This window comes from Pseudomonas sp. ENNP23 (assembly GCF_001728945.1).
Lineage (GTDB): Bacteria > Pseudomonadota > Gammaproteobacteria > Pseudomonadales > Pseudomonadaceae > Metapseudomonas > Metapseudomonas otitidis.
In genome coordinates this window covers 1-56,845 of record NZ_LYSP01000028.1, presented here as the reverse complement: position 1 = coordinate 56,845, position 56,845 = coordinate 1, and the positions used below count along the sequence as shown (strand labels likewise).

Sequence of the window (56,845 nt, the reverse complement as noted above, 5' to 3'; positions counted from 1 at the left end):
CGCAGGAAGAAGGGGCCAAAGTGCTTCTTCTGGGGATGCGTTTGCCACCGAATTACGGTCAACGCTACACGACAGCTTTTGCTGAGGTGTTCCCCAAAGTGGCCGAAGAGTTCGGCGTTCCTTTGGTGCCATTCTTGCTGGAGGGCGTAGGCGGCGTGCCTTCCATGATGCAGCAAGATGGAATTCACCCTGCTACTGCTGCTCAGCCAGTGATGCTTGATAACGTCTGGCCGACCCTTAAACCATTGCTCTGAAGCGATCCTGAAGAAGGTCAGGAGGCGCCATCTTAATGGCTGCCTTGCCGTGCCTGTCAATCTGATTTTCTAACAGGTTGCTAACTCTTTTTCTAACACCAGGGCGCTCTGGGAAGGGCCTTTTGGCGTGGAGTGACCGGGGGTATACGGGGGGAATCTGAGCGAGCCGCTTTATGAGATGGGCTCTCAGATTTTTGGGCCATTTTTTACTCAGATGCTGGGATGGGCATGATGCTTTGTGGTTCGACTCCATCAGTTGCCAGCAGCCTGTTAAACAACTCTTGTTCTGCCGCGTAAGGCTTGTGCATCTTCTGTGTAGCAAAGAAGGCAGATAGGTAGCCCGCAATCGCATGGCTAACTGAACAAAGGATATCTACAAGCTGTTTGCCTGTTGCATCGCGAAAGTCGTCAACGGTTGCTTCATCGGGAAGATAGGCTTGGTAAAAGTAGTTCACCCCGTAGGGCGACCCGTGGATGATCTCCGATGAGGTCGAATAGATGAGCGCATAGGCAGCGAGTAGGCGGCTTCCTGCTTTATTGCCCGTCAGTTGTCCAACGACACGGATGCGACTTGGTACATCCAGCTTGGTCCAAACACCATTGCCCCGTCCTTCAAATTCTGGGAACTCAGGGCTTACTGTGTGGCTGTCTGATTCCTGAGCAGAAAGTTGAAGGGAGAACTTCCCGCTACCAACGCTCCTATTGAGGTGTTTCCACTGGGCATAGCTGACATAGCGCGCTGCACGCTCTGCAACATGGTCGCTCTCGGCGAGCAGAAAGGCTGCATTTATGAAGGATTCAACAGCGCTTCGGGCGATAGGGTAGAGGTCTCGTACCGGGATTCCGCGCCACTCAGAACATTTCAAAATCGTTTGGATTGACTGGCCTGCGCACATTGCAATGTATTGGGATGTCCGAAGCTTGGCGGCGCCTATAGCGCAGCTCAAATGCTCCCCTTCGTACGTCACGGGCCCTTGGGTGGCGACGTAGAGGCTTAGTGTCAACAACTCCGATTGCTCTTTCAGGATAGTTTTCAGCGCTGCCAATTGCTCGGCGCTGCAGCTTTGCTCGCTCATCGCATTTCACTCCGCAGACGATGTAAAAATGCACTCTCCGTGCGGCGTTGCTGTATCACATACCAAACAGAGCTGGAGCCCTATGCACATCTTAATGCTCGACACATGACGCCGAGCAGTTTGGCAAGGGTTCAGGCGGTTGAAGTGATTAAACAGCAGACTTCCCAACCCTGAGTAGAACTTGAAAGGCAGCCGTAATAGCGCTTTCAGCTTCTTGGATTTGCTTCAGCACAGCCATTGCGTGATCGTGTATGTCTTTCTCCGGAGTAGACTCTGAAAGACCTCCCAGCAGGCCGCTCAGGGTTTTCAACCGATTGACCTGGGATAGGGCGTAGGCAAGCCGGTTGTTGGTTGGCTCTGAAAAGAGGTCCGGCCTGTCCAGATATTGAGAAGGCAGGTCAAAGGTGAGCAGTGAAGCCTTTGAGGCAAAATCTCTCCTCGTCTCTTCAGAGTTCAACAGGCTGATTAAGTAGGATTGATCACCACTGGTTGGCACAACGGTGCACCTCAGTTTGGCGATTTCCATCTGAGCAGCGCCTACAGGTGTGGTCATAATCTGAGCTAATAGCTTGGCACTGGCCCCACGCTCTCCTCGTCGTTGAGATTTATCGTAAGCCCAGAGCCCCAATGTAATGAACACTGCAATGGCGGTGGCAAGTGATCCTATGGCAGTCCAATCCAGTGTCGATCCTTCGCAAAGCCACATATAACTCCCCCCCAGGTTGATCACTGGAGCCATTTCTCAGGCTGAATAGCACCAAGTTATAGAGGGTTCTCCGAGCTTCTGGAAGGTGGCTACTATCTGTCGCCAGTTCACCCGTTGACGACTATGTGTTGAGCCGTATGGCATGCCCAGTGTTTCGCCTGCGCTCATCCATTCTGATCAGTGTTAGTGCCAGTCACGCCCAGCCTTGTGCTGCCTGTTCGCCTCCGCGTTGATCCTGCGGTCCAGCCTCTTGCGTTCCTGCTGAGCAGGACTCAAGGTGCGGCCCCGATTGAGGCATCTTAGGATTTGATTGCGCTCCTGATTCTCAGTCATCCGCTTAACAATGGCGGCGCTGTGCTGATGGCCAAGCCGGTGCATCTCATCGGCAACTGCTTGGGCAACTTCTGGTCGTTCCAGAATGGCCTCGAAGGCATCGAAGACCATATCTTTGAACTCAGGGGACACCCAGGCGGCATACTCGATAGTTGCGCGCTTGGTGGCCAGTGCTCTGTGGCCTGCATCACCCAGATTTCGCACATCCAAATTTTGGCTTTGGGATAGTCGGTCTCTCTCTTTGCCACGCCAGCGGCCAGGAGCCTTACCTTTCGGCAGCTTCAAGGCCTTCCAGATTTCGGTGAGATTCCACATGCCTGACTCATTGGCCTTGAAGGGCTGGCCTCCAATTTCTATCAGATGCCCTGCGTGCTTGTGCTTGGTGTCGATATTCATGGTTGTCGTATTTCCTTTCGATTGCTCCCCGAGTTCGCTCCCCACGGCCAGCACACAGCCCCACGACACGGGGACTGACAATAGGCACGAGGAGCAATCGGAAAGACTGTGCTAATAGAGGTGCCCAGCGACGGGCGAGGGTGATTGTTCATTGATGGTGATCAGCACTGAGAGAGCCGACTATCACCAAGGGCAGCGAGGAAGAGGCAGAGAGGGAACCTTAAGTAAGGATCTTTAGGCCCCCTCCCTTAAAGTGAGGGTTTTTACTGCTTTGGGTTTTTGTCAGCCTGTATCTGCTGCTTTAGCGAGTAGCCCTGTGCTGCTCCACCCATGCCTGCCGAGACCACATTGAGGGCGCTGGCCAGCTTGGAGGTGCGGAACACGGGGGCGCTCGATTTGAGCTGGGCCTTGGTGTTCTCGACGGTGCCGACTTGGTTCGCGAAGATGGTCTGGTAGTCGCGCTGATAGTTGTCCAGAACGGACATCTTCTCCCGCGAGGTCTCAGCCTCGGTGACCCGCTGGATACGATCCATGGAGGCACCCGCGAGGTTGGACTCACCGATTGCCGCTGCGACCATCCCCTGGTTCCGTAGGGACTTGAGGTTGATCTCGGTCATCTGCTGCTGCGCCTGCTCGGCCTTGTCCTTGGACTCAAGCGCAAGGTCCGCATTGGCGATGTTCATCTGCTTGACCATCTCGATCTGCGACTTGCGACGGGCATCCTCTGCCTTGCCTTCGGCCTTGGCCTTGTCGTGGGCACCCGCAGCAGCGCCTGCAATAGCCAGGACAGCCATTGTTGCAACTCCGCCAGTTGGGTCACACATCCTGTGTTCCTCCTAAAAATAGAACTGTTTGAAAATATGGCCGTTGATGGTTCGCTCTGTGTCGCACCATGCGGCTCCGAGGTGAGTCAGCAGCTTTACGTGAGCGTGGTTATCCATCGATACGATGTTTGTGAAATGGAAAAAATCATCCGGGCGATCAAGTGCAACCGCCTGCTTGATCCGTCGCAGATGGCCTTTTAGGAGCTTCAGCATCTGCCTTTTACCACCGGGCTCCAGGGCTTCGGCATGTTTGGTATGAACAAACCAAATGAAGCATTCAGCGTGCCCGCCAACCGCCAACACATTCCCCAGGTGGTCAGATATGTGGTGAATAGTTGGATCGTCTGCGGCTATGGCGAGTACCTCAACTGGATTTCGGCCCGGCTCAATTCTTTCCATCTCTTCCCAATCACTGGAAGAAAGGTCTAACGCGGCGCGCTGAAGGTGGCTTCGGTTAGCTTTTTCAAGTTTCATTTCTTTACCCTCGTTGGTTGACGTGTCCGTACCAGTGAGGGTTTTTGCTCTACCGAACGCGGTCCACGCCTTGATCCTGTGCCAGCCGTTGCAGCAGGTTTTGACTCACAGGATCGTTGGGGATGAAGTTTTTGAGAGCGTTGAACAGACCTGTCATGTGCCCCTGACGACCTCTCCTCTCGCCGCCCAGGAGGTGGGCGCTTGAGTAGCCAGCTTGAATGCTGTTTGCAGCAACCCCGAGCGCCGGTATTTGCTCCGCAGTGCGGGACATAAAGCCGGTTATGAGATCGGAGCGCAGGGGGCTATAGCGGATTGGTCGGCTGTCCTGGGCTTGCTGCTGTTCACGGGGCAGGATTGAGGTCCTAACCCTGGCAGCACCATCGAACCCGAAGGGAGCACTCAGGAAGTTGGAGACGCCGAACGGAGCACCTACGTGGGAGCTACGAGAGATCGCCGCGTAAGCCAACATGCTCGGGCTTAAGGCCTCATTGAGGTACTTCTCGCGGGCTCGTTGGGGCAAGCCCAGTGCCTTCAATTGGGTAGACGCAGCGTAGAACGCAGTGGCCAGTGCCAGGGACGCGGCGACCTTGTAGGTCTGATCGAGAACTTGCCCGTTGCGGGTCGCCTCCATCCAGCCACGTACCAGACGCCCGTTGAGGGAGCGCATGACGAACATCTTGAATTGCAGGACCATCGCACCCATCGCCCCGTACTGCTTGGAGGGCGCCAGGGACATCTTGTGCGGACGGAGCATCGTCTCGTCAGCTACTGCATCCCCGAGACGCCACAGGTCCATTGAGCGCGGATCAGCCGCCAGCTTGTCGGAATCCTTGATGCGCCACTGCCCGGTCTTGTTGCGCTTGAAGTGGGCCTTGATGAGGTCCTGAATCCCCTTGAACTGCTCAGGGGTGATCGAGGCCGACCGCAGGCGCTCAGGGGTGAAGAGCTTCGTCTCCAGGCCGTTCAAGGTGTGGTCGATGAGGTCCACGAGCAGGCCCTGTCGGCCAGCGTCCATGATGTAGTTCCCGGTCTCCCGGAGGAGCCAGGTGAACGGAGAGCGAACCGAAAGCTCACCCGTGGCCCACTTGAAGGACCCTGCGGCCTGGGCGCCGTAGTAGCTGTGGTTCTCCCGGAGGCCGTCAACGATGTCCTGGCGGGTGGGTCGAATAAGGTCATCCAGCTCGCGCCCGAACACGATGTTATGCATGTCCTTGATGTCCTCAGGGGCCAGCTTGGAGCCGGCAGTCGTCCACTTCTTCAGGAGCGGTACGCCCTTCAGCAGCATCCGCTGGTGGCCCTTCACGAACAGACTCGCCGCCTCCGTGATGTTCTGAGCCCCCATGTAGGCGTTCTTGGTGACGAAGCCGATGTCGTTGAGGGAACGGATGGTGGTCTGCCAGACGCCATCAGGGTCACGCCGAGCACGCCCCGTGAACATCTTCAGGGCATCCATGAGTGCGTCAGCTTCCGTCGTGTCGGCCCCAGGCTGGGCGCCTTGGCGCATCTTGATGGCCATGGACTTCAGCTCAGCAGTGCTCTTCCCTGTGCCACCCATAAGGGCCACATCGCCGTTTACGCGGCGGTCGTACTGAGGGACGATCCGCAGGATGTCGAACTCCCTCAGGTCATCCACGCTGAACAGCGAACCGTTCGGGAGGTTGATCTGCACATCGGAGTCGAACAGGTTCCGCGCTTCGAGGTAGTCGTTGTTTTCGACCCCCACGCCATCGTGCAGATGCTCCTCAACGATGTGGCTACGGTTGAACCGCTCGGTGTGGCTGATGCCATACGCCTTGTCCCTGGCGTACTTCTCCACGGCTGCCCGCAGCGCCTCGGGAGTCAGCTTCTGCTCACCTGCGGCCTCCTGAAGCATCTTGTCCACCCTGGCGCGGACTTGAGGACGCTTCGCGTAGGAGGCCAGCCAGGACCGCACGATGGCTTCCTGTAGGCCTTCAGGCCCGCCCAGCTCCCTCAGGAGACCCTGCTTGGCGGCTGTGCTGTAGCGCATCGGGTAATACGATCCCGCATGGCGGGTCTCTTCGAGAAGGCTCTTGGCGCTCATGTTGCCGAACTGGCCAGGGTTCTCGATGTAGTCCCACTTCTTCGCCATGTGCTCCTTGAGCAGGTCAGCGAGCTTCACCTCGGCAGGGGTCAGGCTGTGCGTCTTCTCTCCGTGACTGGCGGCCTCCATTGCCTGCACCACGCGGCGACTGATGGCTTCGCGCTTGGCGCCCTCGGAGCCGCCACGGGCCCGCCAATAGGGGTCCTTCAGTACCTCGTCGAGCTGTTCGGCAAATCGGTTGTGGGCCACGTTGTCTTGCGAACGCAGTCGTTCAGCGATGTCCGAAGCGGTAGCCCCGAATTTGCCGTTCGAGCCGGTCTCGTATCCAGTGGGGGACCGGAAGAGGTCGTAAGCGATTCCCCGCATCTCCGGGTTTTCCGACGCGGCCAGCTTGTAGCCGATCTCCGACAGGCTGCCCATGGAGAACCCTCGGACGGCCTTGGTTCCCAGCGGGTCCAGTTCGACGAACGTGTCCACGGTCTTCGGGTTGAGCGGCGAGCCGCCACTGTGGATAGAGCCGTCCATGGTGCGGGACGCCTCGTTGTCGAATGGAACGTCGATGTAGGGCCCCGAAGGGCTCTCCTTGACCTCCTCGCCATCCCTGAAGGGCATCCTGGCCGGGTCTTCTTCAGCACCTGCCAAGCGCGCCTGTTCACGGAGCTGAAGGCGATTCGCGGCACCACCGATGCGGTTCATCTCCTGGACCAGCGCAGGGACCTCTCGGCCCTCTCCGTCTATCCAGCTCTCCAGGCGCGGCACCTCGTTGTTGAGCCCAGGGCCTGCCGGACCTTGAGGTGCCTCAGGGCCCAGAAGCTCCCCGTCCAGGGCGCTCCCACCCTCGTCCCATGAGTTGCGCCCAGGGCGGGCACCCATGAGGCCATTCAGTAGGCCACCGAAAGCTGCGCCCCCTGCGATGGCAGCCCCCAGGTTCTCCTCCTTGCCGGAGGCCTTGGCTGCGGAGTGCTCCGACAGGCCACCCAGGGCACCACCCACAGCGGCACCACCGATCAGGCGAGACGCCAAGCCTGCCCCTGCGCCCCTGGCCGGGTTCACCAAGCTCCAGGGGTCGCCCATCATCCCAGCAGCGCCCCCGATGATCTGAGCACCGAGGGTGGCGCCATCACGGGCCTGGACGAGCTTCTGGTTCTCCAGGGCAAGGGCAAGGTTCTGGTCGAAGTTCCGCTTGTAGCCACGGAGGACCACATCGTAGAACTGGGGGTCCAGGCCCGAGGTGCGGAGCTTGTCGTAGTCCTCATCGGTCCAGTCGCTGAGGCGACCGCCGTCCAAGGGCTCGTTGAAGACATCCCGAAGCATGGTGAACGACTGCGTGAAATCAGCGTTCCCCTCTTGGTTGACCGAACGGATCATCATGCCGAGTACGGAGTTCTGCAGGGCTTCCTTGGCGGCCATGCCCGTGCCGGTGAACATGCCGTCCTCTTCGGTCTTACCCGTGGTGGTGTAAAGCTCCTGGGCGAACGTTGGGGCCTTAGGGGCCACATCCACGCCTTCCATATTGAAGGAGGCGAAGGTGTCCGGGACGTTGCCAGGGGTCACCGTGGGTTGCGCTTCGATGCCTGCGGGTGCCTCAAATCCGCCTGCGGGCTTTACGAACGAGTCCAGTTCGGCGCGCTTGCCGGTGTTGGTCACGTCCGCCAGCTTGCGCATGTAGTTCAGCCCTTCCTCGCTGACCCCGGAGAAGTCCCCACGGTCATACGCATCGAGCTGAGGAGCGCCCTTCCGGCCTGCCCCTTGGTTGTACGCCAGGAGCGCCTTGAGCTGGTCGCCACCGGCCAACTGGATGTTGTCCCGCATGTGGCGAGCCGCTGCGTCGATGGACTTGGCCGGGTCGAAGAAGTCCTCATCCCGTTCCAGGCCATAGGCCAATCCGGTAGCGGCGGTCATCTGGGCCAGACCGCGAGGCCCCGTAGGGCTCACGGCGCGGGGATTGAAGGACGACTCAAGGAAAATCTGCTTGTGCAGGAGGTCGTAAGGGACCCCGTACTGTGCCGAGGCGGACTGAATGAGCGAGTCAAACGGTCCACCCTCGGCTTTGATCTGGGCATAGTTGTCTGGTTGGCGCATGGTTCACCTCGCTGGTCTGTGTGTTACCAGTGAGGGTTTTTGTTTTAGCGTCCTTGGGCGGCTGCCGCTATGCCTGCGTTCCCTTCTCCTCGTGGTCGGTCCAACTGCCCTGACTGCCAGCGAGCTCGGCCAGCTTGGTCAGCATGAAACCTTCCAGTTGCAATTGCACGGAGGCCCCTATAAGGGAGTTCCAGCCGTATGGGACAATGGAGAAACGGACTTTGCCTTCGGAGCCGCCCCAGATTTTCGGAACATCAGCGATGGGCTCGCCAATGGCGTCAACGACAAGCAAAGGCCTTGGGAGCGTCTCACCCTCATGCTCGTAGGAAGACCATGCGGCGAACTTGAACGTCACTGTGCCGTCCCTGTTGTCGATGAACGGCAGGTCGCCTTGGTACGGAGTGAGCCGCTTTCTACCACGCTGAACCTGCGGAGGGTTCTTTTTGTATTCAGTCACCCGCTTCGCGTAGTCGCCCACGTAGATTTTCACGATCTTATCGATCAGGTCTTGGGCCTCGTCGATCTGGATTCTCAGGTTGATCTTGTACTGGCCTGGGTCGGTGGCGAAGCTGCCCTGGCGGAAGTACGGCTTGCCGATGTAGCTGTAAGGCTCCACGGTGCCGATTGGGGTGAAGAAAAACTCCTTCCTCGGGATACTCATTTTGTCCTCTTTGGAATGAGCGTTGGGCCGGGCATCTGCTTGGGGGCTCTTCAGGTGTCCTGCTTGTCCCCCCTGCGCCGCTTCCAGATGGAGGACTACGCGAGGTTCCAGGCGGTCAACCACAGTTCGCGGCAGAGCCTCGCCGGCCAGTTCTTGTTAGGTCCGCACATCAAAGCCGGCAGGATCGCAAAGCGCGACTCCAGGCTGGCCCTCGTAGGGACTTGGCTCCACAGCAGGAGCCGCGAGGGTGAAGGTCTTGGCTTGCAGCTCTTGGCGCAGCTCTGCGATTTCACCACGTAGACACTTCAGCTCATCCATGATCGCCACGGCAATCGGGTTGGAGGACTCTTCGGCGTTGTACTTACCGGTCTTGCGGATGGATGGCAGGACCTCCTCAGTGACCCACTTGCGAAAGGGCTCAGACTGCGGGGCGTGTCCCCGGAGGAGCATTGAGTAAACTTCAGCCTCAGCAAATAGGACGGAGGTGGAGCGTATGCGCCGGCCTTGCGCATCCGTGGGGAGACTACACGAATTAAGTTCGATTAGTGGCCGGAGGGCTGCGAGTTGCATTCCTGCCTGCCGCTTAAGCCGCTCATGGCGGACAGACTCACTTGGGTCCTTCAGTCCCGCAGCTCTGGCCACCTGTTGCGCCACGAAAAGCAGGTCATGGTCCGGGTGCCCCACGAGGACATCCAGCTCGATGCCCATAAAGTTTCTCTTCTCGAAGTTCATTGTGCAGAAACCTCAATACGTCCAACGATGTCCTTGAGCTGGTGGACGTAGGTGATGGGGCCCACATTGACCGTAAGAAGGCCAGAAGGGCCCGCGTCGATGGTGTACGTCAGAGGCCCGTTGTCGTTCGAGTAGTAGGTGGGCTTAACCTCTGTCCCGGTGACCATCCCTACAGGATTCCTGTAGAGACCTGATGTCCTTCACTTGGAGCTTCGCCCCTACATTTGAGTGGCTGAAATTGAAGATCGCGGCGCTCGGGTTCTTCAGGCCAGCCGCTCGGGCCACCTGAGTAGCCACGAACAGCAGGTCATGCTCCGGGTGCCCCACGAGGAGCATCTGATAAACCTGTGCCTCAGGGAAAAGCCAGGAGACCGCTTTAAGCAAGTATCCGTCCCTATCAAATTATGATAGAGACGCCACCTGAAGTGCCATTCCCTACCGAATCTCGGTAGGGACGCCTCGTCCAGCAACCGCGTGGTGCCTTTGTACGCGCAGCCGTTCGGGGACAGAGGAAGGGAACCAACAAGGTTATTGTGGGCTGCTACCTCGGACATTCGCACATAGGCCGTGCAGTGTTTGGTTGTCACAAAATACCCTAATGAGCCACTGGGGTTCTTCAGGCCAGCCGCTCGGGCCACCTGAGTAGACGCGGGGCTCATCGAAGAGCCATGTGTTACTCGGCACCTTCCGCTTATCCCTATCACTTTCTGATAGGGGGGGCGAGGGTGATCATCTGGTTTCATAGAGGACAATTTGTCCCCTAAGGCTTCGACTGCCCTGTACCACTTGGCCTGCGGCTCCATGGCAATTCGCTGAGCTGGCTTCGAGCAGTCTTTAAGGCCAGCCGCTCGCAAACAAAAAGGCCGACCCCAGTGAAGGAATCGGCCTTTGAGACTTAAGGGATTTCCCTTTAGGTGATTACGTATTCCTCTTCCCTCGTGGCCGTAACAGCCTGCGCTTCAAGTCGGTATCCAGCAGGCACACGAAGACCACAAGGGCCAAGGTGATCATGCCCAGGAACTGCCAGGAACTCATGTGGCTTCTCCTTGTACCTCTTTGCGCCTCTGCCTGTAGCCCATCAGCGGCCAATTGATAACGGCGGTCAGCATGGCTACCCCGCCAAGCATCGTCATGGGTGCCCCGAGGATCATCAGGGCGATCAGGAAGAGCACCAGCAGTACCGAGACGCCTTTAGCGAGTAGGTCCAGCAGCGGAAGCAGACGGATGCCCTGACTCATGCGGTTGCTCCTATTGGTGCCGAAAGAACCGCATGGGCCTTAGCAAGTCTGGGCACGTACACAAGCTCCCGAGGGAAGTCCCGCCAGTCCCGTCCTCCATCGTTGTGAAGGTCGAATTCCACAGTGCGCCAGTAGGACACACCGCCGCACTGGAAGCACCTCGCAGCATCCAAGGCTCCGTCTGGGCCGAAGTTTCCGATATTACCGCTGGGGAACTCAGGACCTCCGCAGCCGTACTCAACGTCCGCTATCTGGCCACAGCAAGGGCATGTGAAGACGCCGATGGGGTTGGACAGTCCTTCAGCGTCATAGGCTTGGCGCAGGCTCTGTGCTTCCAGGCTGGCGCTGTAGGCGAAGGCGCTAAGATTCTCCAGGGCGCTCATTTGTCTTCCCCCCGCAGGCCTTTCTTGATTGCCGAGTAGACCTTCGGGATGGGTGATCCTTCTCCGTAAACGTCATAGGCGATAGTGCCCGAAGACTGTCCCGCAGCAGCTTGAGCATGAGCTACTGGGACGCCTGCGGCCTCCATAGAGGCAATCAGGTGGTGGCGCAGGGAGTGCAGTGTCTGGTTATCGCCTTTGCTATCTCCCAGGATGTCCTTAAGCAACAAGTTGAGTTGCTTACTGGACCGCTCTGGCGTGATCGCATTGTCAGAGGGCAGGGCGCCTGCATTGACGGCTCGTAGGAATGCCGGCAGGTCGAACCCGAGGGCTCCATCCACAAGAGGCACAAGGCGCTTGCTGTGTTTGTTCTTGATGGACTTGCCTTCAGCATCCTCGTTGATGTCGATACACCATAGACCATCCACCTGTTTGATATCTGCCTTGGTCAGGAAGCTGATCTCGCCTACACGCGCCCCGGTGATCACTGCTAAGGACAGCGCCCAGCGCTCCCAAGAAGTCGCGGGTAGGGTGCCTACATGATTCATCAGGGTGACTACTTGATCCCGAGTGAAGGCTACCCGTTTGCTGTCGGCGCCCTTGGTGATCTTGAGTTTTGCCGCGTACTGCTTAGCGATTTTGTCGGTGATAACGGCCCACGTCAGAACAGCCTGGAGTTTGGCCCATAGATTATTCACGGTGGATGGTTTCCGGCCTTCCAGCAGCTTTTCACGCAGGGCCGTCATGTGCTCCCGGGTGTGGACACGAAGATCAGTCACGCCGATGGCCTCGAAGGCCCGCCCAATGACCGTATGGGCCGTAATGGCAGCTTTCCTGCTGGATTCTTTGAGGTTGATGCTATGTTCTGCCATGTAGAGCTCGGACAGCTTGTTCCAGCTCATGGGCTCCTGAGGCGCGCCTACAGATTGGGGCGGGGTTGCAAGGGTTTGGCTATCATCGTTGTGCGTGCTATTGAGTCGCTCAATGATCTCGACGAGCGCCTCCGAGCGGCCTTCAAGGCGGGCGTTGGCGGCACTCAGGATTTCCTTGCCAATCGTCAGGGCCTTCTGCTGCGTAAAAGTCAGCGTCTCATGTGCGCTAACTCGCTTCAGGGCGCCATACATTTCCCGGTACGCCTCGCTACTGGCAAATATCGAGCCTTCGCAATTTGCCTGGGATAGACATTCCTCCGCGATGACCACCAGCCGCTCTTTCAGCTCCTCTCCGGTCGCCTCGGGCTTGTCGAGGTGGAAGTAGGCGAGGGCTCGTTGGATGCTGGTGGAGATTTCCATGGCTGTGCTTCGGTCGCTGGTCCGTAGGGAGACGGTAAAGGTGACGAACGGTCGTCCCTGTGTGCGGATGCGCAGGTAGTAGCGACCATTTCGCCTGTAGTGCCAAGGCTTAGCGAGGGGCGTTGCCAGTTTCGGCGGGGCGCTTTCTAACAGATTTCTAACACTTTCGGCATGCGATTGAGAGGTCATTGGATGGAACCCTTGAGTTTGTGGGGTTCCTGTCCTTCAGTCGGAATTGCAACAGAATCTTGCCTCGATGGTTGAGCAGTCCCGGCAGGCGGGCGCCAAGGTGCTGGTGCTGGGCATGCGCCTGCCGCCGAACTATGGCAAGCGCTACACCGATGCGTTCGCTCGCGTGTTCAGTGATGTGGCCAAGGAACAGCAGGTGCCGCTGGTGCCGTTCTTTCTCGAAGGCGTCGGGGGCGTGGAGGGCATGATGCAGGCCGACGGTATCCATCCGGCGGCCGGTGCCCAGCCAAGGCTGTTGGAAAACGTCTGGCCGTCGCTCCAGCCGCTGCTTTGAGGCTTTTCCGGGACCGGGCTTTCGGCTAATGTTGCGCACCCGCTCCGGAGTCCCCCATGCCTCGCCCTGCCTGGTCCCTGCACGCCTATAAGCTGATCGAGCCAGACGAGCAGCTCGACCTGTTCGCCTGCCGTGAGGTTCGCTTGCACCTGGTGGCGCGCCAGCTCGAGCTGGGGGGCTACGCCGACCGTACTTTGTGCGGCGGATTGCTGCCGGCCATGCCCCGTTGGTGCGAGGTGGGCCGCAGCCTTCTGCAGGACCGCCGGTTGTGCCCGTTCTGCAAGCAGGAACTCGAGGCGCAGCGCGACGGCAAGCGGCCGGAGTGGCCTGACAGCTAGCCTCCCGGCGGTTGGCGGGCCGGTGTACAATCTGCCACTCATTTTTCAACCCTCAGCCAAGGATTCCCGGATGTTGTCGCGCGTTCCCGCCGTCGCCCGTACCCTGTCTCTGGCCGCCGCTGTGCTAGCCGGTAACGCCGCAGCACTGGAGCTGCCTCTGCCGCCCCCCGGGGAAGATATCGTTGGCCAGGTCCAGGTGATCAAGGCCAAGTACGAGGACACCTTCGCCGATATCGGCTCGGCCAACGACCTGGGCTACCTGGAGATGGTTGCGGCCAATCCCGGCGTTGATCCCTGGCTGCCGGGCGAAGGCGCCGAGATCATCTTGCCGACCCGCTTCATTCTGCCGCCGGGGCCGCGCGAGGGGATCGTGATCAACCTCGCCGAATACCGCATGTACTACTTCCCGAAAGGGCAGAACGTGGTGCACACCTATCCGCTGGGCATTGGCCGAGAAGGCTGGGGCTCGCCGATCAGCACCACCAAGATCACCGCCAAGACGCCGAATCCGGCCTGGTACCCGCCCAAGTCGATCCGTGAAGAGCACGCTGCCGATGGCGACCCGCTTCCGACCGTGGTGCCGGCGGGCCCGAACAACCCTCTCGGTCCGTTCAAGTTCACTCTCGCTCTGCCGGGTTACCTGATCCACGGCTCCAACAAGAAGTTCGGCATCGGGATGCGTGTCAGCCATGGCTGCTTCCGGATGCTTAACAACAACGTGCTGGAGCTGGCCAGGATGGCGCCGGTGGGTACGCCGGTCCGCGTGATCAACGAGCCGTACAAGTTTGGTGTCAGCAACGGCAAGATCTACCTGGAGGCCCATGCACCGCTGGACGACCATGGCGATCCGTCGGTAGTCGACAAGCACACTGCGGTGATCAATGCGCTGCTCAAGCGCGAGGATCTGGTCAACACCATCCGCCTGGACTGGGACGTGGTGCGTGAGGTAGTGGCAGCCGAGGATGGTTTGCCGGTGGAGATCGCCGAGCCTTCGACGTCGGTCGCTGCCAGCGCTCCGCCTTCACTCTGATCGTTTTTCACAAAACCCGCTGCTCTATTTGAGTGGCGGGTTTTTTATCGCCTGTACTTTTGTTTCTGCAATAAAAAACCGACCCAGTTGCCTGGGTCGGTTTCAGGTAAAAGCCTTGTGGGCTATTACTTGCGGCTGGCTTTTTCCAGCATGCGCAGAGCGCGCTCGTTAGCCTCGTCAGCGGTCTGCTGGGCTTTCTGAGCAGCGGCCAGAGCTTCGTCAGCCTTGCGGTAGGCTTCGTCAGCACGGGCTTGAGCACGAGCAGCTGCGTCTTCAGTAGCGGTCAGACGAGCTTCGGTTTCTTTGGAGGCGCTGCTGCAACCGGTGGCCAGAACAGCAGCCAGAGCCAGAGCAGAGAATTTCAGAACGTTGTTCATCGTGTTCCCCTTTAAGGTGGATATTTCCATTAAAAGCAATTCCCCGAGCGTGGGAAATTAGCCGGCGTACATACTACCCATAACTTGTAGTAAGTAAACTGACGGGGCGCAAGGCGGACACTTTTTTTCACCTAGGCTGCCTTTTTACCCCACTGGTCGCGGGCGCTTGAGCAAAAAACGACCAAAAAGCCGGGCTTCGTCACAAGCGAAGTTCAAATTCTAGTCGTTGTATGTGGGGCTGAGCTGTTGAGTCGGCTGCTGTGGGTTATCGATAAGTTGAATTGACTTGTCAGCGCTTGGCAGCAAGTTGCCGTCATACGTGTTCTTAGGTGAACTTCTTCACGTAATGGAAAAGTGTTTGTAGCGACCCCAGGGGGTGGATGGTGGCACCTTGGGCGCACTGATAAGCTCGTCGCATTTTTACGGCCTCAAGGACGGCGTCATGGCAAAAATTCTCAAGTGGACAGTGCTGGGCGTTCTGGCGCTGGCTGTCCTGATCAAGGGTTCTTTGTGGCTCTCTGTGCGTTCCATCATGAATGAGGCGGTTACGAAGCTCTCGCCTGTGATGGACATCAGCTACGGCGGCATCACGTCGTCGTTCGATGGCCGTGTCGGTCTGGAGAACGTCATGATCCGCGTTCCTGCCCTGGGCGACAGCCTGCAGGTGCAGCACGCGCAACTGCGCTTCAACGGGCTTCGTGAGCTGCTGAGTTTCAAGGAGCGTCTGGAGGAGGGGAAGCTGCCCAAGCAGATGTCCGTCGAGCTCAAGGGGCTGCAACTGGCAGTCCATGGTCCGTTCATGCAGCAGTTGTATGATGCGCCGGCCGAGCGCAGCATCTTCACCGCGATGAGCGAGGTGGCCTGCGGCAAGGTGAGCCACATCGGGACCAACGAATTGCTGGACATGGGCTACCGGACGTTTGAAACCGATGCCCAGTTCTCTTACCAGTTGGAAGAGGGCGCCAAACGCCTGACCTTCAACCTCAAGACTGACACCCGCGACATGGGTGATATCCGTCTCAGTCTGTCCCTGATCAACATGCCGGACAATCCGGGCGACCTGCGGGTCAACCCGCCGCGCGTCTCCAGCGTGGTGTTCGAGCTGAACGACAACCAATACCAGCGCAAGGTGCAGGATTTCTGTGCCGGCAAGCTCGGTCAGTCGCGCGAAGCCTACCTCAAGACGGCGGTGGAGCAGTTCGACCGCAACCTGCGTGCCCAGCGTGTCGCGCTCGAGCCTGCTGTGCTGGCGGCCTACGGTCGTTATCTGAGCGATCCACAGGCCCTGCGCCTTGAGCTGAGCCCGAGCGAGGGCATGGCCTGGGAGGGCCTGGAGTTCTTTGAGCCAAAGGACGTGATCGGCATGCTGCGCCCGGTGTTGTTGGTCAACCAGGAGGCGGTGCAGCCAATCGGTTTCTCCTGGGTCGATATCACCAAACGGCCGGAAATGAAGGGCGACGAGAGGGTGTCTGCCGCAGTCGAAAAAGATGAAAATGCCGGTGCCTCGCCGCGCTACGAGTTCGTCCAAGTCTCCGATCTGGCGAGATACAAGGGTAAACGCCTGCAATTCATCACCTATGATGGCGCCTATTACCAGGGTGTATTACACAAGGTGGAGAACGGTAAGGCGTTCCTCAGTGTCCAGTTTGGGTCCGGTTCGGCTGAAATGTTCCTTCGGCTCGAAAAGATAGATAAGGTACGGGTGATGTTTTAAACCCACAGAGGAGTTGCGATGAGCGAGGCGCTGTCCATCCATCATGACCAGGCAGGTCACCAGTTCGAGACCACCGTGGATGGTCACCGTGCTTACCTGGCCTATATGGATCTCGGCAAGCAGACCCTGGATATCTACAGGACCTTCGTGCCGAACGCGCTGCGCGGGCGTGGCATTGCTGCGGCGCTGACCGAGAAGGCGCTGAACTTTGCCGAAGACCAGGGCTACACCGTGATTCCCTCGTGCTCCTATGTAGAGCGTTATATCGAGCGCCGCCAACGCCACGCTCCGAAGGAGTGAAGGCCGCTAGAACAAAAACGCCGGGCAAAGCCCGGCGTTTTTGTTCTAGCGGCAGCCCTTCAGGCGCGCTTGCGCTTGGGCAGCACGTCCTTGAGCTTGGCGTGCATGGAGCGCAGGGTCTTCTCGGTGGTATCCCAGTCGATGCAAGCGTCGGTGATGGAGACGCCGTACTGCAGCTGGTTGAGGTCCTTCGGGATGGATTGCGCACCCCAGCCCAGGTGGCTTTCCACCATCAGGCCGACGATGGAGTTGTTGCCCTCCAGTATCTGGTTGGCGACGTTGTCCATTACCAGTGGCTGCAGCGACGGGTCCTTGTTGGAGTTGGCGTGGCTGCAGTCGACCATGATGTTCGGCTTGATGCTGGCCTTGGTCAGGGCCTGTTCGCAGACGGCTACGCTGACCGAGTCATAGTTCGGCTTGCCGTTGCCGCCACGCAGCACCACGTGGCCATAGGCGTTGCCTTTGGTTGTGACGATGGAGACGCCGCCTTCCTGGTTGATACCGAGGAAGCGATGCGGGCTGGATACCGACTGCAGGGCGTTGATGGCTACCGTCAGGCTGCCGTCGGTGCCGTTCTTGAAGCCCACCGCCGAGGACAGGCCGGAGGCCATCTCGCGATGGGTCTGGGATTCGGTGGTGCGAGCGCCGATGGCCGACCAACTGATCAGGTCCTGCAGGTACTGCGGCGAGATCGGGTCCAGGGCCTCGGTAGCAGTCGGCAGGCCTTTTTCGGCCAGATCACGAAGGAGCTGGCGGCCGATGTGGAGGCCATCCTGGATCTTGAAGGAATCATCCAGGTAAGGATCGTTGATCAGGCCTTTCCAGCCGACGGTGGTGCGGGGCTTCTCGAAGTACACGCGCATGACCAGGAACAGCGTGTCGGAAACCTCGGCAGCCAGGCTTTTGAGGCGGTCAGCATATTCGTGGGCGGCCTTGATGTCGTGGATGGAGCAGGGCCCCACCACCACGAACAGGCGGTGGTCCTTGCCGTCGAGGATGTCGCGGACCACCTGGCGGCCGTGGGCGACGGTCTGCAGGGCAGCACCCGTCAGGGGGATTTCGCGTTTCAGTTGCGCCGGGGTGATCAGGGTCTCGTTGGAGGCAACGTTCAGGTCGTCGATCGGTAAATCAGCCATCGTGCTAGTCATTGGAGTTCAGTCGTCGGGTCACGGGTGCTTGACCGCCACCATCCCCCGAGCGGCGGAGCACGGCATTGAAGGCGTGGCAGGGACGCGGAACCTTAACGCTTTAGGCGGTGGCTAGACAATGGCGCCAAGGTTGCAATTGGGCGGAAGCAATCAGTTCAGGCTGGAAGCCGAGTACTCGATGGCGTGCTGGGCAATCCACTCCTCGGCGATCTGCTCGATGGGCTGCGGTTCGCCCGATTCCGCCTCGCGCTGCTTGCGGTAGGCCTCGATCTGGCAGACCTGTTCCACCATGCGGGCGCGGAACAGAGACTCCTCGTCGGTGAAGCAGATGCCGACGAGGTAGTCGTCCGGCTGCTTGCGGCACCACGCCACCACTCCTGGGCAACTGGCCTGCTCGCCCAGGAGTGGGATGCGCAGCTCGATTGCGGTGCCCTTGCGGAAGCCTCTTATGGAGTTGCACGCCACGCCGCCGAGGCTGATATTGTGCAGCCGCTGTCGCGGCAGGAAGTTGTGCTTGCGCAGAACCAGTTCGACCGGCAGGTCGCTGGGGTGACGTAGGAATCGGCGCATATGAGGACTCCTTTGTGCCAGTGGTCTGGCCCGGTTGGAGAATACGGCTTGCATGAGATCGAGTTGAGCGACTTCGACGCTGATCAGCGTCTGCTCAGTCTGCCCGGAGCCTCCTTGCTGATATTTACCAGCATAGGCTGTGCCAGTTGCCGTTGGGCGCGCCGCCATTTGCCGGGGCTCGACCTGGCCGTCGACCGGTTGTGCTGGATAGACGCTGCCGATAACGGTGGTTTGGTCCAGCGCTACGAGGTGTTCCACCTTCCCGCCCTGTTCCTGGTGCGGGATGGCCAATTTCTTGGCGCCCTGCACAGTACGCTGCGTGGCGCTGATCTGAACGAGAGCCTGGCCGTTGCCCATCAGCGCCAGGCAGAGGAGCTGCCTTGATGAGTGTGACCCCATCCCCCCGTATCGGCATCATCGGCACTGGCGCCATTGGGGGTTTCTACGGTCTGCTGCTTGCCCGCGCCGGATTCGATGTGCATTTCCTCTTGCGCAGTGAGTATGAAACCGTCAGCCGCCAGGGGCTGCGCTTGTCCAGTGTCGTTCACGGCGAGTTGGCGCTGCACCCGGTGAATGCATACCGGCATGCAGCGGCGATGCCCTCATGCGATTGGTTGCTGGTGGGGGCAAAGACCACCAGCAATGCCGAGCTGGCACCGCTGATCAGCCAGGTTGCCGTACCAGGTGCCAAGGTGGTGCTGTTGCAGAATGGCCTTGGGGTGGAGGAGACGTTGCGCCCCCTGCTGCCCGAGCACCTCAATCTGCTGGGCGGGCTCTGTTACATCTGCGCCCACCGCGAGGGTCCGGGTCATGTGGTGCATCAGTCTCTCGGTGCCGTGAACCTTGGCTACCACAGTGGCCCTGCTACCGAAGCTGCCGAGCGCATGGCGATTCTCGAGGAGGGAGTGGGTTTCTTCAGGGCCGTCGGGCTGGACTCTGCCGCCATGCCCAGTCTTGAGCAGGCGCGCTGGCAGAAGCTCGTGTGGAACGTTCCTTATAACGGACTTTCCGTTCTGCTCAATGCGGGGACCACCGCGCTGATGGCCAATCCGGACAGCCGCGCACTGATCCAGGCACTGATGCAGGAAGTGGTGGAGGGCGCCGTGGCCTGCGGGTATACCCTGCCGGAGGGCTTTGCCGGCAAGCTGCTGGCATCGACGGACCGCATGCCTGACTACCTGCCCAGCATGTATCACGACCACGTGCAGCAGCGGCCTCTTGAACTCGAGGCCATTTATGCGGCTCCTCTGGCCGCCGCAGGAGCAGCGGGGTGTGACCTGCCGCGAATCCGGGCGCTTTACCAGGCGCTGCGTTTCATCGATATGCGCAACCGTGAGAAGTGAGTGGCGAGGATGAGCGCGCTGAACGACAAGCTGGTGCTGGCGATTTCCTCCCGGGCGCTCTTCGACCTGGATGAGAGTCATCGCGTCTATGAGTCGGAAGGGATCGAAGCCTATCGCCAGTATCAGATCGAGCACGAGGACGAACTGCTGGAGCCGGGTGATGCCTTTCCCCTGGTACACAAGTTGCTGGCCCTCAATGAGCAGCTCGCCCAGGCGCGCGTGGAGGTGATCTTGGTCTCGCGCAACAGCGCGGACACCGGCCTGCGGGCGTTCAACTCGATCCAGAAGCACGGCCTGGCAATCTCTCGCGCAGCCTTTTCCGGTGGTCGCAGCCCCGGACCTTACCTGAAAGCGTTCGGCTGCCACCTGTTCCTCTCTACCCATGTGGAGGACGTCCGGGTGGCGTTGCAGGCGGGCTTCGCGGCGGCGACCATTCTCCCCGGCGCACCTCGCAGGGCGTCCAGCAGCGAGTTGCGCATCGCTTTCGATGGCGACGCTGTGCTGTTTGCCGATGACGCCGAACGTGTCTACCAGTCCGGCGGGCTGGCTGCATTCCAGGCCCATGAGCGTGAGGCAGCGTTGAGGCCGCTGGACGGTGGACCGTTCAAACCCTTCCTCTCGGCACTTAACCAGTTGCAGCGCGAATTGCCCGTGGATGGGTGCCCGATTCGAACCGCGTTGGTGACCGCGCGCTCTGCTCCGGCCCATGAGCGAGTGATCCGCACCCTGCGTGATTGGGATATTCGCCTGGACGAGTCGTTCTTCCTCGGGGGGCTCGAGAAGTCCGCTATTCTCGATGCCTTTGGCGCCGATGTATTCTTCGACGACCAGGCCGGCCATTGCGAGAAAGCCCGCGAAGTGGTCGCCACCGGGCATGTACCGCATGGCGTGAGCAACGAGCCGAAGATCTGACTAAGCTGATGCGAGGCCCGCCAAGCAGGCAGTAGGAGGCCTCATGATTCGCTCGATCCTCTATGCGACCGACCTCGGGTTGTATTCGCCTTATGTCCTTCAACACGCCCTTTCCCTTGCCAAGGCCCACAAGGCTGAACTCTACGTCGTACATGCAGTGGAGCCCCTCGGGCTGTTCGCCGAATCCGTCCTGCAGACGTACCTGGATGAGGCGCTGTTGAAGGAACTGCGTGCCCAGGGCCTGGGTACGGTGATGGCCAGCATCGAGCAGCGTGTACTCGAAGGCTTTCGCGACGAGATCGGTGATGCGGAGAACGAACTGAGCCTGATCAAGACCGTCCGGGTAGTGCAGGGGGACCCGCCACAGATGATTCTGGAAGAGGCTCAGAAACTTGGGGTCGATCTGCTGGTCGTAGGCAGTCACAGTCACGGTGCTGCGCTTGAAACGCCGCTGGGGCGCACGGCCTCCCGGCTGGTGCAGCTTTCCGAAGTGCCGGTCTATCTGGTGCCTATGCTCCAGCACCGTGGGCGGGGCGAGTTCTGAGACGCCGACGAAAGAGCGTGCAGGAAATAAAAAAACGTCTAGTTTTAAGCCTCAAACCATTAATATGGTTATAAAAGGTCACTGACCACTCACGCGTCGCCATCTGCTCCGAGGGACATCTATGAAGCTTCAGCAACTGCGCTACATCTGGGAGGTGGCGCACCACGACCTGAACGTGTCAGCCACCGCGCAGAGCCTCTATACCTCGCAGCCGGGCATCAGCAAGCAGATCCGCCTGCTCGAAGATGAGCTGGGGGTCGAGGTCTTCGCTCGTAGCGGCAAGCACCTGACCCGCGTGACGCCTGCCGGGGAACGAATCATCAACACGGCCGGCGAGATCCTTCGCAAGGTCGAAAGCATCAAGCAGATCGCTCAGGAGTTCTCAAACGAGAAGAAGGGCACCCTCTCCATCGCCACCACCCACACCCAGGCGCGCTATGCGTTGCCATCGGTGATCAGCAGTTTCATCCGCCAGTATCCCGACGTGTCCCTGCACATGCACCAGGGCACCCCGATGCAGATCGCCGAGATGGCCGCTGATGGGACCGTTGACTTCGCTATTGCCACCGAAGCGCTGGAGCTGTTCGGCGACTTGGTGATGATGCCCTGCTACCGCTGGAACCGTTGCGTGATCGTGCCCCAGGGGCACCCCCTGGCCAAGCTGCCGAAGCTCACCCTGGAAGCCTTGGCGGAGCACCCCATCGTCACCTATGTGTTCGGTTTCACCGGGCGCTCCAAGCTGGATGAGGCCTTCAGCCACCGTGGGCTCACACCGAAGGTGGTGTTCACTGCGGCTGATGCTGACGTGATCAAGACCTACGTGCGGTTGGGCCTTGGGGTCGGCATCGTGGCGAAGATGGCAGTCGATGCCAAGCTGGACAGCGACCTGGTGGTACTGGATGCCAGCGAACTGTTCGAGTCCAGCGTGACCAAGATCGGCTTTCGCCGCGGCACGTTCCTGCGGGGCTTCATGTGCGACTTCATCGAGAAGTTCGCCCCCCACCTGACCCGCGACATGCTCGCCAAGGCTGTGCAGTGCCACAACAAGGTGGAACTGGACGAGCTGTTCCAGGGCGTGCAGCTTCCCACCTACTGATTGCCTCCCTTCAACGAACACGCCCGGCAATCTCCGGGCGTGTTCGTTTCAGCCTGCCTCCAGAACCTCGTGGAGGAATTCGTGGAAGACGGTGTAGACCCGCTCGCGGCCGTCGTCCGTCCGCACCACGAAGAATGGCGCGCTGTCCACGCCGTAGAGTTGAGCCGCGATCCAGCCCGGGCCCGTAGGGTCACGCTCGTCCGCCACCAGGGTTCGGTCGATGCGCGACAGGCGGTTGCCCCGTTCCAGCAGTCGCATCACATCCTTGCACTTTGCACAGGCCGTTCCATCGGCCAGGACCTTGGTCACCAGTGTGATGCGCATCGTGTCACTCCCGGGCGATCAGGTTGCCCGCGTGCAGCCCGCACTCTTTCTGGGTGGCTTCCTCCCACCACCAGCGGCCTTCGCGTTCGTGCTGGTTGGGCAGCACGGGGCGGGTGCAGGGCTCGCAGCCGATGCTGATGAAGCCGCGCTCGTGCAGCGGGTTGTAAGGGACCTCCAGCATGCGGATATAGGCCCAGACCTCTTCGCTGCTCATCTGTGCCAGGGGGTTGAACTTGTAGAGAGGTTTATCCGGCGTGGAGAAGGCGCCGTCCACTTCCACGGCAGCCACCTTGCTGCGGGTGCCGGGGCTCTGGTCGCGGCGTTGGCCGGTGGCCCAGGCGCTGACGCCCGATAGCTTGCGTCGCAGCGGCTCGATCTTGCGGATGCCGCAGCACTCCTCGTGGCCGTCCTTGTAGAAGCTGAACAGACCCTTCTCACGGACGAAAGGCTCCAGCCTGGCAGCGTCGGGGGAGAGCACCTCGATGGCGATGTCGTAGTGCTCACGGACCTTGTCGATGAAACGATAGGTTTCCGGGTGCAGGCGGCCGGTATCCAAGCTGAATACCTTCACGTTCTTGTTCAGCTTCCAGGCCATGTCCACCAGCACCACGTCTTCGGCGCCGCTGAACGAGATCCACAGGTCGTCGCCGAACTGCTCGAAGGCGAACTTGAGGATTTCCTGGGGGGATTTGCTGGCGTAGGACGCAGCAATATCGGTGACGTCGAAGGGGTGGCTCATCAGGCGGACTTCCTACTGGCTGCGGCGCTACGCGCTCTGTGGCGGCGGATGGTAGCAAAAGCCATTTATGCGCCTAAATAACCATACGGAAGGTGGACTGCCTGTTTCGGATATAAGGCGTCGCGTTGCGTGCCCGGCGAGGGAAAGGCTAGAGTGCCGCCTCCTTTACAAGCCAATAACGGGGAAATGCTCGTGGAAATCGCCTGTCTCGACCTTGAAGGTGTGCTGGTTCCTGAAATCTGGATCGCCTTCGCCGAAAAAACCGGAATCGAAGCGCTCAAGGCCACCACCCGCGACATCCCCGACTACGACGTTCTGATGAAACAGCGCCTGCGCATCCTCGACGAGCACGGCCTGAAGCTGTCCGACATCCAGGAAGTGATCGCCACCCTCAAGCCGCTGGACGGCGCGGTGGAGTTCGTCGACTGGCTGCGTGAGCGCTTCCAGGTGGTCATCCTTTCAGACACCTTCTACGAGTTCTCCCAGCCGCTGATGCGCCAACTGGGCTTCCCGACCTTGCTGTGCCACCGCCTCATCACCGACGAGACCGACCGCGTCGTCGGCTACCAGCTGCGCCAGAAGGACCCGAAGCGTCAGTCCGTGATTGCCTTCAAGAGCCTCTATTACCGCGTGATCGCCGCCGGCGACTCGTACAACGACACCACCATGCTCAGCGAGGCCCATGCCGGTATCCTCTTCCACGCCCCGGACAACGTCATCCGCGAGTTCCCGCAGTTCCCGGCCGTGCACACCTACGAGGACCTCAAGCGCGAGTTCCTCAAGGCGTCCAACCGCCCGCTGAGCCTCTGAGCCCAGCCATGAAAAAGCCCGCGCAAGCGGGCTTTTCTGTCTCTGGCCCCTGGCCTACAGCGCTTCCAGGGTACGCAGCAGGACCTGAACCTTGGTGATCGACTCGCGGTACTCCGCCTCCCAGTCCGAGTCGGCCACGATGCCGCCGCCGCCCCAGCAGCTTGCCTGGCCGTCCTTCACCAGCAGGGTGCGGATGGCGATGGAGCTGTCCATCTCCCCCCGCACGTCCAGGTACAGCAGCGAGCCGCAGTAGATCGAGCGGCGTGTCGGCTCCAGCTCGTCGATGATCTCCATCGCGCGGATTTTCGGCGCTCCGGTGATGGAGCCGCCGGGGAAGCTGCCTGCCAGCAAGTCCAGCGCGTCCTTGCCCTCGGCCAGCTCGCCGCGAACAGCACTGACCAGGTGATGCACGTTGGGGTAGCTCTCCAGCGCGAACAGCTCCGGCACCCTCACGCTGCCGATGCGGCAGCTGCGCCCGAGGTCGTTGCGCAGGAGGTCGACGATCATCAGGTTCTCGGCGCGGTCCTTCGGGCTGCAGAGCAGGTCGTCGGCGTGCGCCTGATCCTCGTCCGGGGTCAGGCCGCGCGGGCGCGTGCCCTTGATCGGGCGGGTCTCCACCTGGCCTTGGCTCAGGCGGATGAAGCGCTCGGGGGACAGGCTGACGATCGCGCCGGCTTCCAGCGCCAGGTAGCCCGAGAAGGGCGTCGGACAGGCACCGCGCAATGACAGGTAGGCACCCCAGGGGTCGCCGTCGCAGGGGGCCTGGAAGCGTTGGGTGAAGTTCACCTGGTAGCAGTCCCCGGCACGAATGTAGGCCAGGATGCGTTCGATGCCCCGACGGTAATCCGCCTCGCTGATGCTGGCCGCGAACGGTGCCTTGAGGCGGAAGGCGCCCGCTGGCTGCGCTGTCGGCTCGCTCAGCAACTGGATCAGCCGAGTGCGCTCGTCATCGGCCACCGCGGGGTGGAAGACCAATTGGCTGGTGCGCCGCTCATGGTCGCTCACCAACGCCCAGGCATACAGGCCCAATCGGGCGTCAGGCAGCCCCAGGTCATCCCGAGCCTGTGCGGGAAGGCACTCCAGGCGGCGACCGAAGTCATAGGCGAAATAACCGATCAATCCGCCCGTGAATGGCAGCTCCACGCCGTCCGGCGCCTCGCAGCGCCCCAGTTGGTGCAGCGCCGCGCGGAGGCGGTCAGCGAAGTCGTTGGCCGATTCGTCGGTACCTGGCGCAAGTTCTGCCAATGGCCAGGCGCTGAATAGGTCATAGCGTCCACGGCTGGCGCCGGGTCGCCCTGCATCCAGCAGCACCGCCCCGGGTGCATGGCGGATGTGCGAGAAGCGCATTCCCGGATCTTCGTGATAGGGCAGGGGGTGTACGAGACAGTTGGGCATAGGACAAGGCAAGCAGGGCGACAGCGGATTCTAGGGAAACTCTGAAAAAGTTCCAATTTTGCCTCGCTGCCGTTTCGGGCAGTGCATGCTTGCCAGGGTGAAACGGACTTTTTCAAGACCGCCCCAGGTACGGCTGTAGAGTCGATGCTAGAGCGATTTCCCAAGTTTACGCAGGAAATGCATTCTGATAATTATGGACAGGTCCCGCGGGGGGAACCCCCCGTCCCACAATGATAAAGACACAGGGATACAGGCCGTGGATGCAGTTCTCGACCCCGCTGCCGGCAGTTTCTTGCGCTCGCAAACGATGACGCCCCGGGCGTCTGCCGGCTATTTGCCACGACCGCAGATCCAGGCGGCCATGGCGGCATACCCACAAGCTCGATTGCTGCTGTTCTCGGCTCCGGCCGGTTTCGGCAAGAGCACTGCCCTGGCCTCGCTTGCCGAACAACGTCGGCAGGCCAGCAGCGCCGTGGCCTGGCTTTCGCTGGGCAGTGAGGACGACGATCCCGCGCGTTTCTTCCTGAAGCTCAGCCATGCGCTGGACGAGGCCGTGCCCGGCCTGGCCGATCCTGCCCGCGCCTTCCTGCAGAACACCATGCAAGTGCCCGTCGCAGCGGTGCTGGAGAGCCTGCTGGTGGGGCTTTCCGCCCTCGACCAGCCGCTGCTGCTGGTGCTGGACGACCTGCACCTGGTCACCGATGCCGAAATTTTCAACGCCCTGAGTCGATTGGTGAAGCTGGCGCCACCGGGTTTCAGCCTGGCCATTGGCAGCCGCTCCCTGCCGCCGATGAACCTGGCCACCCTGCGGGCCAAGGGCTGGCTGCTGGAGGTGGGGCTGGACGAATTGCGCCTGACCGAGGACGAAACCCGCGCCTACCTTGAGCGCAGTGGCATCGTGTTGGACGACGCCACCCTGTCCGCACTGCACCAGCGCACCGAGGGCTGGATGATCGGCGTGCACCTGGCCAGCCTTTGGCTGCGCCACCAGCCCCAGGCCGCCGAGCAGGTGCAGACCCTGGGTGCCGACCAGGCCGCCGTGGGTGACTACCTGCTCACCTCCGTATTCGAACAACTGCCCGCCGACCTGCAGGAAGCCCTGCTGGCCCTGGGCATCGCCAGCCAGCTCAGTGGCGACCTGGCCAATGCCCTCACCGGGCGCAGCGATGGCCAGGCCCTGCTGGAGCGGCTGGAGACCATGCAGCTGTTCCTCCTGCCCCTGGATCGCGAGCGCCAGTGGTACCGTTTCCACCACCTGTTCGCCGACTTCCTCCGGGGCCGGTTGCGCGCCCGTGACCCGGACCGTTTCCAGCAGTTGCACTTCAACGCCAGCCTGTGGTTCACCAACCACCACATGCAGAACCTCGCCATCGAGCACGCCTGCCTGGCCGAGGACCCGGAGATGCTCGCGGCCCTGGTGGACGGTTGCGGCCTGGAACTGATCAACCGCGGCCAGCTCAACCAGATCTACTGCTGGCGCCAGCAGGTGCCGGACGACATCGCCGCGCGCTACCCCACCCTGGTACTGGCCGACGTGTGGAACCGCGCCACCGAACTGGCGCTGCCCGAAGCCAACCAGATGCTCGACGACCTGCTCGCCCGCTGGGGCGGGGAGGGCGGCCAGGCTCCCGTCAGTGACAAGTACCTGGCAGCGCTTGCGGTCAAGGCCGCCATCGCCTTGCAGAAAGACGACCTCGACCTGTGCGTGACCCTGGCACGCAAGGTCGAAGGCCACCTGGGGCAGAACGAAGCCTTCCTCGAAGTGGCCATGCTGGTCATCGGCGCCCTGGCGCTGTCGACCCTTGCCCAGCCCGACCACGCTCGCCGCTTGCTGGCCCTGGCCCAGCAGCGCAACCACTTCCTCGAAGGGCGCTACCTCGACATGCAACTGGGCAACGTCGAGGTGCTGCTCGCCCTGGAGCAGGGCCAGGTCAAACAGGCGCAGCTTCTCCACGAACAGATGCGCGCGCGCCTGGTGCCGCTGTTCGACGAACGCTCCCGCGCCCTGGCCTTGCTCGCCATCATCGAAGCGCTTATCGCCTACCACCAGGGCCGGCTGGACGGCCTGGAGGAGCGCCTGCGCTGGGCCCTCGGGCATGTCGACGTGATCAAACCGATCGATATCTACGCCCAGGGCATGCTGTTCCTCGCCCGCGTCCAGCGCATGCAGGACCGCTCCAAGGAGGCCCAGGCCACCCTGGTGCTGATGCAGAACCTCGCCGCCCGCAACCAGTCCTGGCGCTTCTACGCCCAGGCGGTGGCCGACGAGGTGACACTGATCCTCCAGGAGCCGGCCACCGACCGTATCAAGCGTGCCGAGCAGCGCCTCAAGGCCGTGGACTGGGACAAGCTCGCCGCCGACTACGTCCGTCGCGGCTTCAACCCGGTGCTCTGGACCCAGGGCCTGCTGCGGGTGCGCCTGCAGCAGGCGCGCGGGCACTACAGCGAGGCACTGCACGAGATCAACCAGTTGCGCGCCCAACTGCTGCCCGGCTGGCACGGCCTGCAGCGCTTGCGGCTCGACCTGCTGGCAGCGCTGAGCTACCAGCGCCTCGGCTACCAGGAGCGGGCCCACAGCCTGCTGGTGCAATGCCTGCTGAGTGCCGAGCGCGAAGGCATCCGCAGTCTGTTCGTCGAAGAGGGCGATGCCATCCGCCTGTTGCTGCAACAGTTGGAAGCGGCGGAGCGCCAGCCCTCCCTGCAGGGCTTCATCCGCGAATTGCTGGCCATCTGGCCGGGGCAGGACGTGCGCAAGGCCCAGGACGTGCTGGAGGAGGGGCTGACCGAGCGTGAGCGCGAGGTCGTGCTGCTGGCCGCCGAAGGGCTTTCCAACGAGGAGATCGGCCAGCAGCTCTCGCTGGCCCTGGGGACCGTCAAATGGCACCTGCACAACATCTACGAGAAGCTCAAAGTGCGCAATCGCACCCAGGCCATCCGTCGGGCCCGGGAGCTGGGGTTGTTGCCGTGAACAGCGTCAGCCAGCCGTTCCACCTGCTGCGCACCAAGCTCTACCCGCCGGAGGTCGGCGGTCAGCCGCGCCTGCCGCGCCAGGTGCTGATCGACCGCCTGTGGGAGGCACGTGAGCGCCGCGTGCTGGTGCTCAGCGCGCCGGCCGGCTTTGGCAAGAGCACCGTGCTCAGCCTGTTCCGTGAGGCGTTGCAGCGCGAGGGTGCACGGGTCGCCTGGCTCTCCTGTGACGAGTCGGACAGCGAGCCGCAGCGACTGCTGCAGTACCTGGTGGCGGCCGTCGAGGCGGTGATACCCGGTTTCGGCGCCAACACCGCCGGCCTGCTCTGCGGCGAGGTGAACTGGCCGGTGGAGGCCATCATCGATGCCTTCGTCAGTGACCTGCAGCGCCTGGAGGACGAGCTGTACCTGATGCTCGACGACTTCCACCGCATTCGCCACGCCAGCCTGGAACAGGGCGCTCGCCACCTGGTGGAACGTCTGCCCCGCAACGTGCACCTGATCAGCAGCACCCGCTTCACCCCGCGCAGCCTTTTCGTCGAGAACGAGGCCTTCATGCTCCAGGCCGAGGACCTGCGCCTGTCCCTGGAGGAGACCGAAGTCTACTTCCGCGACGTGCGCCCGCTGGAGCTGAGCCGCAGCGAACTCAAGCAACTGCACGCGCGCACCGAGGGGTGGATCACCGCGCTGCATCTGGCCAGTCTGGCGCTGGCGCGGTATCCGGATCGCGCGGCCTTCCTCGCCAGCCTCAGCGGCACCGAGCGCAACATCGCTGACTACCTGGCCGAGGACGTGGTCAACAGCCTGCCGGTGACCTTGCAGCAGTTCCTCGATCAGACCTCGGTGCTGGACGAGTTCTGCGCCGACCTGTGCAACGCTCTGACCGGCCGGCGCGACGGCCTGGACATGCTGATGCGCCTGCAGCGCGAGCAGCTCTTCGTCATCGCCCTGGACGAGCAGGGCGAGTGGTTCCGCTACCATCACCTGTTCGCCGAGTTCCTCCAGGGGCGCCTGGCGCGACACGGCGACAGCGCGACCCTGCTGCACGCCGCTGCCCGCTGGTGCGAGAGCCATGACCTGCCCGACCGGGCCATCAAGTACGCCCTGAGGGGCCGGGATTTCGCCTTTGCTGCCGAGTTGCTGGAGCGCCAGGGGGCACGGCTCATCGCCGGCAACCGGGTCTACGGCATCCTCTCCATGCTCAAGGACGTGCCGGCGGAGGTGATCCGCGAGCACCCGGTGTTCCAGATCTTCTACGCCTGGCAACTGGCCTTCGAGCAGAAGTTCGCCGAGTCCGAGGCCCTTATCGAAGAAGTGAGCACGCGCCTGCTGCAAGGGCGTGGCAAGGTCATCCACTTCGGCCTCGGCGAGCTGCTGGCCGCGTCCCAGGTGCTCAAGGCCCTGGTGCTGCTCTACCAGGACAAGCTGGAAGCCTGCCTCAAGGTGGCCCGCCAGTGGCTGGCCATGGTGCCGGACAACCAGCCGGTGTTCCGCGCCAGCCTCGCCTGCGTGCAGGCGGCGGCCTATGCACTGCTGGGGGAATTCGGTGATGCCGCCGGCTCCATTGCCGCGGCGCGGGAGTGCCTGCGCATGGTGGACAGCGAGTACCTGCACGTCATGACCAGCCTGATCGAATCGCTGATCTGCAAGGAGAGTGGCGAGCTGGAGCGTGGGCGCTCCATCGCCGAAGTCGCCCGGGGCCGTGTCGAGCGCGTGTTCGGCCGCCGTAGCCGGGTCGGCGGGCCGCTGGTGCTGGCCTATGCCGACCTGCTCTACGAACAGGACCGCCACGCCGCCGTGCTGGCCGAACTACCCCTGGCCACCACCTGGCGTGACGTGGCCACGCCGGTGGAACTGATCAGTCGTGGCCAACTGGTGATGGCGCGAGCAAGGTTCTTCGCCGGCGAATCCGAGCTGGCTCTCAATCAACTGGACGACTGGCTCTCCGGGCTCCAGGGTCCTGGCTACGAGCGGGTCTTCGCCCATGGCATGAGCTGCAAGGTGCAGTTCCTGCTCTGGCTGCGCCGGCCCAACGAGGCAGAGCGGGTGTGCCTGCAGTTGGAGCGCCACCTGGCACCTTTGTCCCAGGCGCGTTATGCCGACGCCCATACGGTGCTGGCCCTCTCCCAGGCCCGGCTCGCCCTCAGTGAGCGTCGGCCGGAAAAGGCCCAGTCCGTGCTGGAGGCCTGTCTGGCGCGGCAGGGCGCGGAACACCAGCGTGACCGCCGCCTGCGCCTGTCGCTGTTACTTTCCGTGGCGTACTGGCGCAAGGGTAACAGCGACAAGGCATTCGCCCTGTTCCAGCCGGTGCTGGAGGAGGCCTGGAACCGCGGCTACCGCCGTCTGTTCCAGGACGACGCGCTCTGGTTGCTGCCGTTGTGGGAGGCCTGGCGTGCTGCCGATCCCAAGCGCGCCGGGGTCTGGCAGGGTTTGGCCGATAACCTGAGCGAGCAGTGCCGTCGCCTCAACGTCGATCCGGAGACCTTCGACGACAACCAGGACATCAGCCACCGGGAGCGGGAGATCCTCCGTTTCGTGGCGGCCGGCTTGTCCAACCGTGACATCGCCCAGGCGGTTCACCTCTCAGAAGCCACCATCAAGTGGCATCTGCACAACCTGTTCGCCAAGTTGGGTGTGCGCAGCCGCACTCAGGCGGTGCTCAAGGGCAAGAGCCTGGGCCTGCTCAGTGAGGCCTGATGTGATTAATGCGGTAGGACTCGCCATGCTCCATCCCTTGGATGGGCTGGCAGCCGAGCAGGCGCTCGGTAACGTGGAATCAGGTCGGGGCGCCCTGCGTGCTCCGAGTCCGAAGCGGGAGCGCATAGGGAAGCAGCGCCTGCAACGGAGGTCGGCCAGGCCGATCCAACTGTCGCCGATGAGGAGGTAGGCGGCAGGCCCCCGGGGCAACCCACCTGTGAGAATCTTGGAGATAAAAACAATGAAAAGCTTCAAACAACTGGCTCTCGCCGCTGCTGTGCTCGCTGCTCCGTTCATGGCCCAGGCTGATTTGAAAGCCATGGATGACTCAGCCCTTTCGGGCGTCACCGGTCAGGATGGGATCAGCATCTCCGGTAACTTCAACGGCACCATCGGCAGCGTCGTCTACACCGACAAGGAAGGCTCCGCTTCCGGCAGCCTGCGCCTGGACACCATCGCCTTCACCGGTTTCAACATCTCCGACAGCGCCCCGATCCTGGTCGACGTGATCGACGGCGGTGCCAGCGGCAACGACAAGCTGCAGATTACCCTGCCGACCATCACCGGTCAGCTCAGCGTCGGCGCCATCCGCATGGGTGATGCCACCGCTGCCAGCATCGGCTCCCTGGCCGTCAACGACATGAACCTGGCCGGCACCACCATCAAGGTCTGGGGTCACTGATCCGCGCGTTCGACCTGTAGTCCGGAAGGTCCCGCCGAGCCCCGTCGGCGGGACCTTCCTCATCGCAAGTCCTGATTCGGAACGGCAATGATCGAGATACTGGTTGGCAGCCTGTTGGGCCTGTTCGGCTTCACCCAGGCCGTGGACACCAAGCCGCAGCCCCAGGGTTCCGTGAACCTGACGCAGTCGCTCGCGCCCAACGGCCCTTACCGGGAGACCGTGAACATCGAGCCGATGAGTCAGTTGCAGTTCCGCAATGTGATCCGCCAGGCCTACGACTACAGCTGTGGCTCAGCCGCATTGACCAGCCTGCTGGACTACTACTTGGGGCGTAACCTGCAGGAACGCCAGGTGATGGAAGGGCTGCTGCGCTATGGCGAGGCGGACAAGATCGTCGAGCGGCGTGGCTTCTCCCTGCTGGACATGAAGCGCTTCGTCACCGCCCTGGGCTACAAGAGCGGCGGTTTTCGCGCTGAATTCGAGGACCTCGACAAGCTGGAGCACCCGGCGCTGGTCCCGATCCACTACGGCGGCTTCAAGCATTTCGTGGTGGTGCGCGATGTCTACAACGATCACGTGTTCGTCGCTGACCCTGCCCTGGGGAACATCAGCTTCACCCGCACCCGATTCGAAGAGGTGTGGGACCAGAACGTGCTGTTCGTGATCTACCCGACCGGTGCGGAACCGCGTAACGCGATGGCCCTGACCGAGCGCGACCTGCGCCTGGTGGATGACAGGACCATCAGCCTCCTGGCGTTCCAGCAGTTTCCGCAGATCACCAAGTTCACCGAAAACCAGTTGGATGAGTTGGGCTCGGGAGGCGATATCCGTTACTACCGACGCAAGTGAGCGTGCCGTCGGCAGGCCATCCCGGCCAGTAAAAAGAAGAACCCGCATAAGTTAGAAAAATAACCAGGGGACCGTGCCATGGGAGTGAGGGGTTACGCATGGCTGGCCATGCTGGCGCTGGGCGCCTGCGGGCCGCTGTGGGCCGAGGAGAACTCGGTGGACGAGGCGCGTGAGGCGCTGAGCAAAAAGGACGGTGACGCCGACAGCGCCAAGGCGCTGGAGCAGGTGTTCCAGGCATCGGAGAAGAGCTACACGCTGCTGAAGAAGGGTGAGCGCACGCTCACCTACGGCTTCGACTACTCGCTGACCCGTGATGTGCAGATCGAGCAGGTGCGCACCGGGAGCAACGTGTACAGCGTGATCCCGCGCAGCGAGGCCCAGCACACCTTCACCAACTCCTTCACCTTCGACTACGGCGTCTGGGACAACCTCACCTTCAGCGTGCGGCTGCCCTTCATCGCCAAGTACGACACCGAGCGCGACCTGAATGTCTACAGCCTGGGCGATGTGTCCGCCAGCCTGCGCTGGCAGCCCTGGTCGGCCACCCGCGGCAAGCCGGTCACCACGCTGTTCGCCACCTTCGGCCTGCCTACCGGCCAGAGCCCCTACGACATCAACCGCGAGTCGGACCTCTCCACCGGCAACGGCTACTACAGCCTGGGCGTGGGGGCCAACACCTCCTACGTGATCGACCCGGTCGTGCTGTTCGGCTCGGTCGGTTACACCTACAACATGCCGGTGCACAACATCCACCAGAACGTTGGCGGACGTGAGCTGGTGGACGTGGACCCGGGCGGCACCCTGTCCATGAGCATGGGGTTCGCCTACGCGCTGTCCTATGACGTCTCCCTGGCCACCTCCTACCAGATGGCCTACAACACGCGCCCCACCTACACCTTCTCCGACGGCAACAAGGCCGAAGGCAGCGAACAGACCAGCGCGATCATGAACTTCTCGCTCGGCCTGCGAACCTCGCCGGACTACATCGTCAACGTCAACGCCGGCTTCGGCATGACCGAGGACTCCCCGGACGTGATGCTCGGGTTCTCCGTTCCCCTGGACATCAAAGGCCTGAAGGCCCAGTAACCGGCGAGGCGACGACATGACGATGCGTATTTCGCCGCTGGCCTTGGCGCTGGCGGGGGTGGGGCTCGGTTGGGCGGGGGGCGCACAGGCGCAGTTGGCCAACGACCTGACCATCGGCAACCCCAAGGCCATGGCCATGGCCAATGCCGTGACCGCCGACTCCACTGGGATCGATGCGGTGCACTACAACCCGGCGGCCCTGGTCAAACTCAAGGGCCGCCAGACCACGGTGAAGATGATCGCCGGGGTGATGGACATCCGCGCCAAGTTCGATGCGCCCGCCGACTACGGCTTCTTCGGCTACAAGAACGACAGCGTGGCCGGTGCCAACAGCCGCACCCTCACACCGGCCATGTACCTGCCCGGCATGGGCGGCATGACCGACATGCCGCTGCTGGCAGCCCCGCTGGCGGGGCTGTCGATCAACCCGCCGGGCTCCAAGTTCACCTTCGCCACCAACGTCTACGCGCCCATGGCGCTGGGCTACTCGCGGGATTCGGACAGCGATCCGGCGCGCTTCCAGGGGCGCCAGGTGGCGATCCAGCGCATCACCTATTTCTCGCCCTCACTGGGCTACCAGGTGAACGACGAGCTGGCCCTGGGGCTGTCGGTGGGGTTCTCCCACCAGGCGATGGCGCTCAACCAGGACTTTCGCGCACCGGGGATGCTCACCGGCTTGGCTGCCCTGGCTCACGACACCATCTGCCCAGGGATGGGCACGATCATCGGTCCGATCCTGAACGTCTGCGGCGGACGCATCGGCCCCTTCGACTCGCTCGCCAACCTGGACCTGGACATGCAGGAGTCGCTGTCGCCCACCTGGAACATCGGCGTGCTCTGGGAGCCCACCGACTGGTTCGCCTGGGGCGCCACCTACCAGAGCGAGGCCCGCATGCACCTGCAGGGCAAGTACCGGGTGGACTACTCCAGGGAGTGGCAAGGGTTCTGGAGCGGCTTCCAGTCGGCGGTATTCGGCCAGATCCTCAGCCCGCTGTTCCCGTATGGGCGTACCGACGAGGAGAGCGGCAACGCCACGCTGACCATGACCTACCCGGACAATTTCTCCACCGGGATCAAGATCAAGCCGTTCGAGCGCTGGCAGTTCAACTTCGACCTGAAGTGGTCCGGCTACAGCGACTGGAACGAGTTCGAGATTGAATTCGACCGTGAGCTGGACATGCTGCGCATCGCCAAGACCTTCGGTGGCGGCAAGGCCACCGCCACCAGCATCACCCTGGACCGCGGCTACCGCGACACCTGGAGCTGGGCGGTGGGGGCGCAGTACGACGTGACTGACCGCCTGGCCTTGCGCGCCGGCTACGAGTTCCGTCCCTCGGCCATTCCGGACGACAAGGCCGACGTGCTGGCGCCCATTGGCGACGCCCACCTCTACGGGCTCGGCCTGGGCTACCGCTGGGACAAGGACACCAGCATCGACCTGGGCGTTAATTACTTCGTCACTTCGCAGAAGACCATGGCCGGGGAGAGCTGCAACATGAACTGCGATGGCCTGGACAAGATGGTCTACAACCCCTACGCCGGGATGAACGTGGAAACCTCGGTCAAGGCGTTGATCATGGCATTCACCTACACGACGACCTTCTGATGAAGACGCTCATTTCCGTCCTGCTCGCCCTCTCCATCCTGCCGACGGTACAGGCCAGCGGCGGGCGCTACCTGACCTGGATCGACGACAACGGCCGCGTGCACAACAGCTTCGTCGACGACCGCTACAGCCAGCAGCAGCAGGAGGCGGCCCGGCGCGTCAGCCGCAGCGATCTGGAGCGGCTGAAGGAGCAGGGTGCGGCCGGCTGGGGCGCGGCCGGTGGCGAGCAGAAGCGTCGCTATTTCACCTGGGTGGATGCCAGCGGCAACCTGCAGAACAGCTTCTACGCCGCCGGCCAGGTGCCGGCGGGCCAGCGTGACTACCTGCTGCCCAGCGGGCATCGCGCGGGCGAGTACATCGATGCCGACGTGCTGGAAGGGCGCGGTTACTCCCGCCCGGAGAACGGCACCGGTTACTACACCTGGGTGGACGACCAGGGGCGCACCCACAACTCCCCGGTGCCGCCGAAGGACGGCACCAGGGCGGTGGCCAGCGTCGGCCAGCCAGTGGCTTACACCGAGAGCCGTGAGGTGGTGTTCGAGCGCAAGGCGCCGATCCTTCCCGCTCTGGACGGCCAACCCAGCGAAGCCATGAAGGCTCTGCTGGAAGGCAGCGAGGAGCGCAGCCGCGTGCTCTACCAGGAGCTGGTGGAGCAGTGCTGTGGCCAGTTGTCCGATTCGGCCTTCACCGAACTGTCCGCCGAGGAGCCGCGTTACGAGGAGCTGAACCGCTTCTCGCCGAGCTTCACCTTCCCCATGGGGCGCAGCTACTACGCCGCCGTGCGCCTGCCGCGCTCGGGGCGGGAGTACGGCTTGCGCATCCGCAGCTTCGCCAATCGCCAGGTGGTCTACCCGTCGATCCTCTTCCTCGACGAGGCCAAGCGGCCGACCCGACTGGTGAGCGACGCGGTGTACCAGCTCCACGGCGAGACCTGGTACCGCTACGCCTACATCGAGGGCACCGTGCAGGTCCGCGCCAACCAGGGCGAGCGCTATGCGCTGTTGCTCACTACCGACGAAGACCGCGCGGTGAAGACCCTGGACAACAAACCCTACAAGCGCCCACTGCAGGACCTCGCCCTGAGCGAGACCGGCATGCAGGTGCATGAGCATTCGGATGAGGGGGCGTTCGAGCTGGCTATCTTGCGGTAACGTCGGGCTGCTCTGTCGCCTGGCGACCTGCCATGAAAAAGCCCGGCATCGAGCCGGGCTTCTTCATGGGGGAGGACGGGTCAGACTTCCGACGGCCGTACGTTGCCGAACAGTGCCTGGGAGAAGCGCACGCGCTCTTCCGGGGACTCCTGGATGCCCTTGGCCTTCAGCTCTTCGAGGCGGGCCTCGACGGCGTGGGCACGGTGGGTCAGGCCGCAGTCGTTGGCGATCTGGATGTTCAGGCCCGGACGGGCGTTGAGTTCCAGGATCAGCGGGCCCTTGTCCACGTCCAGCACCATGTCCACACCGATGTAGCCCAGCCCGCACAGCTCGTAGCAACCGGCCGCCAGCTTCATGAAGCCGTCCCAGTTGGGCAGCTGCACGCCGTCCACTGCGTTGGTGGTGTCCGGGTGCTTGGCGATCTTGTTGTTCAGCCAGGTGCCGCGCAGGGTGATGCCGGTGGCGAGGTCGACGCCCACGCCGATGGCGCCCTGGTGCAGGTTGGCCTTGCCGCTGGACTGGCGGGTGGGCAGGCGCAGCATGGCCATCACCGGGTAGCCCATCAGCACGATGATGCGGATGTCCGGCACGCCTTCGTAGCTGATGCTCTTGAAGATCGGGTCCGGGGTCACGCGGTACTCGATCAGCGCGCGGTCGCGGTGCCCGCCGAGGGAGTAGAGGCCGGTGAGGATCGAGGAGATCTGATGCTCGATCTCCTCGTGACTGATGATCTTGCCGGAGACGGTCTTGTAGCGGCCTTCGAAGCGGTCGGCGATCACCAGGATGCCGTCGCCGCCGGCGCCTTGCGCCGGCTTGATCACGAAGTCGTTACGCTCGCCGATGATCTCGTCGAGCTTGTCGATCTCCTTCTCGGTGGAAATGATCCCGTACATCTCGGGTACGTGGATCCCCGCCTCGATGGCGCGCTGCTTGGTGATGATCTTGTCGTCGACGATCGGGTACAGGTGCCGCTTGTTGTACTTCAGCACGTAGTCCGCGTTGCGTCGGTTGATGCCCATGATCCCTTTGGCTTCAAGGGCTTTCCACGTCTTGATCAGGCCGAACATGGGCTCAGTCCTTCACGAAGGCTTTGAAGCGGAACAGTTCGGTCAGGCGGTAGCCGCGGTAGCGACCCATCGCCAGCATGAAGCCCACCAGAATCAGCAGCACGGCCGGGAAGGTGAAGATGAAGTAGGTCAGCTCCGGCACGGTCATCAGCAGGTGCGCCAGGGTGGCGGCGAACAGCGTACCGATGGCGACCTTGAAGGCATGGCCACCGCCGCGCTCTTCCCAGGTGATGGACAGGCGTTCGATGGTCATGGTCAGGATCACCATCGGGAACAGGGCGACGGACAGGCCGCGCTCCAGGCCGAGCTTGTGGCTGAGCAGGCTGATCACCGCGATGAGGATCACCACGAACGTCAGTACCACCGACAGGCGCGGCAGCATCTGCAGCTTGAGGTGCTCCAGGTAGGAGCGCAGCGACAGGCCAAGCGCCGTGATGATGGTGAACAGGGCGATGCCGAAGCCCAGTTGGGTCTCGCGGAAGGCCAGGGCGATCAGCACCGGGGTGAAGGTGCCGAGGGTCTGCAGGCCGCCGAGGTTGCGCAGGATGAGGATCACCAGCACACCGATCGGGATCATGATCATGATCTGGTAGGTCTGCTGGGTCTGCAGCGGCAGGCCGTAGAGGGAGTATTCGAGGAAGTCGGCGTCGGTGTTCTCGTCGGTCAGCTTGGCCAGGCGGATGGCGTTCATCTCGCTGTTGTTCAGGCTGAAGGTCACCTGGGCCTTCTTGCCGCCGTCGACGGTGATCAGCGGCTCGTCGCCGGTCCACCACACCAGGCGATCACCCGGCAGGCCCTGCTGGCCGGTCTCGGGGTTGAAGTAGAGCCAGCTCTCGCCGTTGAAGCTGCGCAGCCAGAGCTCGGGGCTCTGCGGCTGGTCGGCGGCGAGGCGGATGGTGTGCACGCGCTCCATCGGGACGTGGGCGATGGACAGCAGCAGTTCGATGACCTTGGCCTTGTTCGGCGTGCCGGCGTCGCCGCCGAGCAGCAGCTTGACGTTGTCGTCGTTGGCGTTGTTGACGCGCTTGATGGTCTCGCTGATGAAGGTCTCGACGTCCGCCGAGTGCTGGCGGATGGGCGCCAGCAGGGCTTCGGCGGCGATCTTCTCGGCGCCTTCCACCGGGATGCTGTCGCGGAAGATCGGCCCTTTGTCTTTGGGCTTCTCGCCGCTGTAGCGCTTGGTCAGCACCAGGCGGTAGTAGAGGGTCTGGTTGCCACTGGCGCGACGGGCGGACCAGGTCACCTTGCGGTTGCCGTCCACGCGATTGATGCTCACGCCGTAGTTGTTGGAGATGAAGCTCTCGTTGAGGCTGACGTAGTCCCGGTTCAGCGGCGGTACGAACATCTGCACCTTGATCGGGTCGCGCGGGCTGGCCTGGAACTCGACCTTGGCGTCGATGTTCCAGAGGTCGTCGGTCTCATCCTCGGTGATCGGGATGCCCTGAATGAAGATCTGGTAGGCCGTTATCAGAATGCCCAGGCTCACCAGCAGGGTGATGAGGGCTTTCAGATGCAGGGTAAGAGAGCGCATGTGAGTTACTCGGCAGCGTTTGCGTCAGTGGCACAGCCGGGTTGGCCGGCAGCGTATTTAAGGCTCGGGTCGACCAGTGCATCGAAGCGCTTGAGCGCCTCGGAACCGATCAGGAGCGGGTATTGGAAAGCGCTTCGGTCGGTGAGGTTCACTTCGATCCGCCGCAGGGCGCTGCCCATGCACACGTCCAGCTCGATGACCGGGCGTGCGGTGTAACGCTTGTCGTCTTCCTCGGGGTTGTAGTCACCGGCACGCCGCTTGATCTTGCTGATCCGCGCCAGGGGGCGCTCGATCGGATGGGCGTGGGTGTCGTCGATGGCGAGGTAGAAGCGCACCCACGACTCTCCGTTCTTCTTGAAACGCTTGATGTCGCGGGCACTGAGGGAAGCTGTCTTGGCCCCGGTGTCCAGTTTGGCGGCGATCACCAGATCAAGGTCGGAAAGGCGGGCGTATTCGTTCAGACCGTAAATGGTCTTGCCGTTGGCGAGGCTGAAGCCTGGCAGGCTCGCCAGGCACAGGAGCAGGGCTAAGGGCTTGTAAGTCATGAGTCCTTGGATGCGGTTCGGGATCCTGATGCCCGGCGCGAGGACCATGGCCCCGGCGTCTGGCGAAAGAGTCTAGCAGGCAAACGGATGGCGCCTCGCCAGGCGCATGAGGCGCGCATTCTAGCATGTGGGTTTTCCACGGCGACAGCCGGCCCATGTGCTTTGTGAAGGCGCTGGCGCCTTTATATGAATTTTTCGCGACACTCGACCATTGTCGACAATGTTGGTCTTTGGTTTGACAGTAAATGACCTTGAGCGTACTTTTCGGTGCATCTTAAATTGAATGTGTCGACAATCATGGCTGCTACCCTGGAAACTCCCCTGGCTGTGACCGAAGACTCGGAAACCCTCTCCGAGCACGTCTTCCGTCGTATCCAGGCCGCCATCATCCGGGGTGAGATTGCACCGGGTAGCAAGATCTCCGAGCCGGAGCTGGCGCGCACCTACGGCATCAGCCGTGGTCCGCTGCGTGAGGCGATCCACCGCCTGGAAGGGCAGAAGCTGCTGGTGCGTGTGCCCCATGTCGGCGCGCGGGTGGTGTCGCTGAGCCCCACCGAACTGATCGAGCTGTACGAGATCCGTGAATCCCTCGAAGGCATGGCCTGCCGCCTGGCCGCCGAGCGTATGACCCAGGACGAGATCGACGAGCTGCGCCGGGTGCTGGATACCCATGAGCGCGACGAGGCCTTCCAGGCCGGGCGTGGCTACTACCAGCAGGAGGGCGACTTCGACTTCCACTACCGGATCATCCAGGGCAGCGGCAACCAGACCCTGACCCGCATGCTCTGCGGCGAGCTTTATCAACTGGTGCGCATGTACCGCATCCAGTTCTCCGCCACGCCGAACCGCCCGCGCCAGGCCTTTGCTGAACACCACCGTATTCTCGACGCCATCGCCGACCGAGACGGCGAATTGGCCGAATTGCTGATGCGCCGTCACATCGGCGCCTCCAAGCGCAACATCGAGCGCCACTACGGCTCCCAGAACGGGCAGGACGCGCTCGCCAACCCCTCCCAGACCCGAGGTGACTCATGACCCAGCTCTCCGCCGGCCAGCGTTTCCGCCAGGCCCTTGCCGAAGAAAGCCCGCTGCAGGTGATCGGTGCGATCAACGCCAACCATGCGCTGCTGGCCAAGCGTGCCGGCTACAAGGCCATCTATCTTTCCGGTGGTGGCGTGGCGGCCGGCTCCCTGGGTCTGCCGGACCTGGGCATCAACACCCTGGATGACGTGCTCACCGACGTGCGCCGCATCACCGATGTCTGCGACCTGCCGCTCTTGGTGGACATCGACACCGGCTTCGGGCCCAGTGCCTTCAACATCGAGCGCACGGTGAAGAGCCTGATCAAGGCCGGCGCCGCCGCGGCGCACATCGAGGACCAGGTGGGCGCCAAGCGTTGCGGTCACCGCCCGGGCAAGGAGATCGTCTCCTGCGAGGAGATGGTCGACCGCGTGCGCGCCGCCGCTGATGCCCGGACCGATCCGGACTTCTTCCTCATCGCCCGCACCGACGCCATCCAGGCCGAGGGCGTGGACGCCGCCATCGAGCGCTGCCTGCGTTACGTCGAAGCCGGCGCCGACGGCATCTTCGCCGAGGCCGCCTACGACCTGCCGACCTATCAGCGCTTCGTCGAGGCCCTGAACGTGCCGGTGCTGGCCAACATCACCGAGTTCGGCGCCACCCCGCTGTTCACCCGGGACGAGCTGGCCTCGGTTGGCGTGGCCATCCAGCTCTACCCGCTGTCCGCCTTCCGCGCGGCGAACAAGGCGGCGGAAGCCGTGTACACCGCCATTCGCCAGAGCGGCCATCAGAAGGATGTGATCGAGCTGATGCAGACCCGCGCGGAGCTGTACGACCGCATCGGCTACCACGCCTTCGAGCAGAAGCTCGACGCGCTGTTCGCCGCCGGCAAGAAGTAGAACCAGCAAGGTAGGGTGGGCTTCAGCCCACCGTGTCAGCGCGCTGTTGGTGGGCTGAAGTCGATCGCCGCCCGGCCCACCCTGCTCAGCGCGCAACAGAACAAAAAGACTCGAGGAGATACCGATGAGCACCAACGAAACCACCACTCCGGGCTTCAAGCCGAAGAAATCCGTGGCCCTTTCCGGCACCGCCGCCGGCAATACCGCCCTGTGCACCGTGGGCCGTACCGGCAACGATCTGCACTACCGGGGCTACGACGTGCTGGATTTCGCCAATCGCTGCGAATTCGAAGAAATCGCCCACCTGCTGGTCCACGGCAAGCTGCCCAACGTCGCGGAGCTGGCCGGCTACAAGGCCAAGCTGAAGGCTCTGCGCGGCCTGCCCGCTGGCGTCAAGGCCGCGCTGGAGCAGCTGCCACCTTCCGCCCACCCGATGGACGTGATGCGCACCGCCGTCTCCGTGCTGGGCTGCCTGTCGCCGGAGAAGGATGACCACAACCACCCCGGCGCCCGCGACATCGCCGACAAGCTGATGGCTTCCCTGGGGTCCGCGCTGCTGTACTGGTACCACTACAGCCACAACGGCAAGCGCATTGAGGTGGAGACCGACGACGACTCCATCGGCGGCCACTTCCTGCACCTGCTGCATGGCGAGAAGCCCCGCGAATCCTGGGTGCGCGCCATGCACACCTCGCTGAACCTGTACGCCGAGCACGAGTTCAACGCCTCCACCTTCACCTCGCGGGTGATCGCCGGCACCGGCTCGGACATGTACTCCTGCATCGCCGGCGCCATCGGCGCGCTGCGTGGGCCCAAGCATGGCGGCGCCAACGAGGTGGCCTTCGAAGTGCAGAAGCGCTACGACAGCCCGGATGAGGCCGAGGCCGACATCCGCGCCCGTGTCGAGAAGAAGGAAGTGATCATCGGCTTCGGCCACCCGGTCTACACCGTCTCCGACCCGCGCAACAAGGTGATCAAGGAAGTGGCCCGCGAGCTCTCCGTGGAGCAGGGCAACACCAAGATGTTCGACATCGCCGAGCGCCTGGAAAGCACCATGTGGGAAATCAAGAAGATGTTCCCCAACCTCGATTGGTTCAGCGCCGTCAGCTACCACATGATGGGCGTGCCCACCGCCATGTTCACCCCGCTGTTCGTGATCGCCCGCACCTCGGGCTGGTCCAGCCACGTCATCGAACAGCGCATCGACGGCAAGATCATCCGCCCGAGCGCCAACTACACAGGCCCCGAAGACCTGGAGTTCGTGCCGCTCAAGGACCGTAAATAACAATGACCACGACCGTGAACAGCCAATACCGCAAGCGCTTGCCCGGCACCGCGCTGGATTACTTCGACGCCCGCGAGGCGGTCGAGGCGATCCAGGCCGGCGCCTGGGACAAGCTCCCCTACACCTCCCGTGTGCTGGCCGAGCAGCTGGTGCGCCGCTGCGAGCCCGCCGACCTGACCGCGTCGCTGGGGCAACTGATTTATCGCAAGCGCGACCTGGATTTCCCCTGGTACCCGGCGCGGGTGGTCTGCCACGACATCCTCGGGCAGACCGCGCTGGTGGACCTGGCCGGCCTGCGTGATGCCATCGCCGAGCAGGGCGGGGACCCGTCCAAGGTCAACCCGGTGGTGCCGACCCAGTTGATCGTCGACCACTCCCTGGCCGTGGAAGCCGCCGGTTTCGACCCGGACGCCTTCGAGAAGAACCGCGCCATCGAGGACCGCCGCAACGAGGACCGCTTCCACTTCATCGACTGGACCAAGACTGCATTCAAGAACGTCGACGTGATCCCCGCCGGGAACGGGATCATGCACCAGATCAACCTGGAGAAAATGAGCCCGGTGATCCAGGCGCGCGGCGGCATCGCCTTCCCCGACACCTGCGTCGGCACCGACTCGCACACGCCGCACGTGGATGCCCTGGGCGTGATCGCCATCGGCGTTGGCGGCCTGGAAGCCGAGACCGTGATGCTCGGCCACCCGTCGATGATGCGCCTGCCCGACATCGTCGGTGTCGAACTGACCGGCCAGCGCCAGCCCGGCATCACCGCCACCGACATCGTCCTGGCCTTGACCGAGTTCCTGCGCAAGGAGCGTGTGGTGGGCGCCTACGTCGAGTTCTTCGGCGAGGGGGCGGACAGCCTGTCCATCGGCGACCGCGCGACCATCTCCAACATGTGCCCGGAATACGGCGCCACCGCCTCGATGTTCTACATCGACGAGCAGACCATCGACTACCTCAAGCTCACCGGCCGCGAGCCCGAGCAGGTGGCGCTGGTGGAGCACTACGCCAAGACCCTGGGGCTGTGGGGCAGTGCACTGAAGACCGCCGAGTACGAGCGCGTGCTGAGCTTCGACCTGGGCAGCGTGGTGCGCAACATGGCCGGCCCGTCCAACCCGCACCGCCGCCTGCCCACTTCGGCGCTGGCCGAGCGCGGCATCGCCGACGAGGCCAAGCTGCAGGCCGGTCGTGACGAAGAGGCGAAGGGCCTGATGCCCGATGGCGCGGTGATCATCGCCGCCATCACCAGTTGCACCAACACCTCCAACCCGCGCAACGTGATCGCCGCCGGCCTGGTGGCGAAGAAGGCCAATACCCTCGGTCTGGTGCGCAAGCCCTGGGTGAAGACCTCCTTCGCGCCGGGTTCCAAGGTCGCCAAGCTGTACCTGGAGGAAGCCGGCCTGCTGCCGGAGCTGGAGAAGCTCGGCTTCGGCATCGTCGCCTACGCCTGCACCACCTGTAACGGCATGTCCGGCGCGCTGGACCCGGTGATCCAGAAGGAGATCATCGACCGTGACCTGTACGCCACCGCCGTGCTCTCGGGCAACCGCAACTTCGACGGGCGCATCCACCCCTACGCCAAGCAGGCCTTCCTCGCCTCGCCGCCGCTGGTGGTGGCCTATGCCATCGCCGGTACCGTGCGCTTCGACATCGAGCAGGACCCGCTGGGCACCGATGCCCAGGGCAACCCGGTCACGCTGAAGGACCTGTGGCCGAGCGACGAGGAGATCGACGCCATCGTCGCCGCCTCGGTGAAGCCCGAGCAGTTCAAGCAGATCTACATCCCGATGTTCGACCTGGGCAGCGTGCAGGAGGCGGAAAGCCCGCTGTACGACTGGCGCCCGATGTCCACCTACATCCGTCGCCCCCCGTACTGGGAAGGCGCGCTGGCCGGCGAGCGCACGCTCAAGGGCATGCGGCCGCTGGCGATCCTGCCGGACAACATCACCACCGACCACCTGTCGCCGTCCAACGCCATCCTGGCGGACTCGGCCGCCGGCGAGTACCTGGCGAAAATGGGCCTGCCGGAGGAGGACTTCAACTCCTACGCCACCCACCGTGGGGACCACCTGACGGCCCAGCGCGCCACCTTCGCCAACCCGCAGCTGGTCAACGAGATGGCCGTGGTCGACGGGCAGGTGAAGAAGGGCTCGCTGGCCCGCGTGGAGCCGGAGGGCCAGGTGATGCGCATGTGGGAAGCCATCGAGACCTACATGAACCGCAAGCAGAACCTGATCATCGTCGCCGGTGCCGACTACGGGCAGGGCTCGTCCCGCGACTGGGCGGCCAAGGGCGTGCGCCTGGCGGGTGTGGAAGTGATCGTGGCCGAAGGCTTCGAGCGCATCCACCGCACCAACCTGGTGGGCATGGGTGTGCTGCCGGTGGAGTTCAAGCCGGGCACCACGCGCCTGACCCTGGGCCTGGACGGCACCGAGACCTACGACGTCGAAGGCGACATTTCGCCGCGCTGCGACCTGACCCTGGTGGTCAATCGTCGCAACGGCGAGGTGGTGCGGGTGCCGGTCACCTGCCGCCTGGACACCGCCGCCGACGTCAGCGTGTACAAGGCCGGTGGCGTGCTGCAGCGCTTTGCCAAGGACTTCCTCAAGGGCGAGGTCGCCTGACTGCGTAGGGTGGAGGGCGACTCATCGATCCACCGTGGTGCTTGCCAATGGTGGATGGAAGAAGCGCCATCCACCCTGCGGCTCATCGAGGACTTAGCCCGGATGCAATCCGGGGAGTACCGAACATGGTCATGCCCGGATGGCATCCGGGCCCTTTCTCAGGACTGCACGCATGGCTCATCTACCGCAAGTGAAAATCCCCGCCACCTACATCCGTGGCGGGACCAGCAAGGGCGTGTTCTTCCGCCTGCAGGACCTGCCCGAGGCCTGCCAGGTGCCGGGCGAGGCCCGTGACCGGCTGTTCATGCGGGTGATCGGCAGTCCCGATCCCTACGCCGCGCACATCGACGGCATGGGCGGGGCGACTTCCAGCACCAGCAAGTGCGTGATCCTGTCGAAGAGCGGCCAGCCCGACCACGATGTCGACTACCTCTACGGGCAGGTCTCCATCGACAAGGCCTTCGTCGACTGGAGCGGCAACTGCGGCAATTTGTCCACCGCGGCGGGCGCCTTCGCCATTCACGCCGGGCTGGTGGACCCGTCACGCATTCCAGCCAACGGCACCTGCGTGGTGCGCATCTGGCAGGCCAACATCCAGAAAACCATCATCGCCCATGTGCCGGTCACCGATGGCCAGGTGCAGGAAACCGGCGATTTCGAGCTGGACGGGGTGACCTTCCCGGCGGCGGAGATCGTGCTGGAATTCCTCGATCCGTCGGATGACGGGGAGGAGGGCGGTTCCATGTTCCCCACCGGCAACCTGGTGGATGAGCTGGACGTGCCGGGCGTTGGCACCTTCAAGGCGACCCTGATCACCGCCGGCATTCCCACGGTGTTCGTCAACGCCGAAGACATCGGCTACACCGGCACCGAGCTGCGCGAGGCCATCAACGGCGACCCCGAGGCGCTGGCGCGCTTCGAGAAGATCCGTGTCGCCGGCGCACTGCGCATGGGGCTGATCAAGGCCCCCGAAGAGGCGCTGACCCGCCAGCACACGCCGAAGGTGGCGTTCGTCGCGCCGCCCAGGAACTACCAGGCCTCCAGCGGCAAGACGGTGAAGGCCGACGAGATCGACCTGCTGGTGCGGGCGCTGTCCATGGGCAAGCTGCACCACGCGATGATGGGCACGGCGGCGGTCGCCATCGGCACCGCGGCGGCCATTCCCGGCACCCTGGTGAATCTGGCGGCCGGTGGTGGCGAGCGCACGGCGGTACGTTTCGGCCACCCCTCCGGCACCCTGCGCGTGGGCGCCGAAGCCCGGCAGGTGGACGGCCAGTGGCAGGTGACCAAGGCGATCATGAGCCGCAGTGCGCGGATATTGATGGAAGGCTGGGTACGGGTGCCGGGCGACAGCTTCTGAGTCGCTCAGTGCTGGCTGGTACCCAGCAACAGGCCGCCGGCGCCGACAAAGAAGGCGCCGGTGGTGCGATTGAGGTTGCGCACGCCACGGGCGCTGCGGATCAGGCGGCGAATCTGCAGGCCGAACAGTGCGTAGAGCAACGAGGCGGCGTATTCGGCCAGCAGATAGGTCGTGCCCAGGTAGAGAAACTGTTCGGCGGCCGGCTGATCGGGGCGGATGAACTGCGGGAAGATCGCTGCGAACAGCAGGATGGCCTTGGGGTTGCTGATGCCGATGAGAAACTCCTGGCGAGTCGCCAGCCACAGGGTGCGCCTCGATTCTGCCGGGCTTTGTCGTTCGTCCAGAGCGAAGGCGCGGCTGCGCCACGCGCTGATACCCAGGTAGAGCAGGTAGGCGGCACCGACCCATTTGACTGCGCTGAACAACTGTTCGGAGGCCATCAGCATGGCGCCGAGGCCGACCGCCGAAATGAGCAGGAAGAAGGCGAACGCGATGACTCGCCCCGTGGTGGCCAGTACGGCAGTCGCCATGCCATGGCGGATGCCGTTGTTCATCGCGCAGAAGTTATTGGGGCCCGGCGTGATCGCGATCAGCAGGGCGATCGGGGCGAACAGCAGGGCATCGTTGAGGGTCATGACGGGCTCGCGAAATTACTTGAGGCGGCGCTCAACGCCTTTTTCCACCAGGATCTTGGCGGAAATCTCTTCCACCGAGAAATGGGTGGAGTTGATGTAGGCGATGTTTTCCCGGCGGAACAGGTTTTCCACCTCGCGCACTTCGAACTCGCACTGGGCGAAGCTTGCGTAGCGGCTGTTGGGCTTGCGCTCGTTGCGGATGGCGGTGAGACGGTCGGGGTCGATGGTCAGGCCGAACAGCTTGTGCTTGTAGGGGCGCAGGGCATTGGGCAGCTGCAGGCGCTCCATGTCCTCTTCGGTCAGCGGGTAGTTGGCCGCGCGGATGCCGTACTGCATCGCCATGTACAGGCAGGTGGGCGTTTTGCCGCAGCGCGACACGCCGACCAGAATCAGGTCGGCCTTGTCGTAGTAGTGGGTGCGGGCACCGTCGTCGTTGTCCAGCGCGAAGTTCACCGCCTCGATGCGCTCCATGTAGTTGGAGTTGTGGGCGATGGAGTGGGACTTGCCCACGGAGTACGAGGAATGGGAGGTGAGCTCCTGTTCCAGCGGCGCGAGGAAGGTCGAGAAGATGTCGATCATGAAGCCGTTGGAGGTCGCGAGAATTTCCCGGATCTCCTTGTTCACGATGGTGTCGAAGATGATCGGTCGCGCGCCGTCTGCCTCGGCAGCCTTGTTGATTTGCTGTACCATGGCGCGCGCTTTTTCCACGCTGTCGATATAGGGCCGCGTGAGCTTTGCGAACGTGATGGTTTCGAACTGCGCCAGCAGGCTCTGTCCGAGGGTTTCAGCGGTAATGCCGGTACCGTCGGAGATGAAAAAAGCGGTTCGTTTCATGCGCCAAAGGCCTTAAGTCGGGAACGATTCTTGGCTATCATAGGTCCGTTTTGCTGGCCTGAAGCCGGCCTGCATTGTGACTCATTTTTCCGGCACCATGCCAGAACGCGGCGGAACCGCTCCGCCCAGCTATTCCAACAGATAGTGGAGAGATCACCTTGGTTGAGTACGTAGTTTCCCTCGATAAGCTCGGCGTCCACGATGTTGAGCATGTGGGGGGCAAGAACGCATCCCTGGGCGAGATGATCAGCAATCTGGCGGGTGCTGGGGTTTCCGTTCCCGGTGGTTTCGCCACGACTGCCCAGGCCTACCGTGACTTCCTCGAGCAGAGCGGCCTTAACGATCGCATCCACGATGCGCTGGACAAGCTCGACGTGGATGACGTCAATGCGCTCGCCAAGACCGGTGCCGAGATTCGCCAGTGGGTCATGGACGCCGAGTTCCCGGCGCGTCTGGACGCTGAAATTCGCGCGGCGTTCGCTGAAATGGCCGCTGGCAACGAGAACATGGCCGTCGCCGTGCGCTCCTCCGCCACCGCCGAAGACCTGCCGGACGCCTCCTTTGCCGGCCAGCAGGAGACCTTCCTCAACATCCGTGGCGTGGACAATGTGATCCGTGCCGCCAAGGAAGTCTTCGCCTCCCTCTTCAATGACCGTGCCATCGCCTACCGCGTGCACCAGGGCTTTGACCACAAGCTGGTCGCCCTGTCCGCCGGTGTGCAGCGCATGGTGCGTTCGGAAACCGGTACGGCCGGCGTGATGTTCACCCTGGACACCGAGTCCGGCTTCCGTGACGTGGTGTTCATCACCGGCGCCTACGGCCTCGGCGAGACCGTGGTGCAGGGTGCGGTGAACCCCGACGAGTTCTACGTGCACAAGCACACCCTGGAAGCCGGCCGCCCCGCGATCCTGCGTCGCAACCTGGGCAGCAAGGCGATCAAGATGGTCTACGGCGAGGAAGCCAAGGCCGGCAAGTCGGTGAAGACCGTTGATGTCGACCGCGCCGAGCGTGCGCGTTTCTGCATCACCGATGCCGAAGTCACTGAACTGGCCAAGCAGGCCATGATCATCGAGAAGCACTACGGCCGTCCGATGGACATCGAATGGGCCAAGGACGGTGACGACGGCAAGCTGTACATCGTGCAGGCCCGTCCCGAGACCGTTAAGAGCCGCGCCAGCGCTACCGTGATGGAGCGCTACCTGCTGAAGGAAAAGGGCACCGTCCTGGTGGAAGGCCGTGCCATCGGCCAGCGCATCGGCGCCGGCCCGGTGAAGGTGATCCACGACGTTTCCGAGATGGACAAGGTCCAGCCGGGCGACGTGCTGGTCTCCGACATGACCGACCCGGACTGGGAACCGGTGATGAAGCGCGCCAGCGCCATCGTCACCAACCGTGGCGGCCGTACCTGCCATGCCGCGATCATCGCCCGTGAGCTGGGCATCCCGGCTGTCGTGGGCTGTGGCAACGCCACCCAGGTGCTGAAGGATGGCCTGGGCGTGACCGTTTCCTGTGCCGAGGGCGACACCGGCTTCATCTTCGAAGGCCAGCTGGGCTTCGACGTGCGCAAGAACTCCGTCGACGCCATGCCGGAGCTGCCGTTCAAGATCATGATGAACGTCGGCAACCCCGACCGTGCCTTCGACTTCGCGCAGTTGCCGAACGAGGGCGTGGGCCTGGCACGCCTGGAATTCATCATCAACCGCATGATCGGCGTACACCCCAAGGCGCTGCTGAACTTCGCCGGCCTGCCGCCGGAGATCAAGGAAAGCGTCGAGAAGCGCATCGCCGGCTACGACGACCCGGTCGGCTTCTACGTCGAGAAACTGGTCGAAGGCATCAGCACCCTGGCCGCGGCCTTCTGGCCGAAGAAGGTCATCGTCCGCCTGTCGGACTTCAAGTCCAACGAATACGCCAACTTGATCGGCGGCAAGCTGTACGAGCCCGAGGAAGAGAACCCCATGCTGGGCTTCCGTGGCGCCTCCCGCTATATCAGCGAGTCGTTCCGCGATTGCTTCGAGCTGGAATGCCGCGCGCTGAAGAAGGTGCGGAACGAGATGGGCCTGACCAACGTCGAGATCATGGTGCCCTTCGTCCGTACCCTGGGCGAGGCGAGCCAGGTGATCGACCTGTTGGCCCACTACGGCCTCAAGCGCGGTGAGAATGGCCTGCGCATCATCATGATGTGCGAGCTGCCGTCCAACGCTCTGCTGGCCGAGGAGTTCCTGGAGTTCTTCGATGGCTTCTCCATCGGCTCCAACGACATGACTCAGTTGACGTTGGGCCTGGACCGCGACTCCGGCATCATCGCCCACCTGTTCGATGAGCGTAATCCGGCGGTGAAGAAGCTCCTGTCCAACGCCATTGCTGCGTGCAACAAGGCGGGCAAGTACATCGGCATCTGTGGTCAGGGCCCTTCGGACCACCCGGACCTGGCCAAGTGGCTGATGGAGCAGGGCATCGAGAGCGTTTCCCTCAACCCCGACTCCGTGCTCGACACCTGGTTCTTCCTGGCCGAAGGCCAAGCCTGATCCCGAACGGTAACCGGAAAAAGGGCGGGTCATCACCCGCCCTTTTTCATGCAAGTAGTTTTCATGCAAAGCAGCAGTCTTCTTTTCCCGGTGGCCCTGGTGGGCGCCGAACTCCGTGGGGACCTCACGGAAGACCTCTATCGCCTCAAGCCTGGCAACAGTCCTGATCCCAGCGTTGAACTGGTGGTTACGCGCTTGGGCCTATACGGGCGTGAAGGGCAGCGCGGTATCCCTGTGGTGCTGGTGCACGGCAGCTTCTCCAATCGCCGCTTCTGGTACTCGCCGCGCGGCCTGGGCCTGGGGCCTTTCCTGGCCAGGGCGGGTTTTGACGTGTGGATCGTCGAGATGCGCGGCCACGGTCTTTCCCCTCGCAATCAGACCTACCGGCACAACCGCGTGGCCGACTATGCCCGCTACGATCTACCGGCCATTGGCGCCTTCGTGCGTGAGCAGGCCGGATCGCCCGCTCACTGGGTGGGGCACTCCCTGGGTGGTGTGACCCTGGCCGCCGCACTGGGGGGCGGCTACCTCGACGAGGAGACTGCGGCGTCCGTTGCCTTGTTCGGCAGCCAGATCAGTCGGGTCTACTGGCCCCTCAAGGTTCCGCCGGTGGAGTGGCTGGGGCGTTTCCTGCTCAAGCGCTTCGATGTGCTCTCCGGTTCCGGCCTCAAGCGCGGGCCCGAGGATGAGCCTATCGGCATCGGGCTGGAGAATCTCCGCTGGCATGGCCTGTTCGGCCGCTTCGGTGACGCCGAGCGAGATTGGTGGAAGGGGTTGGCGGATGTCCGGGTGCCGGTACTGGCCGTGGGTTCGGCTGGAGATCACCAGGACCCGGCGTGGGCTTGCCGGAAGCTGCTCGACCAGTTCGGCAGCGAGGTTCGTGAGTTCCTTTGCCTGTCCCGCGAGGCCGGCTTTGCCGAGGATTACGGCCATGTGGAGATGCTGGTGAGCAAGTCGGCGCAGCAGGAGGTCTGGCCGCTCGTCGAGCACTGGCTCTTGCACCGCAGCCTTCCGGCGTTGCCAGGCCAGCCTGAACGTGAACTCTCTTCGGCAATGTGAAAGCAATTCGGTTGATTGTCACGGATTCGCTGCTCAACGTCCCGGAAAGCCGCTGTCACGGCGGTGTTGCGCCCTTGCGCGGCATCCGCCCCGGCGGTAGGGTGCTGCGCTGTTCCCGCCACGGGATCGCCTTCGACCTGGAGCGTGCTGGTGTATGCGCTGCGCAACGCTTTCCGCTGCCGGCCCAGGACGGTGATCGTGACGGCCCCGATCTCTAGACCCGCAAGGAGCCACGCCATGCAATACATCACCCCTGATCTGTGCGATGCCTACCCTGACCTGGTGCAGGTCGTTGAGCCGATGTTCAGCAACTTCGGTGGTCGCGATTCCTTCGGTGGCGAAATCGTCACCATCAAGTGTTTCGAGGACAACTCGGTGGTCAAGGAGCAGGTTGACCAGCCCGGTCAGGGCAAGGTCCTGGTGGTCGATGGCGGTGGCTCCCTGCGCCGTGCGTTGCTGGGAGACATGCTCGCCGAGAAGGCCGCGAAGAATGGCTGGGAAGGCATCGTGGTATACGGCTGCATCCGTGATGTGGACGTGATCGCCCAGACTGACCTGGGTGTCCAGGCCCTGGCCAGCCACCCGATGAAGACCGATAAGCGCGGTATCGGCGACCTGAATGTTGCCGTCACCTTCGGTGGCGTGACTTTCCGCCCGGGGCAGTACCTGTATGCCGATAACAACGGCATCATCGTCTCCCCCGAACCGCTGAAGATGCCCGGGTAACCGGGCAGGTGGCGCGAGGATGACAGGTGAGCAGAGCCCCGGTGCGGGTTTGGTTCATGCATTCGTGCTCGACGCGCAGGGCGGCGCGCGCGCCATCAGTCGCGCCGAGCTGGATGGGCTCCAGCTCGGCGCGCATGAAAGCCTCTGGCTGCACTGGGACCGTGGGCATCCCCTGGCGCGCCTGTGGCTGCGCGAGCGCAGTGGGCTGGGGGAGTTCGCTTGTGACCTGCTGTTGGAGGAGAGCACCCGCCCGCGTCTGGTAACCCTGCCGGATGAGCAACTGCTGCTGTTCCTTCGCGGGGTCAACCTCAACCCCGGTGCCCAGCCGGAAGACATGGTGGCAGTGCGCATCTTCGCCGATGCGCGCCATGTGATTTCCCTGCGGTTGCGCCCCCTTCATGCCACTGATGAGCTGATCCAGCAGTGGCGCGCCGGGACCGGGCCGCGCAGTGCATCCGAGGTGCTGCTCTATCTTGCCGAGCACCTGACCAGCAAGGTCGATTCGCTGATCGCTCATCTGGGGGATGCGGTCGATGAGCAGGAGGAGCAGCTCGATGCCAGTGAGCGCTACAACCCCGATCATGACCTGATGCTGCAGACCCGCCGGCGGGCTGCGGCCTTGCGCCGCTTCCTTTCTCCGCAGCGGGACATCTATGGCCAACTGGCGCGCAATCGGCTTGGCTGGTTCGCGTCCGATGACGCTGACTACTGGAACGAACTGAACAACCGCCTGACTCGCTACCTCGAAGAGCTGGAGATGATTCGCGAACGAGTCGCCCTGGTGCTGGAGTCCGAGAACCGCCGGATGAGCGAGCGGATGACGCGCACCATGTACCTGCTGGGCATCATCACCGGCTTCTTTCTGCCCATGAGCTTCATCACCGGGCTCCTGGGTATCAACGTGGGTGGGCTGCCGGGCGCCGACGCATCCCATGGCTTTCCCATCGTGTGCCTGCTCCTCCTCGGGGTGGCCGCCTTCCAGTGGTGGCTCTTCCGTCGGCTGCGCTGGCTTTGAATGTGACCCATCTCCAGCCTGCTGCGTCTAGCCGACATACCTACGAGAGGTGCGAATGCACGATCCCTTCGAAGAATCCCTGCGGGACATGCTCCGTAACGCGCCGTCCGACCATGACGACAGCGCGGCGCTCGGTCGCGTCCTCAAGACCGCGAACCGGCAGGTTGGCGTGGGCGACCTCTTCTGCCTGCTCGGCCACTGGGCCGAAGCCCTGATGATCGCCCTGAACAACGGCTCGGCGCATGTGGCGCCCGTATCTCGCCGTTCCTCCTCGAAACGCTCTGCTGACAAGGCTGAATGAAGATGGAATTCGACCCCTGGACCCAAGGTATCGTTAACGCCATGACCACGGTGTGGACACCGGTAGCCGGCTTCATCCCACGCTTCTTCGGCGCGCTGGTGGTGGTCTTGGTGGGCTTCGTCGTCGCCAAGCTGCTGGACACCCTGCTCTCCAAGCTGCTGGCCAAATTGGGATTGGATCGCCTGATGGCCGGCACCGGGTTGACCAAGATGCTTGGCCGCGTCGGTATCCAGGTGCCGGTTTCCTCACTGATCGGCAAGATCGTCTACTGGTTCGTCCTGCTCATCTTCCTGGTGTCCGCTGCCGAGTCCTTGGGTCTCGATCGCGTCTCGGCGACCCTGGACATGCTCGCGCTCTACCTGCCCAAAGTGCTGGGCGCCGCTCTGGTGCTGCTGGCCGGCGTGCTGCTGGCGCAACTGCTCAGCGGGATCGTTCGTGGCGCGGCGGAAGGCGTGGGCCTGGACTACGCCCATGGCTTGGGGCGTATCGCCCAGGGCCTGGTCATCCTCATCAGTATCTCCGTGGCCATTGGCCAGTTGGAGGTCAAGACCGACCTGCTGAACAACGTCATCGCCATCGCGCTGATCTCCATCGGTCTGGCGGCTGCTCTGGCCCTGGGCCTTGGCAGCCGAGACATTGCCGCGCAGATCATCGCCGGAATCTATGTGCGCGAGCTTTACCAAGTCGGCCAGGAGGTCAAGGTCGGGGACATCGAAGGGCAGATCGAGGAGATCGGCACCGTGAAGACCATCCTGCTCACCGACGAGGGGGATCTGGTATCGGTGGCCAACCGGACGCTTCTCGACCAGCGGGTAACGAGCCGCTAACACGAAGCGCCATCCCTGCTAATATTGGCCGCCGGATCAGCGCCCACGCGCTCCGGCGGCTCCCGATCATTGCCGGCCCGACCTGTTTTGAACAAACCCCAATCGCTGTCCCTGCGCTATGACCCTCACGAACTCTCCGACGAAGAGCTGGTGGAGCGTGCGCATGTCGAGTTGTTCCATGTCACTCGGGCCTATGAAGAGCTGATGCGCCGTTACCAGCGGACCCTCTTCAATGTATGCGCGAGATATTTGGGGAACGAACGAGACGCTGATGATGTCTGTCAGGAGGTGATGCTCAAAGTGCTATATGGGCTCAAGAACTTTGAGGGTAAATCCAAGTTCAAGACCTGGCTCTACAGCATCACGTACAACGAATGCATTACCCAGTACCGCAAAGAGCGACGCAAGCGTCGCTTGCTCGATGCCCTGAGTCTCGATCCGCTCGAGGAGGCCTCCGATGAGAAGGCTCCGAAGATCGAGGAGCGTGGCGGGCTCGAGCGCTGGCTGGTGCATGTGAACCCGATCGATCGTGAAATCCTCGTACTGCGTTTTGTTGCGGAACTGGAGTTCCAGGAGATCGCCGACATCATGCATATGGGCTTGAGCGCGACAAAGATGAGATACAAACGCGCTCTTGATCGCTTGCGCGAAAAATTTTCAGGATCGGCCGAAACTTAGTTGGGCAAAATCAATCTCTAAGAGTAGCGAGTTCTGGTAAACTTGCGGACCAAGTTGTCCATTGAGATTGTTTGACAACTTACTGACAACCAAGATGGGGATTTACGGATGAAACTGAAAAACACCTTAGGCGTAGCCGTTGGCTCTCTCGTTGCCGCATTTTCTCTGAACGCGCTGGCGCAAGGCCAAGGCGCTGTCGAGGTGGAGGCTTTCGGCAAGCGCTACTTCACCGATAGCTCGCGTGATCTGTCCAACGGCAACCTGCTGGGCGGTTCGGTTGGTTACTACCTGACCGATGACGTCGAACTGGCTCTGTCCTATGGCGAGTTTCACGACATTCGTTCGGAAAACGACACTGGTAACAAGAACATCAAAGGCAATCAGGCTGGCCTGGATGCGATCTACCACTTCGGTACTCCCGGTGTAGGTCTGCGCCCGTACGTGTCCGCTGGTCTCGCTCACCAGAACATCAGCAACGTTCCGGATCGTACCGGTCGTGACCACAGCACTTTCGCCAACATCGGCACCGGCGTGAAGTACTACTTCACCGAGAACTTCTACGCCAAGGCTGGTCTGGACGGCATGTACAACATCGACGCCAACGAAGCCGAATGGGCTGCTGGTGTGGGTGTTGGCGTGAACTTCGGTGGTGGCTCCAAGCCCGCTGCCGAGCCGGCTCCTGCTCCGGTTGCCGAAGTCTGCTCCGACAGCGACAACGATGGCGTGTGCGACAACGTCGACAAGTGCCCGAACACCCCGGCCAACGTCACCGTTGACGCCGACGGCTGCCCGGCCGTTGCCGAAGTGGTTCGCGTTGAGCTGGACGTGAAGTTCGACTTCGACAAGTCCAAGGTCAAGGAAGAAAGCTACGGCGACATCAAGAACCTGGCTGACTTCATGAATCAGTACCCGGCCACCACCACCACCGTTGAAGGCCACACCGACTCCGTCGGCACCGACGCCTACAACCAGAAGCTGTCCGAGCGCCGTGCCAACGCCGTTCGTGAAGTACTGGTCAACCAGTACGGTGTAGGTTCTGACCGCGTCAACGCCGTTGGTTACGGTGAGTCCCGCCCGGTTGCCGACAACGCCACCGAAGCTGGCCGCGCTGTTAACCGTCGCGTAGAAGCTGAAGTAGAAGCCCAAGCCAAGTAATTGGTCTGAGCTTCAGGAAAACCCGGCCTAGGCCGGGTTTTTCTT

52 protein-coding genes and 1 pseudogene (1 of these 53 cut by a window edge) are annotated in these 56,845 nt (G+C 62.6%); 32 read left to right on the top strand and 21 right to left on the bottom strand.

What is annotated here, in order from left to right; all coding sequences use genetic code 11:
• On the top strand, positions 1-254 hold the end of the coding sequence (locus tag A9G05_RS16550) for an arylesterase (RefSeq protein WP_069562014.1). The gene continues 349 nt to the left of window position 1, outside the view; only the last 254 of its 603 coding nucleotides appear in the window; its start codon lies off the left edge, out of view; the stop codon is at positions 252-254.
• Between the two features lie 206 nt (positions 255-460).
• On the opposite strand, the gene A9G05_RS16545 is transcribed toward A9G05_RS16550, so the two are convergent.
• The 10 genes from A9G05_RS16545 to A9G05_RS16500 all read right to left on the bottom strand — a co-directional run bounded on the left by A9G05_RS16545 (position 461) and on the right by A9G05_RS16500 (position 12,510).
• Positions 461-1,330 (bottom strand): DUF5677 domain-containing protein, encoded by an 870-nt coding sequence (locus tag A9G05_RS16545; RefSeq protein ID WP_069562013.1) that lies wholly within the window; start codon positions 1,328-1,330, stop codon positions 461-463.
• Positions 1,331-1,478: 148 nt separating this feature from the next.
• A complete protein-coding gene (locus A9G05_RS27330; protein ID WP_171902727.1) occupies positions 1,479-2,069 on the bottom strand; it encodes a hypothetical protein in 591 nt (196 codons plus the stop codon).
• Between the two features lie 150 nt (positions 2,070-2,219).
• A complete protein-coding gene (locus tag A9G05_RS16535; protein ID WP_069562012.1) occupies positions 2,220-2,765 on the bottom strand; it encodes a hypothetical protein in 546 nt (181 codons plus the stop codon).
• 263 nt (positions 2,766-3,028) lie between these two features.
• Complete coding sequence (locus A9G05_RS16530; protein ID WP_218187200.1) at positions 3,029-3,559, bottom strand: hypothetical protein; 531 nt, start codon at positions 3,557-3,559, stop codon at positions 3,029-3,031.
• Positions 3,560-3,601: 42 nt separating this feature from the next.
• Positions 3,602-4,063, bottom strand: coding sequence for a phage protein Gp13 family protein (locus A9G05_RS16525; RefSeq protein WP_069562010.1), 462 nt, complete (start codon positions 4,061-4,063; stop codon positions 3,602-3,604).
• A 49-nt stretch (positions 4,064-4,112) separates the two neighbouring features.
• Complete coding sequence (locus tag A9G05_RS16520; RefSeq protein ID WP_069562009.1) at positions 4,113-8,207, bottom strand: transglycosylase SLT domain-containing protein; 4,095 nt, start codon at positions 8,205-8,207, stop codon at positions 4,113-4,115.
• Positions 8,208-8,274: 67 nt separating this feature from the next.
• Positions 8,275-8,868, bottom strand: coding sequence for a hypothetical protein (locus A9G05_RS16515; RefSeq protein WP_069562008.1), 594 nt, complete (start codon positions 8,866-8,868; stop codon positions 8,275-8,277).
• A 156-nt stretch (positions 8,869-9,024) separates the two neighbouring features.
• The gene (locus tag A9G05_RS16510) at positions 9,025-9,600 is read right to left on the bottom strand and encodes a BRO family protein (protein ID WP_069562007.1); all 576 of its coding nucleotides are present in this window, start codon (positions 9,598-9,600) and stop codon (positions 9,025-9,027) included.
• Between the two features lie 1,031 nt (positions 9,601-10,631).
• The gene (locus A9G05_RS16505; protein ID WP_069562006.1) at positions 10,632-10,838 is read right to left on the bottom strand and encodes a hypothetical protein; all 207 of its coding nucleotides are present in this window, start codon (positions 10,836-10,838) and stop codon (positions 10,632-10,634) included.
• Between the two features lie 379 nt (positions 10,839-11,217).
• Entirely contained in the window at positions 11,218-12,510 is a 1,293-nt protein-coding gene (locus A9G05_RS16500; RefSeq protein ID WP_171902726.1) for a tyrosine-type recombinase/integrase, read from the bottom strand.
• Positions 12,511-12,742: 232 nt separating this feature from the next.
• Here A9G05_RS16500 and A9G05_RS16495 point away from each other — a divergent pair.
• The 3 genes and pseudogenes from A9G05_RS16495 to A9G05_RS16485 form a co-directional block, all read left to right on the top strand.
• A pseudogene (locus tag A9G05_RS16495) lies at positions 12,743-13,033 on the top strand (arylesterase); the annotation flags it as partial.
• A gap of 56 nt (positions 13,034-13,089) precedes the next feature.
• The gene (locus A9G05_RS16490) at positions 13,090-13,371 is read left to right on the top strand and encodes a hypothetical protein (protein WP_044401521.1); all 282 of its coding nucleotides are present in this window, start codon (positions 13,090-13,092) and stop codon (positions 13,369-13,371) included.
• A 70-nt stretch (positions 13,372-13,441) separates the two neighbouring features.
• Entirely contained in the window at positions 13,442-14,401 is a 960-nt protein-coding gene (locus A9G05_RS16485) for a L,D-transpeptidase family protein (RefSeq protein ID WP_069562004.1), read from the top strand.
• A 125-nt stretch (positions 14,402-14,526) separates the two neighbouring features.
• On the opposite strand, the gene oprI is transcribed toward A9G05_RS16485, so the two are convergent.
• Positions 14,527-14,778: an outer membrane lipoprotei OprI gene (oprI, locus tag A9G05_RS16480; RefSeq protein ID WP_011335311.1), complete on the bottom strand. Its 252-nt coding sequence runs from the start codon at positions 14,776-14,778 to the stop codon at positions 14,527-14,529.
• A 442-nt stretch (positions 14,779-15,220) separates the two neighbouring features.
• On the opposite strand from oprI, the gene A9G05_RS16475 reads away from it, so the two are divergent.
• Positions 15,221-16,492 (top strand): hypothetical protein, encoded by a 1,272-nt coding sequence (locus A9G05_RS16475; RefSeq protein ID WP_069562003.1) that lies wholly within the window; start codon positions 15,221-15,223, stop codon positions 16,490-16,492.
• 18 nt (positions 16,493-16,510) lie between these two features.
• On the top strand, positions 16,511-16,792 hold the full coding sequence (locus A9G05_RS16470; RefSeq protein WP_069562002.1) for a GNAT family N-acetyltransferase: 282 nt from the start codon (positions 16,511-16,513) through the stop codon (positions 16,790-16,792).
• A 59-nt stretch (positions 16,793-16,851) separates the two neighbouring features.
• Here the strand turns inward: A9G05_RS16470 and A9G05_RS16465 are convergent, their stop codons facing one another.
• Both A9G05_RS16465 and A9G05_RS16460 read right to left on the bottom strand, forming a co-directional pair.
• Positions 16,852-17,928 (bottom strand): 3-deoxy-7-phosphoheptulonate synthase, encoded by a 1,077-nt coding sequence (locus tag A9G05_RS16465; RefSeq protein ID WP_069562001.1) that lies wholly within the window; start codon positions 17,926-17,928, stop codon positions 16,852-16,854.
• A 162-nt stretch (positions 17,929-18,090) separates the two neighbouring features.
• Positions 18,091-18,510, bottom strand: coding sequence for a PilZ domain-containing protein (locus A9G05_RS16460; protein WP_069562000.1), 420 nt, complete (start codon positions 18,508-18,510; stop codon positions 18,091-18,093).
• Between A9G05_RS16460 and A9G05_RS16455 the strand changes: the two genes are divergently transcribed.
• From A9G05_RS16455 to cysB, 5 genes are all read left to right on the top strand, one after another.
• Positions 18,511-18,894 carry a thioredoxin gene (locus A9G05_RS16455; RefSeq protein ID WP_069561999.1) on the top strand — a complete coding sequence of 128 codons (384 nt, stop codon included), beginning with the start codon at positions 18,511-18,513 and terminating at the stop codon, positions 18,892-18,894.
• Positions 18,894-19,853 carry a putative 2-dehydropantoate 2-reductase gene (locus tag A9G05_RS16450; protein ID WP_069561998.1) on the top strand — a complete coding sequence of 320 codons (960 nt, stop codon included), beginning with the start codon at positions 18,894-18,896 and terminating at the stop codon, positions 19,851-19,853. The genes A9G05_RS16455 and A9G05_RS16450 overlap by 1 nt, the downstream gene beginning before the upstream one ends.
• 9 nt (positions 19,854-19,862) lie before the next feature.
• Entirely contained in the window at positions 19,863-20,765 is a 903-nt protein-coding gene (locus tag A9G05_RS16445; RefSeq protein WP_069561997.1) for a 5'-nucleotidase, read from the top strand.
• A gap of 43 nt (positions 20,766-20,808) precedes the next feature.
• On the top strand, positions 20,809-21,309 hold the full coding sequence (locus tag A9G05_RS16440) for a universal stress protein (protein WP_069561996.1): 501 nt from the start codon (positions 20,809-20,811) through the stop codon (positions 21,307-21,309).
• A gap of 121 nt (positions 21,310-21,430) precedes the next feature.
• Positions 21,431-22,405: an HTH-type transcriptional regulator CysB gene (cysB, locus tag A9G05_RS16435; RefSeq protein WP_069561995.1), complete on the top strand. Its 975-nt coding sequence runs from the start codon at positions 21,431-21,433 to the stop codon at positions 22,403-22,405.
• 48 nt (positions 22,406-22,453) lie between these two features.
• Here the strand turns inward: cysB and A9G05_RS16430 are convergent, their stop codons facing one another.
• Together A9G05_RS16430 and A9G05_RS16425 are read right to left on the bottom strand one after the other, a co-directional pair.
• A complete protein-coding gene (locus A9G05_RS16430) occupies positions 22,454-22,729 on the bottom strand; it encodes a hypothetical protein (protein ID WP_069561994.1) in 276 nt (91 codons plus the stop codon).
• Between the two features lie 4 nt (positions 22,730-22,733).
• Positions 22,734-23,468 (bottom strand): phosphoadenylyl-sulfate reductase, encoded by a 735-nt coding sequence (locus tag A9G05_RS16425; protein WP_069561993.1) that lies wholly within the window; start codon positions 23,466-23,468, stop codon positions 22,734-22,736.
• A gap of 192 nt (positions 23,469-23,660) precedes the next feature.
• On the opposite strand from A9G05_RS16425, the gene thrH reads away from it, so the two are divergent.
• Positions 23,661-24,278, top strand: coding sequence for a bifunctional phosphoserine phosphatase/homoserine phosphotransferase ThrH (gene thrH, locus A9G05_RS16420; RefSeq protein WP_069562036.1), 618 nt, complete (start codon positions 23,661-23,663; stop codon positions 24,276-24,278).
• A 54-nt stretch (positions 24,279-24,332) separates the two neighbouring features.
• On the opposite strand, the gene pabB is transcribed toward thrH, so the two are convergent.
• Positions 24,333-25,673 carry an aminodeoxychorismate synthase component I gene (pabB, locus tag A9G05_RS16415; protein WP_069561992.1) on the bottom strand — a complete coding sequence of 447 codons (1,341 nt, stop codon included), beginning with the start codon at positions 25,671-25,673 and terminating at the stop codon, positions 24,333-24,335.
• A 256-nt stretch (positions 25,674-25,929) separates the two neighbouring features.
• Between pabB and A9G05_RS16410 the strand changes: the two genes are divergently transcribed.
• The 7 genes from A9G05_RS16410 to A9G05_RS16380 all read left to right on the top strand — a co-directional run bounded on the left by A9G05_RS16410 (position 25,930) and on the right by A9G05_RS16380 (position 36,711).
• Complete coding sequence (locus A9G05_RS16410; RefSeq protein ID WP_256548437.1) at positions 25,930-28,641, top strand: LuxR C-terminal-related transcriptional regulator; 2,712 nt, start codon at positions 25,930-25,932, stop codon at positions 28,639-28,641.
• Positions 28,638-31,337: a LuxR C-terminal-related transcriptional regulator gene (locus tag A9G05_RS16405; RefSeq protein ID WP_069561991.1), complete on the top strand. Its 2,700-nt coding sequence runs from the start codon at positions 28,638-28,640 to the stop codon at positions 31,335-31,337. The genes A9G05_RS16410 and A9G05_RS16405 overlap by 4 nt, the downstream gene beginning before the upstream one ends.
• A 241-nt stretch (positions 31,338-31,578) precedes the next feature.
• Complete coding sequence (locus tag A9G05_RS16400) at positions 31,579-32,019, top strand: DUF6160 family protein (protein WP_069561990.1); 441 nt, start codon at positions 31,579-31,581, stop codon at positions 32,017-32,019.
• An 87-nt stretch (positions 32,020-32,106) separates the two neighbouring features.
• A complete protein-coding gene (locus A9G05_RS16395; protein ID WP_069561989.1) occupies positions 32,107-32,868 on the top strand; it encodes a C39 family peptidase in 762 nt (253 codons plus the stop codon).
• 78 nt (positions 32,869-32,946) lie between these two features.
• Entirely contained in the window at positions 32,947-33,954 is a 1,008-nt protein-coding gene (locus A9G05_RS16390) for a flagellar protein FilC (protein ID WP_069561988.1), read from the top strand.
• 16 nt (positions 33,955-33,970) lie between these two features.
• Positions 33,971-35,560: an outer membrane protein transport protein gene (locus A9G05_RS16385; RefSeq protein WP_170832290.1), complete on the top strand. Its 1,590-nt coding sequence runs from the start codon at positions 33,971-33,973 to the stop codon at positions 35,558-35,560.
• A complete protein-coding gene (locus A9G05_RS16380) occupies positions 35,560-36,711 on the top strand; it encodes a MalM family protein (protein ID WP_069561986.1) in 1,152 nt (383 codons plus the stop codon). The genes A9G05_RS16385 and A9G05_RS16380 overlap by 1 nt, the downstream gene beginning before the upstream one ends.
• A gap of 80 nt (positions 36,712-36,791) precedes the next feature.
• On the opposite strand, the gene A9G05_RS16375 is transcribed toward A9G05_RS16380, so the two are convergent.
• Genes A9G05_RS16375 through A9G05_RS16365 form a run of 3 tightly spaced genes read right to left on the bottom strand, consistent with a single transcriptional unit; the run spans position 36,792 to position 39,854 of the window.
• On the bottom strand, positions 36,792-37,778 hold the full coding sequence (locus A9G05_RS16375) for an alpha-L-glutamate ligase-like protein (RefSeq protein ID WP_069561985.1): 987 nt from the start codon (positions 37,776-37,778) through the stop codon (positions 36,792-36,794).
• A gap of 4 nt (positions 37,779-37,782) precedes the next feature.
• Positions 37,783-39,309, bottom strand: a complete 1,527-nt coding sequence (locus tag A9G05_RS16370) for an inactive transglutaminase family protein (RefSeq protein WP_069561984.1) — start codon at positions 39,307-39,309, stop codon at positions 37,783-37,785.
• Positions 39,310-39,314: 5 nt separating this feature from the next.
• On the bottom strand, positions 39,315-39,854 hold the full coding sequence (locus tag A9G05_RS16365) for an ATP-dependent zinc protease (protein ID WP_069561983.1): 540 nt from the start codon (positions 39,852-39,854) through the stop codon (positions 39,315-39,317).
• 297 nt (positions 39,855-40,151) lie between these two features.
• Between A9G05_RS16365 and A9G05_RS16360 the strand changes: the two genes are divergently transcribed.
• The 5 genes from A9G05_RS16360 to prpF all read left to right on the top strand — a co-directional run bounded on the left by A9G05_RS16360 (position 40,152) and on the right by prpF (position 47,042).
• Positions 40,152-40,889: a GntR family transcriptional regulator gene (locus A9G05_RS16360; protein ID WP_069561982.1), complete on the top strand. Its 738-nt coding sequence runs from the start codon at positions 40,152-40,154 to the stop codon at positions 40,887-40,889.
• Entirely contained in the window at positions 40,886-41,773 is an 888-nt protein-coding gene (prpB, locus tag A9G05_RS16355) for a methylisocitrate lyase (RefSeq protein ID WP_069561981.1), read from the top strand. The genes A9G05_RS16360 and prpB overlap by 4 nt, the downstream gene beginning before the upstream one ends.
• A 124-nt stretch (positions 41,774-41,897) precedes the next feature.
• Positions 41,898-43,058: a 2-methylcitrate synthase gene (gene prpC, locus A9G05_RS16350; protein ID WP_069561980.1), complete on the top strand. Its 1,161-nt coding sequence runs from the start codon at positions 41,898-41,900 to the stop codon at positions 43,056-43,058.
• 14 nt (positions 43,059-43,072) lie between these two features.
• Entirely contained in the window at positions 43,073-45,682 is a 2,610-nt protein-coding gene (acnD, locus tag A9G05_RS16345) for a Fe/S-dependent 2-methylisocitrate dehydratase AcnD (protein ID WP_171902728.1), read from the top strand.
• Between the two features lie 172 nt (positions 45,683-45,854).
• The gene (gene prpF, locus A9G05_RS16340) at positions 45,855-47,042 is read left to right on the top strand and encodes a 2-methylaconitate cis-trans isomerase PrpF (RefSeq protein ID WP_069561978.1); all 1,188 of its coding nucleotides are present in this window, start codon (positions 45,855-45,857) and stop codon (positions 47,040-47,042) included.
• Between the two features lie 5 nt (positions 47,043-47,047).
• On the opposite strand, the gene A9G05_RS16335 is transcribed toward prpF, so the two are convergent.
• Both A9G05_RS16335 and A9G05_RS16330 read right to left on the bottom strand, forming a co-directional pair.
• Complete coding sequence (locus A9G05_RS16335; protein WP_069561977.1) at positions 47,048-47,677, bottom strand: LysE family translocator; 630 nt, start codon at positions 47,675-47,677, stop codon at positions 47,048-47,050.
• Between the two features lie 15 nt (positions 47,678-47,692).
• Positions 47,693-48,511: a pyruvate, water dikinase regulatory protein gene (locus A9G05_RS16330; protein ID WP_044401624.1), complete on the bottom strand. Its 819-nt coding sequence runs from the start codon at positions 48,509-48,511 to the stop codon at positions 47,693-47,695.
• 158 nt (positions 48,512-48,669) lie between these two features.
• Between A9G05_RS16330 and ppsA the strand changes: the two genes are divergently transcribed.
• The 8 genes from ppsA to A9G05_RS16290 all read left to right on the top strand — a co-directional run bounded on the left by ppsA (position 48,670) and on the right by A9G05_RS16290 (position 56,800).
• A complete protein-coding gene (ppsA, locus tag A9G05_RS16325) occupies positions 48,670-51,039 on the top strand; it encodes a phosphoenolpyruvate synthase (protein WP_069561976.1) in 2,370 nt (789 codons plus the stop codon).
• Between the two features lie 63 nt (positions 51,040-51,102).
• Positions 51,103-52,098 carry an alpha/beta fold hydrolase gene (locus A9G05_RS16320; RefSeq protein ID WP_069561975.1) on the top strand — a complete coding sequence of 332 codons (996 nt, stop codon included), beginning with the start codon at positions 51,103-51,105 and terminating at the stop codon, positions 52,096-52,098.
• A 237-nt stretch (positions 52,099-52,335) separates the two neighbouring features.
• Positions 52,336-52,824: a ribonuclease E activity regulator RraA gene (rraA, locus tag A9G05_RS16315; protein WP_069561974.1), complete on the top strand. Its 489-nt coding sequence runs from the start codon at positions 52,336-52,338 to the stop codon at positions 52,822-52,824.
• Between the two features lie 19 nt (positions 52,825-52,843).
• Positions 52,844-53,839 (top strand): zinc transporter ZntB, encoded by a 996-nt coding sequence (locus tag A9G05_RS16310; protein ID WP_069561973.1) that lies wholly within the window; start codon positions 52,844-52,846, stop codon positions 53,837-53,839.
• A gap of 55 nt (positions 53,840-53,894) precedes the next feature.
• A complete protein-coding gene (locus A9G05_RS16305; protein ID WP_069561972.1) occupies positions 53,895-54,140 on the top strand; it encodes a CrfX protein in 246 nt (81 codons plus the stop codon).
• A gap of 2 nt (positions 54,141-54,142) precedes the next feature.
• Positions 54,143-54,967, top strand: coding sequence for a mechanosensitive ion channel domain-containing protein (locus tag A9G05_RS16300; protein ID WP_044401644.1), 825 nt, complete (start codon positions 54,143-54,145; stop codon positions 54,965-54,967).
• Between the two features lie 87 nt (positions 54,968-55,054).
• A complete protein-coding gene (gene sigX, locus A9G05_RS16295; RefSeq protein ID WP_044401647.1) occupies positions 55,055-55,645 on the top strand; it encodes an RNA polymerase sigma factor SigX in 591 nt (196 codons plus the stop codon).
• 108 nt (positions 55,646-55,753) lie between these two features.
• Positions 55,754-56,800 carry an OmpA family protein gene (locus A9G05_RS16290; protein ID WP_069561971.1) on the top strand — a complete coding sequence of 349 codons (1,047 nt, stop codon included), beginning with the start codon at positions 55,754-55,756 and terminating at the stop codon, positions 56,798-56,800.
• Positions 56,801-56,845: the final 45 nt, after the last annotated feature.

Coding starts and splice junctions, on each gene's coding strand:
- A9G05_RS16545 (WP_069562013.1), bottom strand. CDS start 1,330: ATGAGCGAGCAAAGCTGCAGCGCCGAGCAATTGGCAGCGCTGAAAACT.
- A9G05_RS27330 (WP_171902727.1), bottom strand. CDS start 2,069: ATGGCTCCAGTGATCAACCTGGGGGGGAGTTATATGTGGCTTTGCGAA.
- A9G05_RS16535 (WP_069562012.1), bottom strand. CDS start 2,765: ATGAATATCGACACCAAGCACAAGCACGCAGGGCATCTGATAGAAATT.
- A9G05_RS16530 (WP_218187200.1), bottom strand. CDS start 3,559: ATGGCTGTCCTGGCTATTGCAGGCGCTGCTGCGGGTGCCCACGACAAG.
- A9G05_RS16525 (WP_069562010.1), bottom strand. CDS start 4,063: ATGAAACTTGAAAAAGCTAACCGAAGCCACCTTCAGCGCGCCGCGTTA.
- A9G05_RS16520 (WP_069562009.1), bottom strand. CDS start 8,207: ATGCGCCAACCAGACAACTATGCCCAGATCAAAGCCGAGGGTGGACCG.
- A9G05_RS16515 (WP_069562008.1), bottom strand. CDS start 8,868: ATGAGTATCCCGAGGAAGGAGTTTTTCTTCACCCCAATCGGCACCGTG.
- A9G05_RS16510 (WP_069562007.1), bottom strand. CDS start 9,600: ATGAACTTCGAGAAGAGAAACTTTATGGGCATCGAGCTGGATGTCCTC.
- A9G05_RS16505 (WP_069562006.1), bottom strand. CDS start 10,838: ATGAGTCAGGGCATCCGTCTGCTTCCGCTGCTGGACCTACTCGCTAAA.
- A9G05_RS16500 (WP_171902726.1), bottom strand. CDS start 12,510: ATGGAAATCTCCACCAGCATCCAACGAGCCCTCGCCTACTTCCACCTC.
- A9G05_RS16490 (WP_044401521.1), top strand. CDS start 13,090: ATGCCTCGCCCTGCCTGGTCCCTGCACGCCTATAAGCTGATCGAGCCA.
- A9G05_RS16485 (WP_069562004.1), top strand. CDS start 13,442: ATGTTGTCGCGCGTTCCCGCCGTCGCCCGTACCCTGTCTCTGGCCGCC.
- oprI (WP_011335311.1), bottom strand. CDS start 14,778: ATGAACAACGTTCTGAAATTCTCTGCTCTGGCTCTGGCTGCTGTTCTG.
- A9G05_RS16475 (WP_069562003.1), top strand. CDS start 15,221: ATGGCAAAAATTCTCAAGTGGACAGTGCTGGGCGTTCTGGCGCTGGCT.
- A9G05_RS16470 (WP_069562002.1), top strand. CDS start 16,511: ATGAGCGAGGCGCTGTCCATCCATCATGACCAGGCAGGTCACCAGTTC.
- A9G05_RS16465 (WP_069562001.1), bottom strand. CDS start 17,928: ATGGCTGATTTACCGATCGACGACCTGAACGTTGCCTCCAACGAGACC.
- A9G05_RS16460 (WP_069562000.1), bottom strand. CDS start 18,510: ATGCGCCGATTCCTACGTCACCCCAGCGACCTGCCGGTCGAACTGGTT.
- A9G05_RS16455 (WP_069561999.1), top strand. CDS start 18,511: ATGAGGACTCCTTTGTGCCAGTGGTCTGGCCCGGTTGGAGAATACGGC.
- A9G05_RS16450 (WP_069561998.1), top strand. CDS start 18,894: ATGAGTGTGACCCCATCCCCCCGTATCGGCATCATCGGCACTGGCGCC.
- A9G05_RS16445 (WP_069561997.1), top strand. CDS start 19,863: ATGAGCGCGCTGAACGACAAGCTGGTGCTGGCGATTTCCTCCCGGGCG.
- A9G05_RS16440 (WP_069561996.1), top strand. CDS start 20,809: ATGATTCGCTCGATCCTCTATGCGACCGACCTCGGGTTGTATTCGCCT.
- cysB (WP_069561995.1), top strand. CDS start 21,431: ATGAAGCTTCAGCAACTGCGCTACATCTGGGAGGTGGCGCACCACGAC.
- A9G05_RS16430 (WP_069561994.1), bottom strand. CDS start 22,729: ATGCGCATCACACTGGTGACCAAGGTCCTGGCCGATGGAACGGCCTGT.
- A9G05_RS16425 (WP_069561993.1), bottom strand. CDS start 23,468: ATGAGCCACCCCTTCGACGTCACCGATATTGCTGCGTCCTACGCCAGC.
- pabB (WP_069561992.1), bottom strand. CDS start 25,673: ATGCCCAACTGTCTCGTACACCCCCTGCCCTATCACGAAGATCCGGGA.
- A9G05_RS16400 (WP_069561990.1), top strand. CDS start 31,579: ATGAAAAGCTTCAAACAACTGGCTCTCGCCGCTGCTGTGCTCGCTGCT.
- A9G05_RS16395 (WP_069561989.1), top strand. CDS start 32,107: ATGATCGAGATACTGGTTGGCAGCCTGTTGGGCCTGTTCGGCTTCACC.
- A9G05_RS16390 (WP_069561988.1), top strand. CDS start 32,947: ATGGGAGTGAGGGGTTACGCATGGCTGGCCATGCTGGCGCTGGGCGCC.
- A9G05_RS16385 (WP_170832290.1), top strand. CDS start 33,971: ATGACGATGCGTATTTCGCCGCTGGCCTTGGCGCTGGCGGGGGTGGGG.
- A9G05_RS16380 (WP_069561986.1), top strand. CDS start 35,560: ATGAAGACGCTCATTTCCGTCCTGCTCGCCCTCTCCATCCTGCCGACG.
- A9G05_RS16375 (WP_069561985.1), bottom strand. CDS start 37,778: ATGTTCGGCCTGATCAAGACGTGGAAAGCCCTTGAAGCCAAAGGGATC.
- A9G05_RS16370 (WP_069561984.1), bottom strand. CDS start 39,309: ATGCGCTCTCTTACCCTGCATCTGAAAGCCCTCATCACCCTGCTGGTG.
- A9G05_RS16365 (WP_069561983.1), bottom strand. CDS start 39,854: ATGACTTACAAGCCCTTAGCCCTGCTCCTGTGCCTGGCGAGCCTGCCA.
- A9G05_RS16360 (WP_069561982.1), top strand. CDS start 40,152: ATGGCTGCTACCCTGGAAACTCCCCTGGCTGTGACCGAAGACTCGGAA.
- prpB (WP_069561981.1), top strand. CDS start 40,886: ATGACCCAGCTCTCCGCCGGCCAGCGTTTCCGCCAGGCCCTTGCCGAA.
- prpC (WP_069561980.1), top strand. CDS start 41,898: ATGAGCACCAACGAAACCACCACTCCGGGCTTCAAGCCGAAGAAATCC.
- prpF (WP_069561978.1), top strand. CDS start 45,855: ATGGCTCATCTACCGCAAGTGAAAATCCCCGCCACCTACATCCGTGGC.
- A9G05_RS16335 (WP_069561977.1), bottom strand. CDS start 47,677: ATGACCCTCAACGATGCCCTGCTGTTCGCCCCGATCGCCCTGCTGATC.
- A9G05_RS16330 (WP_044401624.1), bottom strand. CDS start 48,511: ATGAAACGAACCGCTTTTTTCATCTCCGACGGTACCGGCATTACCGCT.
- A9G05_RS16320 (WP_069561975.1), top strand. CDS start 51,103: ATGCAAAGCAGCAGTCTTCTTTTCCCGGTGGCCCTGGTGGGCGCCGAA.
- rraA (WP_069561974.1), top strand. CDS start 52,336: ATGCAATACATCACCCCTGATCTGTGCGATGCCTACCCTGACCTGGTG.
- A9G05_RS16310 (WP_069561973.1), top strand. CDS start 52,844: ATGACAGGTGAGCAGAGCCCCGGTGCGGGTTTGGTTCATGCATTCGTG.
- A9G05_RS16305 (WP_069561972.1), top strand. CDS start 53,895: ATGCACGATCCCTTCGAAGAATCCCTGCGGGACATGCTCCGTAACGCG.
- A9G05_RS16300 (WP_044401644.1), top strand. CDS start 54,143: ATGGAATTCGACCCCTGGACCCAAGGTATCGTTAACGCCATGACCACG.
- A9G05_RS16290 (WP_069561971.1), top strand. CDS start 55,754: ATGAAACTGAAAAACACCTTAGGCGTAGCCGTTGGCTCTCTCGTTGCC.